Source organism: Actinotalea caeni (assembly GCF_009733795.1).
Classification (GTDB): Bacteria; Actinomycetota; Actinomycetes; order Actinomycetales; family Beutenbergiaceae; genus Pseudactinotalea; species Pseudactinotalea caeni.
Genome location: NZ_WNXX01000007.1, coordinates 1 through 57133 on the forward strand (window position 1 = coordinate 1; position 57133 = coordinate 57133).

51 protein-coding genes (1 of these 51 cut by a window edge) are annotated in these 57133 nt (G+C 73.2%); 34 read left to right on the forward strand and 17 right to left on the reverse strand.

Going from position 1 to position 57133, the window contains the following annotated elements:
* Positions 1–332 precede the first annotated feature (332 nt).
* Positions 333–1997: an Ig-like domain-containing protein gene (locus GPA02_RS07885; protein WP_156199379.1), complete on the forward strand. Its 1665-nt coding sequence runs from the start codon at positions 333–335 to the stop codon at positions 1995–1997.
* Between the two features lie 71 nt (positions 1998–2068).
* Here GPA02_RS07885 and GPA02_RS07890 read toward each other — a convergent pair whose 3' ends face one another.
* Both GPA02_RS07890 and GPA02_RS07895 read right to left on the reverse strand, forming a co-directional pair.
* On the reverse strand, positions 2069–3952 hold the full coding sequence (locus GPA02_RS07890; protein WP_156199380.1) for a hypothetical protein: 1884 nt from the start codon (positions 3950–3952) through the stop codon (positions 2069–2071).
* Positions 3953–3999: 47 nt separating this feature from the next.
* On the reverse strand, positions 4000–4908 hold the full coding sequence (locus GPA02_RS07895) for a MurR/RpiR family transcriptional regulator (RefSeq protein WP_156199381.1): 909 nt from the start codon (positions 4906–4908) through the stop codon (positions 4000–4002).
* Between the two features lie 229 nt (positions 4909–5137).
* Here GPA02_RS07895 and GPA02_RS07900 point away from each other — a divergent pair, with 229 nt between their 5' ends.
* From GPA02_RS07900 to GPA02_RS07910, 3 genes are all read left to right on the forward strand, one after another.
* On the forward strand, positions 5138–6379 hold the full coding sequence (locus GPA02_RS07900) for a hypothetical protein (RefSeq protein ID WP_240133945.1): 1242 nt from the start codon (positions 5138–5140) through the stop codon (positions 6377–6379).
* Between the two features lie 236 nt (positions 6380–6615).
* Positions 6616–7602 carry a LacI family DNA-binding transcriptional regulator gene (locus tag GPA02_RS07905; RefSeq protein WP_156199383.1) on the forward strand — a complete coding sequence of 329 codons (987 nt, stop codon included), beginning with the start codon at positions 6616–6618 and terminating at the stop codon, positions 7600–7602.
* Positions 7599–8120, forward strand: a complete 522-nt coding sequence (locus tag GPA02_RS07910) for a DinB family protein (RefSeq protein ID WP_156199384.1) — start codon at positions 7599–7601, stop codon at positions 8118–8120. Before GPA02_RS07905 ends, GPA02_RS07910 begins: the two co-directional genes overlap by 4 nt.
* Here GPA02_RS07910 and pdxR read toward each other — a convergent pair whose 3' ends face one another.
* Positions 8121–9458 carry a MocR-like pyridoxine biosynthesis transcription factor PdxR gene (gene pdxR, locus GPA02_RS07915; protein ID WP_156199385.1) on the reverse strand — a complete coding sequence of 446 codons (1338 nt, stop codon included), beginning with the start codon at positions 9456–9458 and terminating at the stop codon, positions 8121–8123.
* A gap of 77 nt (positions 9459–9535) precedes the next feature.
* Here pdxR and GPA02_RS07920 point away from each other — a divergent pair, with 77 nt between their 5' ends.
* The 4 genes from GPA02_RS07920 to GPA02_RS07935 all read left to right on the forward strand — a co-directional run bounded on the left by GPA02_RS07920 (position 9536) and on the right by GPA02_RS07935 (position 12590).
* Positions 9536–10249 (forward strand): pyridoxamine 5'-phosphate oxidase family protein, encoded by a 714-nt coding sequence (locus GPA02_RS07920; protein WP_156199386.1) that lies wholly within the window; start codon positions 9536–9538, stop codon positions 10247–10249.
* 27 nt (positions 10250–10276) lie between these two features.
* The gene (locus tag GPA02_RS19260) at positions 10277–10423 is read left to right on the forward strand and encodes a hypothetical protein (protein ID WP_240133946.1); all 147 of its coding nucleotides are present in this window, start codon (positions 10277–10279) and stop codon (positions 10421–10423) included.
* A gap of 60 nt (positions 10424–10483) precedes the next feature.
* Entirely contained in the window at positions 10484–10804 is a 321-nt protein-coding gene (locus tag GPA02_RS07930) for a DinB family protein (protein ID WP_156199388.1), read from the forward strand.
* 130 nt (positions 10805–10934) lie between these two features.
* Positions 10935–12590 carry an ABC-F family ATP-binding cassette domain-containing protein gene (locus GPA02_RS07935; protein ID WP_156199389.1) on the forward strand — a complete coding sequence of 552 codons (1656 nt, stop codon included), beginning with the start codon at positions 10935–10937 and terminating at the stop codon, positions 12588–12590.
* Here the strand turns inward: GPA02_RS07935 and GPA02_RS07940 are convergent.
* Positions 12571–13398 carry a class I SAM-dependent methyltransferase gene (locus GPA02_RS07940; protein WP_275689719.1) on the reverse strand — a complete coding sequence of 276 codons (828 nt, stop codon included), beginning with the start codon at positions 13396–13398 and terminating at the stop codon, positions 12571–12573. The genes GPA02_RS07935 and GPA02_RS07940 overlap by 20 nt on opposite strands.
* A gap of 80 nt (positions 13399–13478) precedes the next feature.
* Between GPA02_RS07940 and GPA02_RS07945 the strand changes: the two genes are divergently transcribed.
* The 7 genes from GPA02_RS07945 to araA all read left to right on the forward strand — a co-directional run bounded on the left by GPA02_RS07945 (position 13479) and on the right by araA (position 19397).
* On the forward strand, positions 13479–13721 hold the full coding sequence (locus GPA02_RS07945; RefSeq protein WP_156199390.1) for a hypothetical protein: 243 nt from the start codon (positions 13479–13481) through the stop codon (positions 13719–13721).
* 192 nt (positions 13722–13913) lie between these two features.
* The gene (locus GPA02_RS07950; protein ID WP_156199391.1) at positions 13914–14312 is read left to right on the forward strand and encodes an ArsR/SmtB family transcription factor; all 399 of its coding nucleotides are present in this window, start codon (positions 13914–13916) and stop codon (positions 14310–14312) included.
* The gene (locus GPA02_RS07955) at positions 14312–14758 is read left to right on the forward strand and encodes an SRPBCC family protein (protein ID WP_156199392.1); all 447 of its coding nucleotides are present in this window, start codon (positions 14312–14314) and stop codon (positions 14756–14758) included. Before GPA02_RS07950 ends, GPA02_RS07955 begins: the two co-directional genes overlap by 1 nt.
* Positions 14755–15330 (forward strand): dihydrofolate reductase family protein, encoded by a 576-nt coding sequence (locus GPA02_RS07960; protein ID WP_162457724.1) that lies wholly within the window; start codon positions 14755–14757, stop codon positions 15328–15330. The genes GPA02_RS07955 and GPA02_RS07960 overlap by 4 nt, the downstream gene beginning before the upstream one ends.
* Positions 15331–15379: 49 nt before the next feature.
* The gene (araB, locus tag GPA02_RS07965) at positions 15380–17110 is read left to right on the forward strand and encodes a ribulokinase (protein WP_156199394.1); all 1731 of its coding nucleotides are present in this window, start codon (positions 15380–15382) and stop codon (positions 17108–17110) included.
* A gap of 50 nt (positions 17111–17160) precedes the next feature.
* Entirely contained in the window at positions 17161–17892 is a 732-nt protein-coding gene (locus GPA02_RS07970; RefSeq protein ID WP_156199506.1) for an L-ribulose-5-phosphate 4-epimerase, read from the forward strand.
* Positions 17889–19397, forward strand: a complete 1509-nt coding sequence (gene araA, locus GPA02_RS07975; protein WP_156199395.1) for an L-arabinose isomerase — start codon at positions 17889–17891, stop codon at positions 19395–19397. The genes GPA02_RS07970 and araA overlap by 4 nt, the downstream gene beginning before the upstream one ends.
* A gap of 208 nt (positions 19398–19605) precedes the next feature.
* Here the strand turns inward: araA and GPA02_RS07980 are convergent, their stop codons facing one another.
* Genes GPA02_RS07980 through GPA02_RS08000 form a run of 6 tightly spaced genes read right to left on the reverse strand, consistent with a single transcriptional unit; the run spans position 19606 to position 27675 of the window.
* Positions 19606–20160, reverse strand: a complete 555-nt coding sequence (locus GPA02_RS07980) for a hypothetical protein (RefSeq protein WP_156199396.1) — start codon at positions 20158–20160, stop codon at positions 19606–19608.
* Positions 20157–24155 (reverse strand): type VII secretion protein EccCa, encoded by a 3999-nt coding sequence (gene eccCa, locus GPA02_RS07985; protein WP_156199397.1) that lies wholly within the window; start codon positions 24153–24155, stop codon positions 20157–20159. The genes GPA02_RS07980 and eccCa overlap by 4 nt, the downstream gene beginning before the upstream one ends.
* The gene (locus GPA02_RS07990) at positions 24152–25009 is read right to left on the reverse strand and encodes a hypothetical protein (RefSeq protein WP_156199398.1); all 858 of its coding nucleotides are present in this window, start codon (positions 25007–25009) and stop codon (positions 24152–24154) included. Before GPA02_RS07990 ends, eccCa begins: the two co-directional genes overlap by 4 nt.
* Positions 25006–26319 (reverse strand): EsaB/YukD family protein, encoded by a 1314-nt coding sequence (locus GPA02_RS07995; RefSeq protein ID WP_162457725.1) that lies wholly within the window; start codon positions 26317–26319, stop codon positions 25006–25008. Before GPA02_RS07995 ends, GPA02_RS07990 begins: the two co-directional genes overlap by 4 nt.
* Positions 26316–26822: an OCRE domain-containing protein gene (locus GPA02_RS18805; protein ID WP_162457726.1), complete on the reverse strand. Its 507-nt coding sequence runs from the start codon at positions 26820–26822 to the stop codon at positions 26316–26318. Before GPA02_RS18805 ends, GPA02_RS07995 begins: the two co-directional genes overlap by 4 nt.
* A gap of 4 nt (positions 26823–26826) precedes the next feature.
* Positions 26827–27675, reverse strand: a complete 849-nt coding sequence (locus GPA02_RS08000; protein WP_156199400.1) for an FHA domain-containing protein — start codon at positions 27673–27675, stop codon at positions 26827–26829.
* 254 nt (positions 27676–27929) lie between these two features.
* Between GPA02_RS08000 and GPA02_RS08005 the strand changes: the two genes are divergently transcribed.
* The 13 genes from GPA02_RS08005 to GPA02_RS08065 all read left to right on the forward strand — a co-directional run bounded on the left by GPA02_RS08005 (position 27930) and on the right by GPA02_RS08065 (position 39140).
* The gene (locus tag GPA02_RS08005) at positions 27930–28280 is read left to right on the forward strand and encodes a hypothetical protein (RefSeq protein WP_156199401.1); all 351 of its coding nucleotides are present in this window, start codon (positions 27930–27932) and stop codon (positions 28278–28280) included.
* Between the two features lie 26 nt (positions 28281–28306).
* Positions 28307–28615, forward strand: coding sequence for a pore-forming ESAT-6 family protein (locus GPA02_RS08010; RefSeq protein WP_156199402.1), 309 nt, complete (start codon positions 28307–28309; stop codon positions 28613–28615).
* Positions 28616–28733: 118 nt separating this feature from the next.
* Positions 28734–29273 (forward strand): hypothetical protein, encoded by a 540-nt coding sequence (locus tag GPA02_RS08015; protein ID WP_156199403.1) that lies wholly within the window; start codon positions 28734–28736, stop codon positions 29271–29273.
* Positions 29274–29282: 9 nt separating this feature from the next.
* Positions 29283–29648, forward strand: coding sequence for a DUF2185 domain-containing protein (locus GPA02_RS08020; RefSeq protein ID WP_156199404.1), 366 nt, complete (start codon positions 29283–29285; stop codon positions 29646–29648).
* Between the two features lie 9 nt (positions 29649–29657).
* A complete protein-coding gene (locus tag GPA02_RS08025) occupies positions 29658–30686 on the forward strand; it encodes a DUF6177 family protein (protein WP_156199405.1) in 1029 nt (342 codons plus the stop codon).
* On the forward strand, positions 30686–31021 hold the full coding sequence (locus GPA02_RS08030; RefSeq protein WP_156199406.1) for a hypothetical protein: 336 nt from the start codon (positions 30686–30688) through the stop codon (positions 31019–31021). Before GPA02_RS08025 ends, GPA02_RS08030 begins: the two co-directional genes overlap by 1 nt.
* 10 nt (positions 31022–31031) lie before the next feature.
* Positions 31032–31397 carry a DUF6507 family protein gene (locus GPA02_RS08035; RefSeq protein WP_156199407.1) on the forward strand — a complete coding sequence of 122 codons (366 nt, stop codon included), beginning with the start codon at positions 31032–31034 and terminating at the stop codon, positions 31395–31397.
* A complete protein-coding gene (locus GPA02_RS08040) occupies positions 31394–34774 on the forward strand; it encodes a GH-E family nuclease (protein WP_156199408.1) in 3381 nt (1126 codons plus the stop codon). The genes GPA02_RS08035 and GPA02_RS08040 overlap by 4 nt, the downstream gene beginning before the upstream one ends.
* Positions 34771–35082, forward strand: a complete 312-nt coding sequence (locus tag GPA02_RS08045; protein WP_156199409.1) for a YrhB domain-containing protein — start codon at positions 34771–34773, stop codon at positions 35080–35082. Before GPA02_RS08040 ends, GPA02_RS08045 begins: the two co-directional genes overlap by 4 nt.
* A 299-nt stretch (positions 35083–35381) precedes the next feature.
* Positions 35382–36689, forward strand: a complete 1308-nt coding sequence (locus GPA02_RS08050; protein WP_156199410.1) for an ABC transporter substrate-binding protein — start codon at positions 35382–35384, stop codon at positions 36687–36689.
* A 73-nt stretch (positions 36690–36762) separates the two neighbouring features.
* Positions 36763–37665 carry a carbohydrate ABC transporter permease gene (locus GPA02_RS08055; protein ID WP_156199411.1) on the forward strand — a complete coding sequence of 301 codons (903 nt, stop codon included), beginning with the start codon at positions 36763–36765 and terminating at the stop codon, positions 37663–37665.
* Positions 37662–38492: a carbohydrate ABC transporter permease gene (locus GPA02_RS08060; protein ID WP_156199412.1), complete on the forward strand. Its 831-nt coding sequence runs from the start codon at positions 37662–37664 to the stop codon at positions 38490–38492. The genes GPA02_RS08055 and GPA02_RS08060 overlap by 4 nt, the downstream gene beginning before the upstream one ends.
* A gap of 3 nt (positions 38493–38495) precedes the next feature.
* Positions 38496–39140 carry a TetR/AcrR family transcriptional regulator gene (locus GPA02_RS08065; RefSeq protein WP_240133947.1) on the forward strand — a complete coding sequence of 215 codons (645 nt, stop codon included), beginning with the start codon at positions 38496–38498 and terminating at the stop codon, positions 39138–39140.
* Between the two features lie 6 nt (positions 39141–39146).
* Here GPA02_RS08065 and GPA02_RS08070 read toward each other — a convergent pair whose 3' ends face one another.
* Positions 39147–39728 carry a TIGR03086 family metal-binding protein gene (locus GPA02_RS08070; RefSeq protein WP_162457727.1) on the reverse strand — a complete coding sequence of 194 codons (582 nt, stop codon included), beginning with the start codon at positions 39726–39728 and terminating at the stop codon, positions 39147–39149.
* 79 nt (positions 39729–39807) lie between these two features.
* Between GPA02_RS08070 and GPA02_RS08075 the strand changes: the two genes are divergently transcribed.
* The 3 genes from GPA02_RS08075 to arfA all read left to right on the forward strand — a co-directional run bounded on the left by GPA02_RS08075 (position 39808) and on the right by arfA (position 43689).
* Positions 39808–40812 carry a zinc-dependent alcohol dehydrogenase gene (locus GPA02_RS08075; RefSeq protein ID WP_156199414.1) on the forward strand — a complete coding sequence of 335 codons (1005 nt, stop codon included), beginning with the start codon at positions 39808–39810 and terminating at the stop codon, positions 40810–40812.
* Between the two features lie 68 nt (positions 40813–40880).
* Positions 40881–42113, forward strand: coding sequence for a glycoside hydrolase family 27 protein (locus tag GPA02_RS08080; RefSeq protein ID WP_156199508.1), 1233 nt, complete (start codon positions 40881–40883; stop codon positions 42111–42113).
* Between the two features lie 61 nt (positions 42114–42174).
* Positions 42175–43689 carry an arabinosylfuranosidase ArfA gene (gene arfA, locus GPA02_RS08085; protein WP_156199415.1) on the forward strand — a complete coding sequence of 505 codons (1515 nt, stop codon included), beginning with the start codon at positions 42175–42177 and terminating at the stop codon, positions 43687–43689.
* Here the strand turns inward: arfA and GPA02_RS08090 are convergent.
* From GPA02_RS08090 to GPA02_RS08105, 4 genes are all read right to left on the reverse strand, one after another.
* Positions 43637–45982, reverse strand: a complete 2346-nt coding sequence (locus GPA02_RS08090) for a beta-xylosidase/alpha-l-arabinosidase (RefSeq protein ID WP_156199416.1) — start codon at positions 45980–45982, stop codon at positions 43637–43639. The genes arfA and GPA02_RS08090 overlap by 53 nt on opposite strands.
* 64 nt (positions 45983–46046) lie before the next feature.
* The gene (locus GPA02_RS08095; protein WP_156199417.1) at positions 46047–46916 is read right to left on the reverse strand and encodes a carbohydrate ABC transporter permease; all 870 of its coding nucleotides are present in this window, start codon (positions 46914–46916) and stop codon (positions 46047–46049) included.
* Positions 46913–47917 (reverse strand): carbohydrate ABC transporter permease, encoded by a 1005-nt coding sequence (locus GPA02_RS08100; RefSeq protein WP_240133948.1) that lies wholly within the window; start codon positions 47915–47917, stop codon positions 46913–46915. Before GPA02_RS08100 ends, GPA02_RS08095 begins: the two co-directional genes overlap by 4 nt.
* Before the next feature lie 35 nt (positions 47918–47952).
* A complete protein-coding gene (locus GPA02_RS08105) occupies positions 47953–49251 on the reverse strand; it encodes an extracellular solute-binding protein (protein WP_156199418.1) in 1299 nt (432 codons plus the stop codon).
* A 118-nt stretch (positions 49252–49369) separates the two neighbouring features.
* On the opposite strand from GPA02_RS08105, the gene GPA02_RS08110 reads away from it, so the two are divergent.
* The gene (locus GPA02_RS08110) at positions 49370–50362 is read left to right on the forward strand and encodes a LacI family DNA-binding transcriptional regulator (RefSeq protein WP_156199419.1); all 993 of its coding nucleotides are present in this window, start codon (positions 49370–49372) and stop codon (positions 50360–50362) included.
* Between the two features lie 814 nt (positions 50363–51176).
* Here the strand turns inward: GPA02_RS08110 and GPA02_RS08115 are convergent.
* Positions 51177–51842 (reverse strand): uridine kinase family protein, encoded by a 666-nt coding sequence (locus GPA02_RS08115; protein ID WP_240133949.1) that lies wholly within the window; start codon positions 51840–51842, stop codon positions 51177–51179.
* Positions 51843–52039: 197 nt separating this feature from the next.
* Here GPA02_RS08115 and GPA02_RS08120 point away from each other — a divergent pair, with 197 nt between their 5' ends.
* Both GPA02_RS08120 and GPA02_RS08125 read left to right on the forward strand, forming a co-directional pair.
* The gene (locus GPA02_RS08120) at positions 52040–52729 is read left to right on the forward strand and encodes a DNA alkylation repair protein (protein ID WP_156199511.1); all 690 of its coding nucleotides are present in this window, start codon (positions 52040–52042) and stop codon (positions 52727–52729) included.
* Between the two features lie 107 nt (positions 52730–52836).
* Positions 52837–55116, forward strand: coding sequence for a rhamnogalacturonan lyase family protein (locus GPA02_RS08125; protein ID WP_162457728.1), 2280 nt, complete (start codon positions 52837–52839; stop codon positions 55114–55116).
* Between the two features lie 3 nt (positions 55117–55119).
* Here the strand turns inward: GPA02_RS08125 and ppdK are convergent, their stop codons facing one another.
* A protein-coding gene (ppdK, locus tag GPA02_RS08130; RefSeq protein WP_156199420.1) for a pyruvate, phosphate dikinase crosses the window boundary here: on the reverse strand, positions 55120–57133 show its 3' portion. It continues 638 nt past the right edge of the window; the window shows 2014 of its 2652 coding nt (coding positions 639–2652); its start codon lies off the right edge, out of view — the gene reads right to left on this strand; the stop codon is at positions 55120–55122.

The following is a 57133-nucleotide window of genomic DNA, read 5'->3' on the forward strand; positions in this document are numbered from 1 at the left end:
GCAGGGCTCCCAGCCCGCCCGCGCCGGCTCGGGCACCGGGCCGCGCCCGACGAGCGGCGGCCCCGCGCCGTCGAGCGGGCGTCGCCGCGGCCCGCGTCGCGCCACGCGCGACGTCGGTACCCCGCGCGGCTGACGCCGTCCCACCTCTCGCCCGCCTCGCCCCACGACCGTCCGGCCGTGGGGCGTGGTGGGCGTCGGCATGTCGGCAGGAGTGATGCAGACCACAGCCGAGGCGGCGTCATGGCGGACGGCGCCCGGCGTCTCCTTCTCGACAGTCGCGCCGGGGGCCCGGAGACGGGGGCGCGAGACACCGTCGCACAGGGGAGACACCCATGCACTCACGACGTGCCGACGCCACCGCGTCGCACACCCACCGGTGGGCAGCGCTGCTCGCCGCCGTCCTCGCGCTCGTCGCGGCGCTGGTACCCACCACGCCCGCGGCGGCCGCGGACATCCCAGGAGCCATCACCGGCGTCGACATCACCCAGGAGTCGGCGGCGTACGGCGGCTCGGTCGACGTCCGGATGACCTGGGCGGTGCCGGACGACAGCCAGGCAGGTGACACCTTCTGGGTGCAGCTGCCGGACAGCCTCGCCAAGATCGGGGGGCTGACCTTCGACCTCCACGAGGACAACGACCCGGCCAAGCCCGTGGTCGCCCGTGCCCAGGTGGTCGATGGTCGCATCGTCTTCACGCTCACCGACTACGTCGACACCCACACCAACGTGCGCGGCGACGCCTTCATCACGGCGCAGCTCGTGCAGGGCGAGACGACCGCGGGCGAGACGAACGAGTTCACGTTCGTCACCGAGGTGGGCGAGTACACCGACACGGTCGTGGTCGGCCCGGTGGGCAACAACATCAGCCGCCCGGTGAAGTACGGCTACTGGACCGACCCCGTGCTGGAGGACGAGGGCAGCCGCGACGGCGCCCTCACCTGGCGGCTGCGGTCCTCGGTCGGCCCGCTGTCGCGGATCGTCTTCACCGACGAGCGGGGCCCCGGCCACGTCCTCGACTGCGCCGGGCTCGACGTGCGGCTGCTGAGCGACTTCGACGCCAACGGCGTGTGGCACAGCAACGTCGCGATGCCCGCGTCGCAGCACGAGATCGTCCGCTGCGACGAGACCGGCTTCCAGATCGTCGTGACCGATCTCGACGAGGGCGAGGTCGCCATCGTCCGCTACACGAGCACCGTCACGGAGGAGCGCGACAGCTACACGAACTCGGCGATCGTCGTCGAGGACGACGTGCCGAGCTCGACGGGCACCCACGTGGAGCGTGTGACCGCTGGCGGTGGCGGGATCGGTGACAACATCCCGTCGATCGACATCGAGAAGTGGTCCACCGTCGACGGCCCTGACGCCGGCGACCACGACGCAGGCCCCGGCAAGGAGCTCGACCCGGTCGCGGACGAGGAGATCACCTTCACGATCACCAACGACGGCCGCGAGGACCTCGTCGACGTCGTCGTCACCGACACCACCGAGGCGGGACCGGACCTGCAGGACCTGGTGTGCTCGTTCCCCGACGGGTCCACCGGCACGACGTGGGCCGGTCCGTTCGAGATCGGCGACTCCTTCACGTGCACGGCCACGCTCCCTGCGATGGGGCCGAGCGCCGAGCACGCCGACGTCGCGGGCGTCACCGGCACGGGAGCGGGCAGCGGCCGCACCGTGACCGACAGCGACCCGTGGCACGGCTACACGCCCGAGGCGCCGCCGACCGAGGAGCCGAGCGAGCCCACCGAGGAGCCGACGGAGCCCACGACGGAGCCGGCGGAGCCGACGGAGCCGACCGAGCCGGCGGAGCCGATCGAGGAGCCGACGGAGCCGACCGTCACGCCGTCGGTGTCGTCGGGCGGCACGGTCGAGGCTCCCGCACTGGCGCACACCGGTGCCGGGTCGGCGGCCTGGCTGGCCGGTGCCTCCGGGCTGCTGCTCGTCGCGGGCGTCGCGCTGCTCGTCGCACGCCGCCGGCAGGCTGCGTCGCAGGGCTGAGGCGGGGCCGGCAGGCCGACCACGCGGACGGGCCCCCACCGGGTGCGGTGGGGGCCCGTCGTCGTCTCCGGCTAGCGGGTGAGGCGCACGAGCGTCGCTCGACCGGGCTTGAGCCGGACCGCGAGGTCGCCCGGGCGCTGGTCGGCCCAGCGGTCCTTCTTCGGGTCGTAGGTGGCGACGCCGGTCACCGCCGAGCCCCACGTGAGCGCCGCGTGGGCCTGCTCGTGGCGGGAGTGGTTGACCACGAGCACGTACCGGGCGTCGTCCGGGCCGTCGAAGCGGCCGAGGACGAGGCCGTCGCCGCTGGTGGCGGCGATCTCGTCGTCGGGCTCGAACGCCGCGAGCCCGTCGGGCACCTGCGCGAGGTTGGCCGCCTGCACCGCGGTCGAGGTGAGCGGCAGCAGCTGCCGCCCGATCGGCGCCAGGTAGTCGTTGTTGACCTCCGCCGACGCCGCGTACAGCGGGGTCTTGCGGCCGTCCGGCTGGATGAGCGCCTCGTGGAAGTCCTCCCCGCGCGCCGGGTCCGGCGTCCAGTAGGTGAAGTACTGGATGCCCTTGCAGCCGTAGGCCAGCGCGACGTTGATCTGCCAGTACAGGTCGTCCTTGTCGGGCACCGCGTGCGCGGTGTAGCCGACCGACTGGATGTAGGCCCACGTCGGGATGTCCTGCGGCAGCGCGGCGGCCCGCACGGCCGCCCAGTTCGCGAAGAAGCCGCCGTCCTCGCCGGACTCGAGGATCGGGTAGCGGTCGAAGGAGAGCACCTCGGGGTCCAGGTGCTCGACGGCGGCCGCGTAGTCGAAGCCGGGCAGGTGGTTGACGTAGGGGAGGTTGTCCGGGTCGACGGTGCGGATGATGTCGAGCAGCACGCCCAGGTCGGGCAGCTTGTCGACGCCGGGCTCGTCGAAGACGTGAAGGCCCGCGTAGCTCTCGAAGCCGCCACCGCCTGGGGTGCGCCAGGCCGACAGGTCGCCGGAGAAGTCCTCGGTCAGCAGCACGGTGCCGTCCGCGGCGGTGACGACGACGTCGTCGAACAGGGCCGACTCGCTGCCCGCCTCGCGGAAGCCCACGGAGCCCGACGCGTAGGTCGCGTCCTCGACGGTGTCGACGACGACGCCGTCGACCGAGGTGGTGATCGTGGTGCCGACGACCTCGGTGCGTACCCGGTAGGCGGTGTCGGGCTCGATCGGGAACGGCAGCTGCACGGTGGTGACCTGCGGCGCGCCGTCGACGAAGATCGCGCGCGTGAGGTTGCCGTTGCCGCCGCCGGTGTCGCGGTCGCCGATGATCCAGACGTAGGCGTTGCGCTCGTCCTGGACGCGGAACGCCCAGCCCGCCTGGGCGTAGCCGCCTGCACCCGTGGGCAGCGGGGTCGCGGTGAACTCGAACACGTAGTCGGTCCAGTCGGCGCCGTCGAGCGCCCAGCCGATCGACCCGTCGCCGGTGCCGCCGTCGAAGAGGAGCCGGCCGTCGCGCAGCCGCCAGTAGCGGGTGGGGGCGTAGCGGTTGACGATCTGGCGCACCAGCGTCTCGGCCTCGTCGCGGGTGAGCGTGAACGGGCCGCCGTCGTCGCTGATGCGGAAGTTGCGGGTGATCCAGCGCAGGTCGTCGTCGTCGACGAGGACCTTGAGGCCGACCTGGTCGGCGATGCGCAGCGCGTGCTGCTGGATCTGCCAGTCGGCGAACAGGTAGTTGTTCGAGTGCACGTAGGTGAAGCCGGCGTCGACGATCTGGCGGTAGCGGTCGACCGTCGTCTGGTACGGCGGGGGCGGCCAGAAGATGCCGATCGGGAACTCGCCGCCCTCGAGCAGCGGGCCACCGCTCGCGCGCGGCGCGGGCACGCGCGGCCGCGGGGCGGCGGAGGCGCCGCCGGCGACCATCCCGGTCGCGGCGAGCGCCCCTCCCAGAGCGCCGCCGAGACGCAGGAACGTCTGTCTGCTGAGGGTGCTGTCGGCCATGGTTCCTCCTCCGCCCGGGTGGGCTGTCGTGGCGCGTGCCGCGCCGGTCAGGCTCGACCCGGCCTCGGTGCCGGGCGCCGTCGTTGATGGCTGCGCACGGCGTGGGCCGTGCGGTCCAGCAGCTCGGTCGTGCGCGCGACGCTCGCCTGGCTGACGGCGAGGTACAGCAGCTCGACGACCGTGAGCTCGGAGAACCGGGCCGCGAGCGGGCCCTCGCGGAACGTCGTCTCCTCGGTGACCGTGACCAGCACGTGGTCGGCTGCGCGGGCGAGGGTGGACTCGGCGCCGCCGGTGACGGCCGCCGTCAGGGCGCCGCGCTCGGCGGCGGTACGCAGCATCTCGACCGTCTCGACGGTCTCGCCGGTGAAGGAGACGGCGATCGCGACGTCGCCCGGCTCGAGCAGGGCCGCGCCCGTGAGACCCTCGTGGACGTCGGTGAACGACCAGGTCGGGACGCCGATGCGGTGCAGCCGCAGCTGCAGCTCCATCGTCATGACGGCGGAGCCGCTGACCGCGTAGAGCTGCACGCGGCGCGCGGCGGCGATCGCGTCGGCGAGGGCGCGGACGGCGTCGAGGTCGAGCCCCGCGAGGGTGTCCATGACCGCGTAGGTCTGCGCCGCCCCGAGGGTGCGCGCGACGTCCTCGAGCGGGTCGGTGGGGGAGATGGTGCGGGAGATGTCGAGCTCCCACGGCGAGCCGGTGCCGGCCGCCGCGTCCGCGATGACGGCCAGCCGCAGCGTGGGGTAGCCGTCGACGCCGAGCCGCCGGCACAGCCGCGACACCGCCGACGGCGAGGTCCCGCTCGTCACCGCCAGCTCCTGCAGCGTCCCGGCGACCGCCCCGGCCGGGTCGGCGAGCACCGTGTCCGCCACCTTCCGCACCGACGCCGGCAGCTCCGGGCGGAGCCTCCGCAGGTCGGTGAGGACCCCGGAGGAGCGCAGCGACGACGCAGGCATGACAGGAAGTGTCAGTGAGATCACGTGACGTGTCAACGTTCTGACAAGAATCGTCAGACCGTCGAGTAGGCCGTGACGTCGCAGGCAGGGTCGCGGTGCTACCTTCGTGGCGCGATCCCGTGTGTCGCGGATGTGCACGGAGATCAGCGCAGTCGTGAGCCAGTCGACGCGGGCCGCACCTCGTGCCAGAGCATCGCCCGGACATACTCAGAACCACCCTTCGGAGCCGATGATGGACAACGAGATCGCGCTGATCAGTGACGGCGACGGCCTGGCTGTGATCGGCGAGCCGAGCGTCGTCGCGCAGTTCCTCGACTCCGAAGGCTTGACGTCGGTCGACCTGGGACTGGATCGACTTCGCCATCGAGCGGGTGCTGCCGCAGGGGCGCTCCAGGCGGCTTCAGAGATCTCCGCGGGCTCAGGTCGATGGGTCCAGCTCACGACGCAGTCTGCCGAGCTCGCGAAGAAGTACCCGATGGTCACCAAGACCTCCTCGGGACTCCAGACGGGTGTGCTCCGTGGTGAGAAGGGTCGGTTCGTCCACCTCGTCGAGTTCGCCCGAGGCCCCGGAGCGACCCTCACTAGTCCCGCCTTCCTCGCCGGAGCGGCCGGGGTCATGGCTCAGGTCGCCATGCAGCAGACGATGGACGAGATCACCGACTACCTCGCCACGATCGACCAGAAGGTCGACGATGTGCTCCGCGCCCAGAGCGATGCCGTTCTGGCCGACATGATCGGGGTCGACCTCACCATCGAGGAGGCGATGAGCATCCGCGAGCACACGGGTCGGGTCTCCGAGACGACGTGGTCGAAGGTGCAGGCCACGTCGATGACGATCGCTCGTACCCAGGGATACGCGCTCCGCCAGCTCGACGCGCTTGCAGAGAAGCTCGAGAGCAAGCGAGGAATGGGCGACCTGGTCAAGGCAGCCAAGGAGGCCGAGACCAAGGCAGCCGAGTGGCTCGTGGTGCTTGCCCGGTGCGTCCAGCTCCAGGACGCCATCGCGATCCTCGAGCTCGACCGGGTGCTCGATGCGGAGCCGGAGCAGCTGGATGCGCACCGGCAAGGGCTGCAGGTTGCTCGGCAGAAGCGGCGTGATGCGATCGCGGATGCCACGCGGCTCTTGATCACGCGCCTCGACGCAGCCGCCGGTTACGCCAACAACAAGGTGCTGCTGAATCCCATCGAGTCGCCGGCCGTCGTGCGCTCGAGTGCCCACGTGGCCGCCGCCGTCATCGACTTCCAGGAGCGGCTCGGGATCGAAGCGAGCGGGTCGGCCATGGAAGCGAGGCGCTGGCTCGACGCGGCTTCCGATGTGAAGGACCGGGCGCTCGAGACCGGAGCCGGAGGGGTTGACGTCGCCAAGCGGCTGGGCAGCGAGACGCTCGGTCGCGCGAAGTCGGCGACGGCCAAGTTCTCGAGCCGGATGGACACTCTGGCGCTGCGCCGCCGTGATCGGACGGGTGACTGAGCTACCTCGGTCGCGCTGAAGGCATGCGATCCGATGCGAGGACGCGCACGCAGCCTGTGACCCGGGCGTGGGCGGCGACGAACGCGTGCCCCGATCCCGTGTGAACGCTCACAAAGTCCGGGATCCGCGATCTGGCAGCCGTTATGTTGCAGGCGAGGGGCGGAGCGTGCGCTCGGTACCCTGCGACGACCGGTCGAGGCGGAGGGGGCGGTGTGGAGGGCGGCAAGCGGCCCGGGATGACCGACGTGGCGCGGCTCGCGGGCGTCTCCCACCAGACGGTGAGCCGGGTGCTCAACGACCACCCCTCGGTGCGGCCGGAGACGCGCGAGCGGGTGCTCGCCGCGGTCGAGCAGCTCGGGTACCGGCGCAACCTGTCGGCCCGCGCCCTCGTGACGCGCCGCTCCGGGCTGCTGGGCATCGTCTCCAGCGGGTCGTGGCGATCGGGGCCCGCGGGCACGCTCGGCGCGCTCGAGCAGGCCGCGCGCTCGGCCGGCTACTTCGTCACCGTCGCCATCGCCCCCGAGCCCGACCCGGCCCGGCACGCGGAGATCGCCAACGCGTTCGTCGAGCAGGGGGTGGAGGGCGTCGTCGTCATCGCGCCGACGCCCGGGGTCGCCGAGGTCGCGCAAGCGCTCAGCACCCAGGTGCCCGTGCTCGTCGTCTCGGCCTGGGACCCGCCCGACGACGTCGCCACCATCTCCGTGGACCAGCGCGGCGGCGCGCGGCTGGCCGCCGAGCACCTGCTCGGGCTCGGCCACACCGACGTCGTCCACGTCTCCGGCCCCACGGACTGGTTCGACGCCGCCGCACGCGTCGAGGGCTGGCACGCCGCGCTCGCGGACGCGGGCGTCCGGCCTCGGCCCGACGTCGTCGGCGACTGGAGCTCCGATCGCGGCTACGCGATCGGCCACGAGCTCCTCGACGACCTGCCGACCGCGGTGTTCGCCGCCAACGACCTCATGGCGCTCGGCATGCTCCGCGCCTTCGCCGAGGCCGGTGTGCGGGTGCCCGACGACGTCTCGGTCGTCGGCTTCGACGACTTCGAGGGCGCCGCCAACTACTACCCGCCGCTCACCACCGTGCGGCAGGACCTGCGCGCGCTGGGTGCCGCCGCCCTCGGCGCGCTCGTCGAGGTCATCGCGGGCGGCCCCGCGCTGCCGCGCCGGCTGCCCGCGACCCTCGTGCCTCGCGCCTCGACGGCGGCACCCCGGAGCGCCCGGTGAGCCCGGACGAGCGGCCCGAGCCGCCGCACGCGACCGACGAGCTCGGCACCCTCACCGGCTTCCTCGAGTTCCTGCGCGCCACGCTCGCCTGGAAGACCGACGGCCTCGACGAGGCCGGGCTGCGCGCCACCCTGCCGCCGTCGGACATGACGCTCGGCGGCATGCTGCACCATCTCGCCTTCGTCGAGGACTACTGGTTCGGCTGCCGGCTGGCGGGCGAGCAGCCCGCCCCGCCCTGGGACGCCGTCGACTGGGACGCCGACCCCGACTGGGACTGGCACGCACCCGCGACCCTCGACGCCGCGACCGTCCGGGAACGCTGGACCGCCGCCGTCGAGCGCTCCCGCCGACTGCTCGCCGAGATCCTCGCCGACGGCGACCTCGGCACCCTCGAGCGGCGCGAACCCGCGCGCGTCTCCGTGCGGTACGTGCTCACCCACATGATCGAGGAGTACGCCCGGCACGCCGGTCACGCCGACCTGCTGCGGCAGTCGATCGACGGTCTCGTGGGCGAGTAGTCAGCCGGCGAGGCCACGCACCAGCGCGGCGAGCGCCTCGTCGAGCTGGGCGTCGGTCACCCCGCCCACGCCGACCAGCAGCCCGGTCAGCCCGGCGCTGCGGCAGTAGTCCGCCAGCAGGTTGACCTGGTAGCCCGCCGCGAGCGCCGCGTCGCGGGCGCGCACCGCGTCGGCGTGCGGCAGCAGCCACGTCGTGTACATGCCGGCGGGCGAGGGGGTCGACGGCGTCGCGTACGGTCGTAGCGCCTCGGTCACCCGCTGCGCGCGCTCGGCGTACACCCGCCGCGCGGAGCGCACCACGCGGTCCAGGTAGCCGTCGCGGACCAGCGTGAGGAACGCGCGCTGCACCGGCCACGGCGCGGCGTCGTGCGTCGCGGTGCGCCGAGCGTTGACGGCGTCGGTCACCTCCGGCGGCGCCACCAGCCACCCGATCCGCATGCTGGGCCCGACCGACTTCGCGGCGGTGCCGAGGTAGCCGACCCGCTCCGGCGCCAGCGACGCGAGCGCGGGGATCGGCGCGACGTCGTAGCGGAACTCGGAGTCGTAGTCGTCCTCGATCACCAGCGCATCGGACGCGCGCGCCCGGTCCAGCAGGTGCAGCCGCTGCGAGGCCGACATCACGTGCCCGAGCGGGTGCTGGTGCGCGGGCGTCACGTAGACGGCGGCGAGCCCGTCGAGCGCCCAGCCGTCCGGGTCGATAGCGGGCAGGTCGCGCACCTCGCGGCCCACCTGCCGGGCGGTCGCGACGGCGGCGCGGTAGCCGGGGTCCTCGATGCCGACCGCGCCGGGTGGCAGCGCGCCCAGCAGGTGCCGCAGGCCGTCGGTCGTGCCCGAGGTGACCACGACCTGCTCGGGCTCGCACGCCAGCCCCCGCGTGCGGGCCAGCCGCTCCGCCAGCAGCCGCCGCAGCTCCGGCAGCCCCCGCGAGTCGTCGTAGCCGCGCGGCGGCGTCGCGGTGGAGACCTCGCGCCACGCCCGCCGCCAGCCCGCCGCGTGCCGCGGGTCGATGAAGGGCGTGCCGGCGTCGAGCGTCACCAGCGGCCGAGCGGCAGCCGGCTCGGCGGCCCGCCGCGAGGCGGCACGTCGCAGCCCGCGGGAGGCCACGAACGTGCCCGACCCGTGCCGGCCGCGCAACCAGCCCTCCGCCACGAGCTGCGAGTACGCCTGCTCGACCACCGACCGCGAGGTCCCCAGCTCGGCGGCCAGCGCGCGCGAGCTCGGCAGCCGGTGCCCCTCGGGCAGCGACTCGTCGAGGATGCGCGCGCGGATCTGGGTGCTCAGCTGCACGCCGAGCGGCACCGCGCCGTCGCGCTCCAGCACCACCGGCAACGTGCTCACGACCACCTCCGGTGGCCTGCCGAAGTGGAGGCCGATTGGCCGTTGATGGCAGGCCACTGGGCAGCGAGCCTAGCGCCATGACCGACACGCTCTCGCCGACGCCCCGCACGACCGTCGTGCGCGGCCGCAGCCGGGCCCGCACCGACCGGGCCGAGCTGCACGCGCTGCTCGCCGATGCCCTCGTCGCGCACCTCGGCGTCGACGTCGGCGACCACCCGCTCGTGCTCCCGGTCGCGTTCGCGGTCGACCTCGACGGCCCCGACGACGGCGGCTCGCTCTACATCCACGGCTCGGTCGCGGCCCGCTGGCTCACCGCCTCCGCGCGGCGCACCGTGTGCGTGACCGTCACCGAGCTGGACGGTCTGGTCGCGGCGCGCTCGGCGTTCCACCACTCGATGAACTACCGGTCCGCCGTCGTGATCGGCGAGGCGCGCCTGGTCACCGACCCCGACGAGCGGGCGCGAGCGCTGGCGCTCACGGTCGACCACATGATCCCGGGGCGGTCAGCCACGCTGCGGCCGAGCACCCGCAAGGAGCTCGCCGCGACCGCGATCCTCGCCGTGCCGCTGCGGGAGGCGTCGATGAAGGTCCGCTCGGGCGGGCCGGTCGACGAGCCCGCCGACGTCGACGCCGAGGTGTGGGCCGGCGTCGTCCCGGTCCGCCGGGTCGCCGAGCCGCCGGTCACCTCGCCGGACGCCGCCGCGGAGGTGCCCGACGACGTCGCCCGGCAGGCCGCGCGGCTGGGGGCGCGGCCGGTGGATCCGCACGAGGGTGTGCGTTCACCTGCCTGACGTCCGCGCCAGGGGTGTGATGGGTGGATGAGCACGCACCGCGAGACCCTCGACATCGCCCTCGAACAGCTGGGCTCGCTCGTCGCGCAGGTCCGCGACGAGGACCTGTCGCGCGCGACCCGTGCGCGGACTGGGACATCACCCACCTGGTCGACCACGTCGTGCACAGCGTGACGAACCTCGCCGCCGCCACCCGCGGCGAGCAGCCCGACTTCGGGGCCGAGGGCCCCGCACGTGCACGACCGCGAGGCCGAGTACGCCGCCGCGGCCGACCGGCTGCACGACGCCTGGCGCGACCCCGCCGACCCCGACGCCGACTCCCGCTGGTGCACCGGTGAGATCGCGGTGCACACGTGGGACCTGGCCACCGCGCTCGGCGTGGGGACCGCCGGGTTCGACCCGCGCGTCGCGGAGGACGGCCTCGCCTTCATGAGCGGCGCGCTCACCCCCGAGAACCGCGACACCATGTTCGGCCCCGAACAGCCCGCGCCCGCCGGCGCCGGACCGTACGAGCGGCTCGCGGCCCTCGCCGGGCGGGTCGTCCCGACCGCCTGAGGCCCTGTCGGGCACCGCACCGGTGCGCTCGGAAAGTCGGTTGCCCTGTGCGCAGCGGCCTGCCTACCCTGGCGGCATGCGGATGTGACCTGCCCCGAGCCCGTACCCCACGACCGAGGCAGGTCTTCGCATGTCATCCGTCACCACCCTCTCCCCGGTGCTGCGCGCCGACGGCGTCTCCGTCTCCTTCGACGGCCGCCCCGTGCTCACCGACATCTCGCTCGCCGTCGACCCCGGTCACCGCGCCGGCCTGGTCGGCGAGAACGGCGTCGGCAAGTCGACGCTGCTGCGCGTGCTCGCCGGCACCCTCGAGCCCGATGCGGGCACCGTCGAGAGGCCGCCGGACCTCGGCCTGCTCGACCAGGAGCTGCCCTACCCGGCGAGCACGCCCGCGCGCTCGGTCGTCGAGGACGCGCTGCGACACGTGCGCCGCCTCGAGGCCGACCTGGAGCGCGCGGCCGCGGCGCTCGCCGACCGGCCGGAGGAGGCGTCGGTGGCGCGCGCCTACGACCGCGCGCTCGCGGCGGCGCAGCAGGCCGAGGTCTGGGACGCCGACGTGCGGGCGGCGCGCACCCTCGCCGGGCTGCGGCTCGACGCGCTCCCCGACGACCAACGGGTGGGCGAGATGTCAGGCGGGCAGCGCACCCGGCTGGGCCTGGCCGCGCTGCTGCTGCGGCGGCCGCGGGCGCTGCTGCTCGACGAGCCCACGAACCACCTCGACGACGACGCGGCGGACTTCCTCGCCGGCGAGCTCGCCACACTCACGGGCGCGGTGCTGCTCGCCAGCCACGACCGGACGTTTCTCGAGCAGGTGGCGACCGAGATCGTCGACCTCGACCCCGGCTCCAGTCCGGAACCGCCGCCGGTCGTCTACGGCGGCCGCTACTCCGACTACCTGCAGCAGCGACGGGTCGCGCTGGCGCGCTGGCAGGAGCGCTACGAGCGCGAGCAGGAGGAGCTGACGCAGCTGCGGCGCGCCGTGGCCGTCACCGCACGCGAGGTCGCGCCCGGCCGCGGCCCCCGCGACAACGACAAGTTCCTCTTCAACTTCAAGGGCGCACGCGTCGACCAGACGGTCTCCCGGCGGGTCCGCAACGCGGAGGTGCGGCTGGAGCAGCTCGAGCGCGAGCAGGTGCGCAAGCCCCGGCCGCCGCTGCGGTTCGAGCCGCCGAGCGGGCCGGCGCCCGACGGCGGTCTGCTCGCCTGGGCGCACCACGTCCGGCTGGCCGGCCGTCTCGACATGGACGCCGCCGGGCTGCCCTCGTTCGAGGTGCCCGCGGGCGCGCGGCTGCTGCTGACCGGGCCGAACGGCTCCGGCAAGTCGACGCTGCTGCACCTGCTCGCCGGCGACCTCCAGCCCGACGGCGGCAGCGTCGGAGCGGCCCGCGGCGTCCGGATCGGCCTGCTGGAGCAGGATCTCCCGCTCGAGGACGAGGCCAGCACCCCTCGGCAGCTGCTCGCAGCCGCCGAGGGGCGTGAGCTGCAGCCGGGCGAGCGTGCGGCGGTCGAGGGTCACGGGCTGGTGGCACCGCGCGACCTCGACCGTCCGGTCGCCGACCTCTCGGTCGGCACCCGGCGCCGGGTCGTGCTGGCGATGCTCGTGACGCAGCGACCCGACGTGCTGCTGCTCGACGAGCCGACCAACCACATCTCGCTCGCCCTCGCGGACGAGCTCGTGGCGGGGCTGCGCGACTGGCCGGGCGCCGTCGTCGTCGCCTCCCACGACCGGTGGTTGCGCCGGCAGTGGGAGGGCGACGTGGCCGAGCTCAGCCTCGGACGGCGGTGACCAGGAGGTACTCCCAGTCCATCGCGCCGTCACCGACGTCGTGGGCCGCCGCGAGCGCCAGCAGGTCGGTGTCGAGCGCGGCCGCCCGAGCCGGGTCGTCCGCGAGGCCGGCGTAGGCCGCGATCGTCGGGCCGTAGCGCTCCTTGAAGAACGCCAGGAACGTCGCGGCATCGCCGAACGTGGTCACGCGGAGACTGCGTCGCTGTGCGCGGAGGTCGACGACACGGTCGCCGAGCAGCCCGGCGACGTGCTCCTCGTCGCCCCACAGCGGCGGTGGCTGGACGCCCGGCGGAGGTGCGGGCACGTACGGCTTCATCGTCGCGAACATGCGGCCGATGAAGCCCTCGGGCGTCCAGGACACCAGGGCCAGCCGGCCACCGGGTCGCAGGACGCGGACCAGCTCGTCGGCGCTCGCCCGGTGGTCGGGGGCGAACATCACCCCGACGCTGGACACGACGACGTCGAACGCCGCGTCCGGGAACGGCAGGTCCTCGGCGTCGGCCTCCTGCCAGGTGAGCGCCAGCCCCTCGGCCTCCGCATCGCAGCGGCCGACGTCGAGCAGCTCGGGCGTGAGGTCGGTCGCCACGACCTCCGCGCCGCGCCGGGCGGCCGGGATCGCGGCGTTGCCGGAGCCGGCGGCCACGTCGAGCACACGGTCGCCGGGTCCGACGGCGGCCGCCTCGACCGCCGTCGGACCGAGCTCGGCGACCACCTCGGAGGCGACGCTGGGGTAGTCGCCCAGCGCCCACATGCGTCGGTGGCGCGCCTTGAGCTCCGGTCGCAGCGTGCTGGTGAACGTCGTCATCATGGGATCTCCTCGTCGTCTGGTTCGGATGGGTCGGCGAGCTCGGCGAGGAGGACCTCGACCCGCACCTGCTCATGTGGGACATGAAGCGCACGATCCCGGTCGAGGAGTGGCCGCGCAGCCGCACCGTGCTCCAGTTCCGGCTCCGCGACGTGCCCGCGCGGACGTCGCGCTGGTGGCTGGTCGTCCACGGTGGCGAGGTCGACCTGTGCGACGTCGACCCGGGCTACGACGTGACCGCCGAGGTCGTGACCGGGCTGCGCGAGCTCGTGCGGGTCCGGCGCGGCACAGGTCCTGGGAGGAGCTGCTGCGCACCGGGGTGCTGACGGTCTCCGGTCCCGAGCCGGTCCGGCGGGCGCTGCCGCGCTGGATCGGCCAGTCGACCGTGGCCGCCACCCCGCGGCCGGCCTGACGGCGCAGGCCCGCGCCGGCTGCGCGGCGAAGGAGCCCGCAGCCCTTGACACGGGCGTCTCAGCAGGTCATCGTGTAGGCAACTGCTTACGTAAGGACCTGCCTACATGCCGATCGCCACCGATTCGCTGAGCCGGATCTTCTTCGCGCTCGCCGACCCCACCCGGCGCGCGGTGCTGGAGCGGCTCGCTGCCGGCAGCGCCACCGTCGGGGAGCTCGCCGAGCCGTTCGCGATGAGCCGGCCCGCGATCTCCCAACACCTCGGCGTGCTCGAGGACGCCGGGCTCATCGAGCGCACGCGCGAGGGGCAGTGGCGCCGGTGCACGCTGCGGCCCGAGGGTCTGGACGGCGCCGAGCGCTGGGTTGCCGAGCACCGCGCCGCCTGGCAGGCCCGCTTCGACCGCCTCGACCGCACGCTCGAGGCCCTGGCCTCCACCCGCCCTGCCGGGCCGGGTGGCACCGATCGCGCCGCGCGCGACAGCGCCGACGCGGAGACGGAGGAGTGATGGAGACCAAGGAGTTCACGATCGAGCGCGAGCTCGACGCGCCGCGCGAGACGGTGTGGCAGGCCTGGACCGATCCGGTGCTCGCCGCTCGGTGGTGGCACCCGCACGAGGTCGTGACGCCCCCGGAGTCGGTCGTCGTCGACGTCCGTGAAGGCGGTCGCTACCGCTACCTCATGGTCGCGCCCGACGGCCGCGAGTACCCGACGGGCGGCGAGTTCATCGAGGTGCGCGAACCGGAGCGGCTCCGCTTCTCGTGGGCCGAGCCGGGCGCCGACGTCGAGGACGCGTACGTCATCACCGTCGACCTGCGCGAGCTGCCGGGCGGCCGTTGCGCGATGACGTTCCACCTGCTGGGGCGCGACGAGGACCGTGGCCGCGACGACAGCGTGCACGACGGCTGGGTCGAGGCGTTCGAGGAGCTCGACGCGCTGCTGGTGCAGCGGTGATCACCGTCGAGCAGCTCGTCTCGATCGACGGGTTCGCGGCCGAGCGCGACGGCGGTCTGCGCTTCGTCGAGGCGACCCACCCCGGCGTCGAGCCACCCGACCGAGGTCAGCTCGAGCTGCTCGCGTCCGTGGGCGCGATCGTCCTCGGCCGCCGCACCTACGAGATGTTCGCGGGCTACTGGCCGATGGTGGACCCCGCGACCGAGCCCGTCGCGGAGCCGATCGCGAGGCTGCCCAAGCTCGTGGTCTCCGCGACGCTCGACCGAGCCCCGTGGGGTGACGGCGAGATCGAGGTGGTCCGGCCGCGGCCGAGCGCGGTCGAGGCCGTGCGCGAGGTGGCGCGGCGCCACGGCTCGGTCATCGTGTGGGGCTCGCTGATGCTGACCGACGCGCTGCTGGCCGCCGGCGCCGTCGACCGCCTTCGGTTGCGGACGTGCGCGGCCCTCGTCGGCGCCGGACGGCGTCTCGCGCCGTCGGACCTCGGCATGCGGCTGATGCGGCTGGGCTCCGTCGAGGCGTTGCCGACGGGGCACGTCGTCTCGGAGTACCTGCCCGACCCCGTGCGGCGGTGACCGCCGCAGAACGCGTGCGCACCGAGGATGTGAACGCTAACATCGAGTCATGACTGTCGACGCCGACCGTGCGCTCGTCGTCGGCGTGGACTACGGCACCCTCTCCGGACGGGCTGTTGTGGTGCGCGTCGCGGACGGGGCCGAGCTGGGCAGCGCGGTGCACGAGTACCGCCACGCCGTGATGGACCGGACGCTCACCGCCCACGCGGACGAGCCGCTCCCGCCGGACTGGGCGCTGCAGGTGCCCGCCGACTACGTCGAGGTGCTCAAGACGGCGGTGCCCGCCGCGCTCGCGCAGGCCGGGGTGGAGGCGTCCGACGTCGTCGGCATCGGGATCGACTTCACCTCCTGCACCATGGTGCCGACGGCCGCCGACGGCACCCCGCTGTGCGAGCAGGAGCGGTTCGCCGCCCGCCCCCACGCCTACGTGAAGCTGTGGAAGCACCACGCGGCGCAGGAGCAGGCCGACCGCATCACCGACCTCGCGCGCGAGCGCGGCGAGTCCTGGCTGCCGCGCTACGGCGGGCGGATCTCGAGCGAGTGGCAGTTCGCGAAGGCGCTGCAGCTGCTCGAGGAGGACCCGGAGGTCTACGAGGCGACCGAGCACTGGATCGAGGCGGCCGACTGGATCGTCTGGCAGCTCTGCGGCCGCTACGTGCGCAACGCCTGCACGCTCGGCTACAAGGGCATCTACCAGGACGGCCGGTACCCGAGCCAGGACTTCCTCGCCGCGCTCAACCCCGGCTTCACCGGCTTCATCGACAAGCTCGACGGCGCCCCGATCGCCCAGCTCGGCGAGGCCGCCGGCACGCTGACCGCCGAGGCCGCCGGGTGGACCGGGCTGCCCGAGGGCATCGCGGTCGCCGTCGGCAACGTCGACGCCCACGTCACCGCGCCCGCGGCGAACGCCGTCGAGCCCGGGCAGATGACGCTGATCATGGGCACCTCGACGTGCCACATCCTCAGCAGCGACGCGCTCGCCGAGGTGCCGGGGATGTGCGGTGTGGTCGACGGCGGCGTCGTCGCCGGCCGCTGGGGGTACGAAGCCGGCCAGTCCGGCGTCGGCGACATCTTCGCCTGGTTCGTCTCCACCGGCGTGCCCGCCGCCTACAGCGAGGCCGCCGCGGCCAAGGGCCAGAACCTCCACGAGTACCTGACCGACCTCGCGAGCGCCCAGCCGATCGGTGCGCACGGGCTGGTCGCGCTCGACTGGCACTCCGGCAACCGCTCCACCCTGGTGGACCACGAGCTCTCCGGGCTCGTGCTCGGCCAGACGCTGGCCACCCGGCCGGAGGACATCTACCGGGCGCTGCTGGAGTCGACCGCGTTCGGCACCCGCACGATCATCGAGGCGTTCCTCGACTCCGGGGTCGAGGTGCGCGAGCTCGTCGTCGCGGGCGGGCTGCTCAAGAACCGGTTCCTCATGCAGATGTACGCCGACGTCACGCGGCTGCCGCTGTCGACGATCGTCTCCGAGCAGGGCCCCGCGCTCGGCTCCGCGATCCACGCCGCCGTCGCCGCCGGCCGCTACCCCGACGTCCCGACCGCCGCCGCGGCGATGGGCGGGCGCGTCGAGGCCGCCTACACGCCCGACCCGGCGGCGTCGGACGCCTACGACCGGCTCTACGCCGAGTACCGCACCCTGTACGACTACTTCGGCCGCGGCGCCAACGAGGTCATGCACCGCCTCAAGGCGATCCGCCGCGAGGCGCACGCCGCCCAGGGCGGCGCGACCGCGCCCGCCGCGCCCGAGCTCGAGCCGACCGAGGACATCGCGTGACCACCCCCACCTGCGACGACCCCGACCAGAACGCCGGCAGCAGCCCGCTCGTGCTCGCCGAGCTCCCGCTGGAGCTCCAGGACGCCGTGCAGGCCACCCGCGAACGGGTCTCCGCGCTGCACGCCGAGCTGGTGCGCTACCAGCTGGTCATCTGGACCGCCGGCAACGTCAGCGAGCGGGTGCCCGGCTCGGAGTCGGTCGGCGGGCTGTTCGTCATTAAGCCCTCCGGCGTCTCCTACGACGAGCTGTCGCCGGCCTCGATGGTCGTCTGCACGCTCGACGGCGCGAAGATCGCCGACGGCACCTCCGAGCGGCTCACGCCGTCGTCCGACACCGCCGCGCACGCCTACGTCTACCGGCACATGGACGAGGTCGGCGGCGTCGTGCACACCCACTCGACCTACGCGTGCGCGTGGGCGGCCCGGCGCGAGCCGGTGCCGTGCGTGCTCACGATGGCCGCCGACGAGTTCGGCGGCGACATCCCGATCGGACCGTTCGCGATCATCGGCGACGACTCGATCGGGCGCGGCATCGTCGAGACCCTGCGCGGCTCCCGCAGCCGCGCCGTCATCATGGCCAACCACGGCCCCTTCACGATCGGCAAGGACGCCCGCGACGCCGTCAAGGCTGCGGTCATGTGCGAGGACGTCGCCCGCTCGGTGCACATCGCGCGCCAGCTCGGCGACCCCGTGCCGATCGAGCAGCACCACGTCGACGCGCTCTTCGAGCGCTACCAGAACGTCTACGGGCAGAAGCCCGACGAGCAGGAGGCAGCACGGTGAAGAATCCCTTCGAGGGTCGTCAGATCTGGTTCCTCACGGGGAGCCAGGACCTGTACGGCGAGGAGACCCTCGCGCAGGTCGCGACGCAGTCCCGCGAGGTGGCCGCCCACCTGCAGGGGTCCGACGACGTGCCGGTCGAGATCGTGTGGAAGCCGGTCCTCAAGGACGCGGCCGCGATCCGTCGCGTCGCGCTCGAGGCCAACGCCGACGACTCCTGCATCGGCGTCGTCGTCTGGATGCACACCTTCAGCCCCGCGAAGATGTGGATCACCGGGCTGGAGGCGCTGCAGACCCCGCTGCTGCACCTGCACACCCAGGCCAACGTCGAGCTGCCGTGGGCAGAGATCGACATGGACTTCATGAACCTCAACCAGGCCGCGCACGGCGACCGCGAGTTCGGCTACGTCGCGGCCCGGCTGGGCGTGCCGCGCAAGATCGTCGTCGGGCACGCCAGCACGCCGCACGTGCAGGCGCAGGTGGGCCGGTGGGCCCGCGCCGCCGCAGGCTGGGCGGCGCTGCGCGGTGCGACGCTGGCCCGCTTCGGCGACAACATGCGCTTCGTCGCGGTCACCGAGGGCGACAAGACCGAGGCCGAGGTGCGGTTCGGTGTCGCGGTCAACACCTGGGGCGTCAACGAGCTGGTCGAGCGGGTCGACGCCGTCGACGGCGCCGCGATCGACGCGCTGGTCGCCGAGTACGAGCAGACCTACGACGTCGTCCCCGAGCTGCGCGCCGGCGGCGAGCGGCACGAGTCGCTGCGCTACGGCGCCGCGCAGGAGATCGCGCTGCGGTCCTTCCTCGAGGAGGTCGGCGCGACCGCGTTCACCACGACGTTCGAGGACCTCGGCGGGCTGCGGCAGCTGCCGGGTCTCGCCGTCCAGCGCCTCATGGCCGACGGCTACGGCTTCGGCGCCGAGGGCGACTGGAAGACCGCGCTGCTGGTGCGGCTCGCGAAGGTCATGGGCCACGGGCTGCCCGGCGGCGCATCGCTCATGGAGGACTACACCTACGAGCTCACGCCCGGCAAGGAGAAGATCCTCGGCGCGCACATGCTCGAGATCTGCCCGACGCTGACGACGTCGACGCCGCGGCTGGAGATCCACCCGCTCGGCATCGGCGGTCGCGAGGACCCGGTGCGGCTGGTGTTCGACACCGACCCGGGCGAGGGCATCGTCGTCGCGATGTCGGACATGCGCGAGCGGTTCCGGCTCACCGCGAACGTCGTCGACATCGTGCCTCCGGACGCCGAGCTGCCGAAGCTGCCGGTCGCGCGTGCGGTGTGGGAGCCGCGCCCGGACTTCACGACCTCGGCGACCGCGTGGCTGACCGCCGGTGGCGCCCACCACACGGTGCTGACGACCGCGGTGGGCCGCGAGGTCTGGGAGGACTTCGCCGACATCGCGCAGGTCGAGCTCAACGTCATCGACGCCGATACCACCGTCCGCGGCTTCACCCAGCAGCTGCGCTGGAACGCCGCGTACTACCGCCTCGCGCAGGGCCTCTAGGTTTCAACCCACTTTCGCCCCCACGCGGGGTTTCAACCCACTTTCGCCCCCAGCGGGGGTTTCAACCCACTTCTGCCAGGTCAGGAGCCGGCTCCGGGCAGAAGTGGGTTGAAACCTGTCCCGGGGGGGCAGAAGTGGGTTGAAACCTGTCCCGGGGGGCAGAAGTGGGTTGACACCTGTTCTGGGGGCAGAAGTGGGTTGAAAGCGGTCAGGTGGGGAGCGAGAGCAGCGCGGCGGCGCGACGCTGCCACGCGTGGGCGGCGGCCTGCGTGCGCCGCGCGAGCGCCGTGACCGGCGGCAGCGGTCCCGGCTGGGCGAGGGCGCGGTCGTAGGGCATCCGCACCAGCAGCGGCGACGGCACCGCGTGCGGCGTCGCCGCACGACCCGGTCCGCCCACCTGGCTGAGCACCACCGCGACGCCGGCGAGCGCGTCCTCACCCAGCTCGGAGATCGTGCTCAGCATGCTGGCCGCGTCGGCGACGCCGAGCGGCGTCGCGGGAGCCGCGACGGCGAGCACGCAGCCGCCCGCCTCCAGCAGCGCGGCCGCGCTCTCGGGCGTGTGCACGCCCGCGTCCCAGACGGCGAGCTCGCCGTTGAGGGCCGGCACCTGGTCGTCGCCCACGCGGTCGATGAGGTGCGCGCTCGGCCGCGCGTACAGCATCGGGGCGCCGTGCGGGTGGTGACGCAGCCCCGCGAACGCGAGCGCGGCGACCGTCGTCGTGCCCACGCCGCCCGCGGTGCCCACGACGGCGAGCGTCCTCATGAGCGGGCCCCCGCGGCCGGCACGGCACCGGTGCCGGCGTCGTCCGGCTGCTGCTCGGGCGTGTGGGCGATCTGGACGATGTGCGGCCGCTCGCCGCGCCGCAGGTACCGCCCTCGGCCGGGCGGGAACCGCTCGGCGTAGACCCGCGGCGCCACCTGGCCCTCGCTGCGCTCGCCCGACATGACGAGCAGCGAGCCGCCCGTGTCGCGCAGCACCTGCAGCGTGAGGTCGTACATCGCGCGGCTCGCACCGGCGACCGGTCGGGTCAGGATGACGTGCAGGTCGAGGTCGCGCGCGTTCGGCAGGTGCGGCACGAGCGGGCCGAGCGGGTCGGTGCCGCCGGCGCCGACGATGTCGTAGTCGTCGACGAGCAGCACGATCCGCGGGGCCTTCGCACGCACCGCCGGGTCCATGCCCGGGCGCTTCTCGAGCTCGCCCGCGATCGTGGTGCACAGCCCGCGCGCCTGCCCGGCGTTGCGGGCGTGCGCGGCGAGGTAGTCGTCACTGATGACGCCCGGCACGTGACCGCGCGGGTCGATGACGGCGATCGCGAGCTCGTCGCTGGTGAACCGCTCCATGAGCCCGACGGCGATCGTGCGCAGCAGCGTCGACTTGCCGCACTTGGCGTCGCCGAGCACGAGCATGTGCTGGTCCTCGCCGGCGAAGTCCCACACCGCCGTCTCCATCGTGTCCTGCCGCAGCCCGACCGGCACCGCGTCCGGCTCCTCGTACGCCTTCGGCAGGTCCGCCGGGGACAGCTCGTGGGGCAGCAGCCGGATCGGAGCGGCGGCGGGACCGCTCCACGACTGCGCCACCCGGGCGGCGAGCTGCTCGAGCTCCTCGCCGACCTCGTCGTCGCTCACGACGTCGAGCACCGGCAGCGCCGTCTGGGCGATCTTCTTGTCGTCGAGCAGCACCCGGCCCGGCCGGTCGGCGGTGAGCAGCGCCGACAGCTTGCGGTCGACGCTGGACTCCGCCGGGTCGTTGAGCCGCAGCTCGATACGCGTGCCGAACAGCGCCTGGTGCGCCATCCGGAGCTCGCTCCAGCGGGTCAGCCCGAGCACGAGGTGGATGCCGAAGCTGGAGGCGCGCATCATGATGTCGACGAACGCCTCCTCGAGCTCCTCGAAGTCCTGCCGGATCGCGCCGTAGCCGTCGACGAGCAGCACGATGTCCGCCGCCGGCAGCTCCGGCACCTGACCTGCCGCGTGCATCGCGCGCAGCTGCGCCATCGAGTCGATCGCGCGGTTGCGGAAGACCGCCTCGCGGTGGGCGAGCATGCCCGCGAGCTCCTCGAGCAGCCGCCGCAGCCGGTCCCGGTTCGACCGGGTCGCCACACCACCGACGTGCGGGAAGCCCTCGATGCGCTGCAGACCTCCGGTCGTGAGGTCCATGCCGTAGATCGCGACGTCGCGCGGCGTGTAGGACAGCGCCAGCGACGCCGCGACCGTGCGCAGGAACGTGCTGCGACCGGTCTGCGGGGCGCCGATGAGCGCGACGTGCCCACCCGCGCGGGTGAGGTCGAGCAGCCACGGGTCCTGCGCCTGGTGCTCGGGGTCGTCGACGAGACCCATCGCGATCGTCAGCGCCCGGTCCTTGGCGGTGGCGCGGTCGACGACGGCGCCCAGCGCCAGCCGCTCGGGCAGCGGCGGCAGCCAGACCGGGCGCACCGCGCGGTCGTCGTCGCGCGTCCGCTCGACGGCGGCCTCGACCAGGGTCTGCGAGGTGTCGGGACGCGTGAGCGGCGACAGCGCGGGACCCTGCGAGTCGTCCCCGCCGCGGCGGATGCCGTTGTAGAGCGGTAGCAGCAGCGGTCGGGGCGCGGTCGGCTCCTCCTCGCGCGGCGCCCGGTTGCGCACGACCGGTCCCGACACGTAGCCCGCGCGGAACCGCGTGTACACGCTGGTGTCGACCTTGAGGTAGCCGTAGCCCGGCAGCGCAGGCAGGTGGAACGCGTCGGGCGTGTTGAGCACGACCTGCGACTCCGACTCCGAGAACGTCCGCAGCCCCAGCCGGTAGGAGAGGTAGGTGTCGAGACCGCGGAGCTTGCCGCCCTCGATGCGCTGGCTCGACAGCAGCAGGTGCACGCCGATCGAGCGGCCGATGCGACCGATCTGGAGGAACAGGTCGATGAACTCCGGCTCCGCCGTCAGCAGCTCGCCGAACTCGTCGATGACGACGAACAGGTGCGGCATCACCGGCAGCTCGGGGTTGTCCTCGCGCAGCTGCCGGTAGTGGGTGATCGACGGTGAGGAGCCGGCCGCCTTGAGCATCTGCTGGCGGCGCACGACCTCGCCCTGGATCGAGGCGCGGGCCCGCGTGGTCAGCTGCGGGTCGTCGGCGAGGTTGTCGATGAGTCCCGCCAGGTGCGGCAGCCCCTCGAAGGGCGCGAACGCCGCGCCGCCCTTGTAGTCGACGAGGATCATCGACAGGTCCTCGGGCGGGTGGTTGAGCGCGAGCGAGAGGATCAGCGTCCGCAGCATCTCCGACTTGCCGGAGCCGGTGGCGCCGATGCAGATGCCGTGCGGACCCATGCCCAGCTGGGCGCTCTCCTTGATGTCGAGCAGCACCGGGTTGCCGAGGTCGTCGATGCCGAACGGCACCCGGAGGAAGTCGGCGGGGGAGCGCGGCTGCCACAGCTGTTCGGGGTCGAACGACGTCGGGTCCTCGATGCCGAGCAGGTCCTCGACGTCGAGGGTCGCGTCGCCCTCCTCGTCGCGCGAGGCGACGAGCGTCACCCGCAGCGCGGCCATCGCCCGTGCGGTGGCGGTGAACAGCGAGGTGTCGACGGCGTCCGGCCGCAGCGGCACGTCGACGGCGTCGCGCGTGCCGGGCTTGAGCGTCAGCACCGCGCCCTGATCGGTGACGTCGGCGTCCTCGGTGTCGTCGGTGAGGACGATCCGGGCGTCGACGTCGCCCGGCTCGTGGAGCCGGTCGGAGAGCAGGTGGACGACCGTGATGCCGAGCTCGTGCAGCGGCACCGAGCCGCCGACCGGCAGCTTCGAGGCGACCGACCCGTGGTCGTCGGCGATCACGACGAGGTGCGGCGGCTGGCTGCGCTGCGGACCGGCCCGGCGGGCGGAGTTCGCGGCCTGCACCCGGTCGGTGAAGGTCTCGCCGAGCACGCGGCCGAGCTCGCCGAGCGAGGGTGCGATGCGGCGCGCCGGCACCGGGCCGTCGAACAGCTCGGGCTCCTGGACGTGGGGGAGCAGGTCGGCGCCCGCCCAGTCGGCGGCGCGGTCGTCGGCGAACGCGAGCGCGATGCCGACGTCGTCGGGCGCGTGGAGGGCGGCGATCTGCAGCAGCATCGACCGGATCAGCGCGACGCCGCGGTCCCGGTCGCCGATGACGGCGACGACGCCCGACTGCCGCAGCGGCACCGTCATCGGCATCGACTCCACGCGCGAGGCGGCGGCGGCGACCAGCTCGGCCTCGGAGAGCAGGATCGGGTCGTGCGGCTGCACGGGCGACTCCGGCGCCGGCACGTCGATCTGGAACCACGGCACCACGCCGAGACCGGCGCGGACGTCGAGGAAGTCGGTGTCCCGGCGCCGCCGCTCCCACAGCCGCTTCGGGTCGCGGATCAGCGACATCAGCGCATCGGGCTGCGGGTGCAGCACGCTCGCCTCGAGTCGGACCTCGTGCGTGCGCCGCTCGAGGTCGCCCCGCGTGCGCTCGAGGTAGTCGAGGTAGAGCTCGCGCTTGGCGGCCTGCTGGCGGGCGTTGCGGCCGCGCGCCGAGAGCGCGAACCCGACGCCGCCGATGATCGCGACCACGAACACGAGGCCGGCGACGGCGAGGAACAACGGCTGCGCGTTGCGCATCACGACCATCATGACGACCGAGGTCGAGGCGCCGAGGATCGGCAGCAGCATCTGGAGGGGGACGACGCCGGCGTCCTCGGCGAGCGGCGGCGGCGGCGCGATCGCCTCGGGCTCGGGGCGCGTGAGGGGGAGGGTCTCCCGCGTCGGCCGGTGGACGGTCCTGACGGTCATGCGGTCACCACCTGGCGCTCGCCGTCGGTCCGTTCGCGCTGCGCGGCACCCGCACGGCGGGCGGCGGCGACCGAGACGAGCTCGGCGGCGAGCCGGATCGCGGCGAGGTTGGTCGCGTTCTTCAGCCGGCTGCTGGGCGCCGGGGCGGCCCAGCCGTGCGCCGGGTCGACGGGGAAGCGCACCACCGGGACGGGCATGGCGCGCAGCGCCTCGCCGACCCCCCAGGGGCCGCGGCCGCGCGCGGGCACGACGACCGCGACGCTCGGCACCTGCGCCGCGTGCGCCGCAGCGGCGATCTCCACGGTGCGCTGCAGCGCCTCGCGGTCGGGCGTCAGCACGATCGCGAGCAGCGAGCTCGCGGTCGCGACGTGGCCGAGCGAGCCGACGTCGCGCACGCCCCAGTCGGTGACGACGAAGTCGAAGAACCTGCTCGACGGCGCGACCGCCTCCCACCAGCGCGTGTCGTCGCCCGGCGTCACGCGGGTGAGGTCGAGGCCGTGCAGCCCCGACGGCGCCGTCGCCAGCCCGGCCAGCGCCTCGGCGGCCGTGCTGGCCGACGCGCGCTCGGCGTCCTGCGCGGACGTGCTGGTGGCGTCGGAGAGCAGGCCGGCGTGCCACAGCAGCGACCGGCGGGCGCCCGAGGCGTTGACGGCGAGCACGCGGCTGCTGCGGCGTCGTGCGAGCACCGAGGCGGCGAGCCCGGCCGCCGTCGAGCAGCCCGAGCCGCCGGCCGTGCCGACGAACCCGACCCGGGTCGACAGCGCGAGCGGGCGGCGCACCTGCTCGTCGAGCCGACGCAGCTCGGCGATCCGCCGCGGTCGCGCCGCGGCGAGCAGTCCCCAGGCGCCCCTCATCGCAGGAAGGCCCCGACGAGGTCGGAGAACACGCCGATCATCCACAGCACCAGCGGCACCAGCGCGACGACGGCGACCAGCTCGAGGGTGCCCGCGAACCGGCGCAGCCGGGCCCGGGTGTTCTCGGAGAACCGCACCCCGACCGCCGCGACGAGCGCGGCGACCAGCACGACCGCCACCAGCGTCGTCGCCCCGGGCGACAGCAGGCCGGAGACCGCGAGCGTCAGCAGCGCCACGCTGCCGCCGGCGACCAGCGCCAGCCGCTGCGGCGCCAGTGGCAGCACCTGGGTGCGCATCAGCAGCACGACGGCGACCGCGGCAGCGAGCGCGTACCCGGCCGGCTCGCCGCTGCGCGCGAGCAACCACGCCGCGACGGTCACCGGCACGACGACGGCGACCGTGGCCCAGGTCAGCGACCTGTGGGTGCGGTCGACCGCACGCTCGACCGACTCGCGCGCGACCCGCTGCCCCTCGACGACGCGGTCGTCCAGACCCGTGAGCCCGCTCGCGGTCATCGCGATGCCCGGCAGCACACCGAGCAGGGCGACCCCGGCGATCGCGACCCACGCCGCCACGTGCAGCGTCTGCATGTGCATGAGGTGCATCGCCACCCAGGCGACGACGAGCACGGCGCCGACCGCACCGCCGAGACCGAGCGGGACGTCGCGGAACCCGGCGGCACCGACCACGGCGACCACGACGCAGGCTAGCCCGAACCAGACCAGCAGGGTGGCGCCCGGGTGACTGAGGTCGAGCTGCCCCAGCAGCCAGCCCGTGCCGGCGGAGAGCGCGCCGACGGCGGTCGCGGTGAGCACGACGGCCGGCGCGGAGCGGCCGCGGCGAGCGCCGAGGACCGCGAGCAGGAGCAGCGCGAGGAGGGCACCGCCGAGCTGGGAGGTCGTGGCACCCGCGGCAGCGGCGGCGGCCGCGCCGAGCAGCCCGGCGACCCCGGCCACCGCGGCGGCCGCGATCACGCCCCACACCGGGCGCCAGCTGTCGGGCCGGCTCTCGACGGCGTCGCCGGCGAGGTCGGTGACGTCGGCGACCTCCGGCGGCGGCGGCGCCTCGTCGACGCGGACCAGCCGCAGGATCGTGCCGTGCTCGACGTCCTGCTCGGCGAGCGTGAGCGCGGGGGAGAGCTGCTCGCCGACCGTCGTCATCAGCACCAACGGTCGCGAGGACCGGTCGGTGCTCTCGTCGAGCAGCGACAGCACCTCCGGCAGCACGGCCGCGACCGGTTCGTCGTCGGGCAGCACGAGGTCCGCCTTGCGGCCCTCGCCCTGGATCGTGACGCGGGTGTAGGTGGTCACCGCGGCTCCCTCACCGTCTCCATCGTCACCGGGTCGATCGTGATGCCCGTCGCCGGGTCCGTGTAGTAGCCGGTCTCGGGGTCGTAGAACCAGTCCAGGCGCGGGTCGATGATGTTCCCCTGCGGGTCGGTGGCGAGCATGGTCTCCGGGTCGACGACGAACCCGGTCTGCGGGTCGATCCACTCACCGGTCTCGGAGTCGACGAGGAAGCCGGTGTCCTCGTCGAGGGTGCGGGTCTCGGTCTCCGGCAGCGGGTTGGAGGCCATCGCCTGCTGGAACGACGCGAGCGCGGCGTTCTCACGCTGCTGGAGCAGCAGGTTGGAGACGAACCCGTAGCCCATGCAGCCGACGCCGGCGACGGCGGCCAGCACCACCGAGCCGATGAACCGCTTGGCGTTGGTGTTGACCGGGCGACGCCGGCCGAGCGGGCCGTAGGACAGCGCCGACGCCAGCCGTGCGCGGTGCGTCTTCGTCGTCTCGATGAGGATCTTGTCCTGCTGCATCCTGCTATCCCTCGCGTGGGCCGGGGTCGGCCGCGGTCGTGGTGGGGGGTTGCCGCACCGGGCTGCCGACGGTGGCCACGCGGTCGCCGAGCTCGATCGTCGCGCCGGTGCGGACCACGGTGCGCACGTGCGGCTCGAGCGGCTCGCGCGGGCCGCCGTCCTCGACGACGGCGGTGCCGTTCATCGAGCCGAGGTCGGTGACCCACAGGACGCCGCCCTGCGGCTCGAGCAGGGCGTGGCTCTTCGACATCGTGCGGCTCAGGTCCGGGATCTGCAGCAGCCGGGTGCCGGGCTCGACCAGCGCGGGGTTGCGCCCGATCACGGTCGGCCCCACCAGGCTGTACGCCATCCCGTTGTCCAGCGTGAGCACGATCGGGGCGTCGAGCGCGCGCGACGCCGACATCTGCCACTGCTCGCCGAGCTGCGGCAGCCCGTCGGTGCCGTGCGGCACGACGCGCACCGGGTCGCGACCGCGACGCAGGTCGACCGTGCGGGTGCGCGCGAGCCGTGCGGGCGTGGCCGGCAGCCCCGTGGCCTCGTCGACGCTGCGCTGCCCGAGGACCCGGTGGCCGGGGGTCCGCCCGGTCCGCAGCAGGTCGAGGGCGGTCACGACAAGGGCGACGACGCCGAACGCCGCCGCAAGCGAGGCGAGCGGCAGCTCGAGCAGCACCGCGAGCCCGGCGCCTGCGGCCGCCGCGAGCAGCACGACCACGAGGTCGAGCGCGAACCACAGCCGCTGCGGGGAGGCCGGCCGGACGCCGTCGAGGACGAGCGCGGCAGGCAGCGGCCGGCGGTCGGCGAGAACCGGACGACTCGGCCCGGGCGGCTCGGTCAGCGGGCGGAACGCGTGCATCCTCAGCCGTCCACCACGTCGCCGAGGTCACGAGGGGTCGACGAGCTGCACGGCCCCGGGCCCCCCGTGGTCGAGGTGTGCGTCGACAGCGGCATACCTGTGCTCCAGCTCGGTGGATGACACCGTGACGTTAGCGCCTCGGCAGCGCGATGTGTCATCCCGGACCTGTGGATGGGGAGGACTCCCCTGGAGGTCGACCCCGTGCGTCGCCTAGCCTCGAGGAACGGACAAGACGTGTGTGGAAGGGATCTGGGATGAACACGAAGTTCTCGATGGAGGCCGACGCGCTGTCGGTGCTCGGCAAGAAGACGGTGACCGAGTCGGACGACCTCGGACAGCTCGTGCGCGACCTCGTGGCGGCCGCCGAGCCGCTCGAGAAGAAGTTCAACGGCCCCGCCCGGGCGGCGTTCAACCGGTTCAAGAGCCGCACCGACGAGATCTCCACGACGCTCAACAACGCGCTCGTCGGGATCACCGGGTCGATCGCCGGCCAGAACCAGGCGTTCGTGACCGCGGCCGACGAGGGTGCCGACGCGCACACCTCCGCCGAGGGCGGCGCCTCGTTCGAGGCCGCCGACGCCTCCAAGTTCGCCCCCCGGGTCTGACCAGAGCTACGAAAGGGACACCGACGATGTACAGCAACGACGACGGTCGCAACGACTACGACATCGGCGCCTCGCAGGAGGTCCAGTCGCGCTTCGAGACGATCGCCGGTCTGCTCGAGGCCGCGCTCGGCCGCCGCGACAGCGACGTGAAGGCCGCGATGGCCGTCTACCAGGCCGACGGCGTCTCCGACCAGTACGCCGCCATGGAGGCCAAGTGGAACGCCGCCGGCGAGGAGGTCCGCAACATCATCACGACGCTGCGGAACTCGCTCGGCACCAACGACGAGATCGCGGCGACCGCGCTCAAGAAGGCCGCCAGCCACGTCAACGTCTGACCGCGCCCGACGGCCCGCCACCCGCGCCGCGGGCGGTGGGCCGTCGTCTCCCGGTGCGCCCTGACGCCGGGTACCGTCACGACGATCCGATCCGCTCGCCCGACGGGAGCTGACGACCGTGCCTGACCTGTTCTTCCTCGCGCGCCGACGGGGTCTCGAGGACTTCCTGGCCGAGTACCGGCCCGTGGACGCCCGAGCGGTGGACTGCAGCGGGTCGACCCTGCTGCACGCGGCACTGTCGAACAAGCCCGGGATCCGGGCCCAGATCGCCGGGCGGCTGCTCGACGACGGCGCGGACGCGTCCGCCGTCACGCCCGACGGCGCGACGACGCTGCACGTGCTGCTCGGCAGGCCCCGCTTCGAGCCCGAGACCGACGCGCCGCTGCTGCGCCGGCTGCTCGACGGCGGCGCGGACCCCAACCGCAGCCACGGCCGTTTCGGCACCCCGCTCGTCACGCTCGCTCGGCAGCTCAACCTGACCGACGCGGAGCTCGCGCCGCTCTACGACGTGCTGCTCGCCAGCCCCGCGCTGGACCTGCTGGCACCGCCCGACGCCCCGACCTACGAGGCGGTGAAGCGGCTGGGCGAGACCCGCGCCGACCTGATCGCCCGCATGGACGCCGTGCTCGCCGAGCGCGGTCAGTCGACCCCGACCTGAGACGGACACATGGCCAGCTATCCCGAGTTCATCCCCGCCGCGGGTGCGTGCCTGGCGACCCTCAACGTCCTCGAGGGCCGCGGCCGCGTGCGCTGGATGGTGCGCGAGCCCTCGAAGAACCCCGCCGACAACGGCTGGCGGATCATGAGTCACATCGACACCTCCGAGTACCTCTCGAACCCTTCGAGCTGGAAGGTCGTCGACTTCAACCAGGTGTGCGCGATCGAGCCGGCGCTCATCGGCATCTGGGACCTGCGGGTCGGCTCGGACCTGCAGCTCGTGGACGACGAGCTGGGCCTGCGGATCGTCGACACCCCGACGGGGCGCGAGATCCCGCGCGAGAACCTGTACGTGCCGCCTGCGCACCGGGCGTGAGGTGACGCGATGAGCCGCATGGAGACGATCAACCCGGTCGCCGACGAGTGGACCGAGGAGTACGCGACGTACGTCGCCTCGTCCCGCTCGGTGCTGCTCACCGAGTCGCTGGCGACGTTCCTGGTCAGCTCGGTCGAGGCCGGCCGTCGTCCGGTCCTGCTCACCGCCGCCGACGCGCGCATCAGCTCGATCGCGATGCTCGCCCTCGGCCGCGCCGGCGCGTTCTGGGCCGTGCGGGACGAGTCCGGCGTCTACGACGGGCTCACCGGCTACCGCATCTCGGCGTTCTCCGACCTGTGGGGCAGAGCCCGGGTCGACCAGCCCCGTCTGGCGGGGTACGGCGAGCAGCGCCCCGACGCGCTCGCGGTGATGATGTTCGAGGTCTACGCCCACCATCGCGTGAGCGGGACGGTGAGCATGGGACGTCTCGCGCAGAGCGCCGTCACCGGGCTCGGTGGCGCCGAGCTGGACGTCTGGGGCCACGTCGAGCCCCTCGCGACGCACTGGAACGACGCTGCCCTGACCGAGACGATCCGCCGCACGATGCCCGACTCCGACGTCCTGCACGCCCGGGCCGGCGACGGCTCGTTCGCCGCGATCAGCGCGGGCCGCACGAAGCGCGGCGTGCTCGAGCTCGTCAAGGGCGGGGTGCCGGTCGGGCCGTACGCACCGCCCACGGCCGAGCTGCTCGAGCGGGCGACGACGATGCTCACCCGGGTGCACGCGGAGATGACGCCGACGCTCGGGCTTGTCTCGGTGGCCGAGCTCGACGCCGGCGTCACCCAGCGGGCGGCCACGCGGCGGCCCGAGGCGCCGGTCGCGGTGCTGCTCGGCCCGTCGGTGCTGCACGACCTCGGGGCCGACATCGAGACGCTGCAGCGCCGCCACGACGCGACGGTGCTCGGGCGTGCCCGGGTGCCGAGCCTGCTGATCCGCTTCGGGGCCAAGGACCGCGGCATGTGGGAGCAGCTGCTCCGGCTCGCCGCAGACCTCGGACCGGAGAACGTCCGCGCCGCGATGCTGCTGGAGGGAAGCTGATGGCCACCGAGCTGGTGCTGCTGAGTGACGTCGAGGTGACGCACGAGCACGTGGTCCACGCCGCGGCCGACGCCCACCCGGACGGGACGTACGTCACCTACCGGGGCGGCGACATCGGGCAGCTGGTGGATGCGTCGGCGCGGCCGCTGCTCACGATCTTCCGCAGCCGCCCGGTCGCACACCCGCGCGAGGCCGCGTCCGCGGTGACGGACCCGCCCGTCGCGTTCGGGCTGTGGACCGAGATGACCATCCCGTACGGAGACACCGGGGCCGGTCGCGCGGCGGCCGAGGCGGTCGCGGCAGCGGTCGGCGGTGTCGTGAAGGAACGAGTCTGAGGGGGAGACCATGACCCGATGGAGGATCAACCCCGCCGGGGTGCAGGAGGTCCTCACCAACGTCGAGACCGACCGTGGTGAGCTGAACAAGGCCCTCGCCGAGAAGAAGTTCACCGAGATCTTCGAGGGGCTCTCCTGGGGCTCCTACATCACGGCCGACGTGCCCGCGGCGCTCAACAACCTGCTCCAGGACCAGGCGACGAGACTGACGAACATCGGCAACCGGATCAACGCCTGCGTCGTCGGTGTCTCGAACGCCACGATCGCCTACAACAACGGTCAGCACGAGATGGCCGCGACCTTCCAGAGCGAGGCGGTGAGCGCGGCCGAGACCGGTGACTTCCAGTACTTCGTCGACAACGGGTACCAGGCATGACGGGCGAACAGCTCCAGGTGTGCACGGCCGAGCCGGTCGGCGGCGACGGCCTCATCGATCCCTCGACGTTCCCGTGCCGGGCGCACGACCTGGACACGAGCAAGATCACCGATGCGGCGAAGGCGCTGCGCACGATGGGCTCGACCGTCGAGCGCGAGACCTCCTCGATCGGGAGGACCTGGGAGGGCCTGAAGGACTCCTACGAGGCGCCGGAGCAGGAGACCGTCTTCGAGCTCCTGACGCCCGCCGTGAAGTCCGCCACCGACCTCAGGTCCGACCTCGACGAGGCCGCCGGCCATCTCGACACCTACGCGAGCAAGCTCGGCGGGATGAGGAAGCGCCTCGCCACCTTCGAGGCCGAGGCGTGGGAGTTCCGCAACCGGGTCAAGGACGGCGTCATGGTGCCCGCCTCGGAGGCCAAGGACGCAAGCCTCGGCGACCACTGGGACGGCCTCGTCTCGATGCTCCCCGGCGTGGGTGAGGAGCGCAAGGTGCTGGTCCACTGGAAGGAGGACACCGAGACCGTCGACCGGAACACGGAGCTGCTGCAGGAGTACGGCCGGATCGTGGCGGAGATCTCCCAGGCGGTCGCCGACTGCGCCAACGGCATCAACGGCCTGGTCAAGGGGCAGTGCATCGCCGAGGTGGAGGCGCTGCCGGCGGAGGCGTTCACCAACCCCGAGATGCCGATGCCCTGGGGTTACCCGGTCGAGGAGGACCGCAACTGCCCGGAGTCCGTCGGCCACGGTGTCTCCAGCTTCGGGTACGGCCTGTACTCCGGTGCGGCGTCGCTCGTCGGGTACGACACCGAGGAGGGGCGCTGGGGCTGGGACGTCGCCGGTCAGGCCTGGGGCGGGCTCGGCAACTTCCTGGGCTCCACGCTGGTGACGATGACGTTCACCCCGCACCTCGCGCAGCTGGGTGTGCCGATGCCCGAGGGCGTCCGGGACTGGCTGACCGAGCGCGGCGACGTCGCCGCCGCCGGTTGGTCCAGCCTCGTCGGCTACGACTACTACGCGGCGATCGAGGGCGGCGACGGCTGGCACAAGTGGAAGGAGGACGGCGTCGCGGCCGGCACGGAGTCGCTCCTCAACGTCGGCACCTTCTTCATCCCGGGGGCTCAGGTCGGCAGCGCGCTGAAGACCGGCTCCGCCGGTGCGCGGCTCATGCGCGTCGTCGCAGCGGGCGCTGACTTCGCCGTCCCGGGAGGCTCGTTCGCGCTCAAGGGCGGCGTGCGCTTCGCCAGCGGGCTCCGCAACGCGATCCGGCTCGGGGACGACGTCCCCGTCAACGGCGGCGTCAGCGGTGTGCGCTTCAACCCGGCGAGCCTGATCGACGACGTCACCGACGTCCCGACACCGCCGGTCGACCGGACGCCGGTCTCGACCGACCTGTTCGGCAGCAGCGGCCCGCGGACGCCGGACGTCCTCCCGGAGGGGCAGGGCGGAGCACGCGCGGGCGGCGTGCCGGAGCAGCCGTCGGGGAGCCAGCTGCCGGAGCAGCCGTCGGGGAGCCGGACGCCGGAGCAGCCGTCGGGGAGCCGGACGCCGGAGCAGCCGTCGGGCAGCCGGACGCCGGAGCAGCCGTCGGGCAGCCGGACGCCGGAGCAGCCGTCGGGCAGCCAGACCCCGGAGCAGCCGTCGGGCAGCCAGAAGCCGGAGCAGCCCACCGGTCACGCCCCGGAGGAGCCGGCGGGTCAGGTGCCCGAGGAGTCGACCGGCGCCGCGCCCGAGCAGCAGCCCGGCGGACACGGCCCGGAGCAGCAGCCCGGCGGACGCGCTCCCGAGCAGCCCGACGGGACGCCGTCCGACCCGACCGCCGGGCGCGCGCCCGAGCACCCGGACTCCCGGCCGAGCGACGGCACCCGCCCGACCGAGGGCCGGTCGACGACCGAGTACGACCCGGCGCAGCCCGCTCCCGAGACGATCTCGGCGAAGGAGGCCCGGGCGGAGCACGGGAAGACCTACACGCCCGAGGACGTCCAGCAGGCGCTCGACGAAGCGCCCGTCAACAGCCACGGCGACCCCGTCGACCCGCGCACGGGTGCGCCGCTGCTGCTGGAACGCAGCGACGGGGCCCGCGGCTGGGAGATGCGCTGGGACCCGGAGAACGAGCGCTGGGTGGCGCAGAACCACGGCAACGGGGAGGTCAGCGGGCTGCCCCCGCGTGGCGAGCCGAACAGCTTCGGGTACGACGCGAACGGCAACCGGATGCCGTACGCGAACCACCGACCCAGCTACGGCGAGACCCAGGTCCAGGACGTCTGGGACGCCGCCGTCCGCCCGGACGGCACGGTGCAGGTCGTCGGGCCCGACGGCCGCCCAGTCACGATCGAGTGGACGCCCGGCCAGCCGCGCGACGGCGTCTGGGACATGGGTCACCGGCCGGACTCGAAGTACTCGGACCTGCGCGACCGCTACCTGAACCACGAGATCACGCTGGAGGAGTTCCTCGAGGAGTACCGCGACCCGGACAACTACCAGGTCGAGCACCCGACGGTGAACCGGTCGCACATGAACGAGGACGGCAGCATGGACCTCGCCGGCTACGAGGGCGAGTTCCGCCCCTACGCCGACGATGCCCCCGCACGTCCCGAGCTCGAGAGCTCGGGCGACCACGGCTCACCTGACCACGGCGGCCACGGCACGGGTGCCGGTGCGTTCCCCGCGCCGGACCCGCAGCACCCGCTCGCCCACCTGGCGAGCGAGGTCGCCCCCGGCGACCCGCGGCGGGCGGTGCACGCCGGCTCGGCCGACCCGCACACCCTCCACGAGGCGTTCCGAGCCGAGTACCAGGCCCTGCTCGAGGTGAACGCGGACAGGTACGGCCGGCGCGCGGGGCACAGCAACAACTGCACGCGCTGCGTGGTCGCGGCGGACCGCATGCTCTCCGGGGCGCCGTCGTCGGCGATGCCGTTGCCCAAGGACGTGAGGGGGGACCTCTCCGCCATCACGAACGCTCTCGGGGGGTACGTGCAGCCGGTCAACGGCTACGGGCAGATCGTCGACATCATGTCGACGCTGCCGGAGGGCACCCGTGGCGTGGTCGCCATCTCGCGGCACGGCAGGCCGGGGCATGTGTTCACCGTCATCCACGACCGCAACGGTGTGGTGTTCCTCGACGCGCAGACGGGACGGTTCGCGACGCTCGAGAGCAACGTCAAGCAGATCGACCTCATCGTCGTGCCGAACAGCGCCGCGACGACGACCGGCCCGCCGTACGTGTTCCAGGCGCCGCCGCCCACGACGCCGGTCCCGCCGCCGCCCGCGACGCCGCCGGCCGCCGGTGGCGGGCTCACGGCACCACGACCTCGGCTTCCCGTGCTGGCCGACGCCGCCGCCGAGGGGACCCACCCGAGCAGCGAGGAGCCACGATGATCGACGCCCAGCAGGCACGCGCGACCGCCACGGAGGCGCTCGGGCAGCTCGAGCAGGAGCTGGGTGTGCCGCTCGCGCTCTGGGAGGGCGACCCCGAGGTGGAGCCGGTCGCCGACCACGGCGACGTGTGGGTGGTCAGCTGGAACTCGGTGGAGTACCTGCAGACGCGCGACTTCTACAAGCAACAGCTGGTCGGCCCGATCGCGATCCCGAAGGACGGTAGCGGCTGGTTCGTCCTCGGCACCGCGCTCCCGGTCGCCGAGGAGCTGCAGGAGTGGCGCGCCGCCACCGGTCGCCCGTCGCGCTGACCTGGCTGCGCAGCCGCCGCGGGTGACGGTGCGCGGTGCGGTGGCGACCGCGTCCCGTCGCAGCCGCCAGGCGGGCAGCGCCATCGCAGGGGCACATGTCGGCTCGAGGCCCTGGGTCGAGATCGGGGAGAGATCTCTCGATCTCGACCCGGGGCCTCGATCTCGTCGTGCTGCGATGGATCTCCCGTGACGAGATCGTGATGCGAAAACCTTGACGGGACTCGGGATCCCGTGCCACGGTTTATAACGTTTCAACACCCGGCGCAACGACGTGCCGGATCGTGACGAGGAGGTCATCGATGGTGGTTGGGAATCGGCGGCGGCAGCTGGCCGTCGCTGTCGCGGCGAGCGCGGCCCTGGGCCTCGCGGCCTGCTCGGGCGGCGGCGGGGGCGACGGCGACAGCGTCGAGATCACGTTCCTCACCCAGACCGGCGGCACCGGGCCGGAGTGGGCGGAGGCGCTCATCGAGGCCTTCAACGAGGAGCACCCCGAGATCACGGTGACCCTCAACACCCAGCCGGGTGGCACCGAGGGCGACAACCTCGTGAAGACCAAGCTCGCCACGGGCGAGATGGAGGACGTCTTCACCTACAACTCCGGCTCGCTGTTCCAGGCGATCAACCCCGACCAGAACCTGGTGCCGCTCACCGACGAGGAGTGGGCGGACACGCTCATCGAGTCGATGGTGGCGGTCGTCTCGACCGACAACGGCATCTACGGCGCCCCGACCGGCGCCTCGCAGGCGGGCGGCATCCTCTACAACATCCCGATCTACGAGGAGCTCGGCCTCGAGGTGCCGACGTCGTGGGACGACTTCATGGCCAACAACCAGGCGATCGCCGACGCCGGCCACACCCCCGTCATCCAGACCTACGGCGACACCTGGACCAGCCAGCTGTTCGTGCTCGGCGACTTCGCCAACGTCGCCGCGCAGGACCCGGACTGGGCCGAGGAGTACACGAGCAACAACCGCAGGTACGTCGACCAGCCGGCGCTGCAGGGCTTCCTCAACCAGCAGGAGGTCTACGAGGCCGGGTTCTTCAACGAGAACTTCGCCTCCGCGCTGTTCGACGACGGCGTGCGGATGGTCGCGACCGGCGAGGGCGCGCACTACCCGATCCTCACCGGGGCGACGTCGACGATCGCGCAGAACTTCCCGGACAACCTGGGCGACGTCGGCTTCTTCCCGCTGCCGGCCCAGGACGCCGCCGACACCCGCGCGACGATCTGGCTGCCGAACGCCGCCTACATCCCGAGCACCACCGAGGGCGAGGAGCTCGAGGCGGCCAAGCTGTTCGTCGCGTTCATCAACTCGCCCGAGGGCTGCCGCCTGCAGACCGAGTTCAACGTGCCCGCCGGGCCGTTCGCGACCAGCCTCTGCGAGCTGCCGAGCGACGTCCCGCGGGCGACGCAGGACCTGCAGACCTGGGTCGACGACGAGCTCGCCGGCCCTGCGCTGGAGTTCCTCTCGCCGATCAAGGGCCCGAACCTGGAGAACATCACGGTCCAGGTCGGCTCGGGCATCTCCACCGCGGAGGAGGGTGCGGCGCTGTACGACGACGACGTCGTCAAGCAGGCGCAGCAGCTCGGCCTCGAGGGCTGGTGACCCGCCCGCCCCGCGCCTCCACCGGCGCGGGGCGGGCGCCCCACCACCGGCCCCTCGACCAGGAAGGCGACCGATGGCACAGGCCGTCACCGCACCCGGCGCCGTGGCGAAGCGGCGGTCCGTCAAGAGCATCTACCCGACGTGGTTCTACCTCCCGGCGGGGCTCCTCTACGTCGTGCTGTTCGCGCTGCCGACGTTCGCGTCGTTCTACTTCGCGTTCACCCGGTGGTCGCTGCAGGACGTCGAGTTCACCGGCTGGGAGAACTTCGTCACGTTCTTCAGCGAGCCGCAGCTGCGCACCGGCTTCATCAACACGTTCGTCTACGGCTTCGTCACCTCCGGCGCCAAGGTCGTGCTCGGCCTGGCGCTCGCGGTCCTGCTGACGAGCCAGCTGATCGGGCGTGGGTACCTGCGCTCGGTCGTGTTCTTCCCGGTGCTGGTCTCGGCGATCGGCGTCGGCATCACCTTCAAGGTGCTGATGGACCCGTTCGACGGGCTCATCAACGAGTCACTGAGCGCGCTCGGCATCACCGGGCCCGCCTGGCTCACCGACCCGCAGTGGGCGCTGATGTCGGTCGCCCTCATCGACGTCTGGAAGGGCGTCGGGATCGCGACCCTCATCTACATCGCGGGCCTCGCCGCGATCCCGCAGGAGTACTACGAGGCGGCCAAGGTCGACGGCGCGGGTGGCTGGAAGGCGTTCCGGAGCATCACGCTGCCGCTCGTGCGCCCGGCGACCGCGACCGTCATCCTGCTGTCGCTCATCGGCGGCCTGCGCTCGTTCGACCTGATCTGGGCGACGACGCGCGGCGGGCCCGGCTTCACGAGCGACGTCATCGCGTCGGTCATCTACAAGCAGTACCAGGCCGGCTTCTACGGCCTGTCGACCGCGGGCAACGTCGTGCTGTTCCTCGTCGTCACCGCGATCGTGGTCCCGATCTCGACGCTGCTCAACCGACGGGAGGTCGAGCGATGAGGAACCGCCCCCGCGAGATCGTCCTCGGCACGGTCGCGATCCTGGCGTCGGTCGTCGTCTTCATCGTCCCGTTCGTGTTCATCTTCCTCACGGCGGCGAAGACGCCGGCGGAGGCCGCCGAGTTCGGGTTCTCGCTGCCGACCGAGTGGGCGATCTGGGACAACCTGACCACGGTCCTCACGGTCCGCAACAACCTCATCGTGCGCGCGTTCGTCAACAGCACGGTCATCACGGTGCTCAGCGTCGCGCTCATGGTCGTGCTCGCGGCGATGGTCGGCTACGTGCTGCAGCGGCGCCGCTCGCGCTGGAACCACGTCGTCAACTTCTTCGTCCTCGCCGGGCTGATCGTGCCGCCGGCCGTCGTCCCGACGATCTGGGTCATGCAGGGCCTCGGGCTCTTCAAGACGATCCCGGGCATGATCCTCATCGAGGCGACCTTCGGGCTGTCGTTCTGCATCCTGCTGTTCCGGGCGTTCGTCTCCACGATCCCGAAGGAGCTCGACGAGGCCGCCTGGATCGACGGCGCGGGCCCGTTGCGCGTGTTCTTCAGCGTCGTGGTGCCCCTGCTGCGGCCGGTGATGGTCACGGTGGTCGTCGTGCAGGCGGTCAACGTCTTCAACGACTTCACCGGTCCGCTGTACTTCCTGCCCGGCGACGACAACGCGACCGTGCAGCTGACGCTCTACAACTTCCAGAGCCAGACCATGAGCCAGTGGAACCTGCTGTTCATGGACATCCTGCTGATCACGATCCCGCCGCTGGTGATGTACATCTTCTTCAACCGGCAGATCGTCGCCGGGATGACGAGCGGGGCCGTGAAGGGGTAGGCCGTGACCGAGCGCACGACGACGGAGACCGCCGATGTGGGCGAGCCCCGCCGTCGTGGGCCCTACCGCAAGTCCAGGCTGGTGCGGCGGCGCATCCTCGACGCCGCCCTCGAGGTGTTCGCGCAGTCGGGCTACCGCACCGGGTCGGTGCGTGAGATCGCGGCACGCGTGGGGATGAGCGAGGCCGGGCTGCTCCACCACTTCCCGAGCAAGAGCGCGCTGCTCGCCGCGGTGCTCGCGCACCGCGACGCCCTGGCCGCGGAGCGGGTCGACCGCGACACCGACGACGGGCTGGTCGCGCTCGCCCGGCTGGTCGGGCTCGCGCGGGCCGACGCCGACCGGCCGCGCGTGGTCGAGCTGTACTGCGTGATCTCGGCCGAGGCGACGGCGCCGGACCACCCCGCGCACGCGTTCTTCGTCGACCGCTACGCGCGGCTGCGCGCGCGCATCGCGGACTCGTTCGAGCGGGTGCGCGCGGCGGGGCAGCTGCGCGACGGCGTCGACCCGCAGCGGGCGGCCGCGCAGATGATGGCGGTGTGGGACGGGCTGCAGCTGCAGTGGTTGCTGGACCGCAGCAGCGTCGACGTCGCCGCCGAGCTCGCCGACCACGTGCAGCGCCATCTCAGGGTGCCGCTGCCGCGCGCCTGAGCGGGCTCAGGCCGGCGGCTGCCAGCCCGGGTCACGACCGAGGTGGGCCAGCACGCCCGGCCAGGTCGACAGGTCGGCGGGGCCGTCGCCGACGGCGCGCGCGAAGAAGCCCTGGGTGACGCGGCTCTCGTCGTCCGGGATCGGCCCTGCCGCCGCGGCGACCGCGGCCACGACCGGCTCCGGCGGCGTGTGGTCGCGTCCGAGCGCACGTGCGAGGTCCCACCCGTGGACGGCGGTGTCGAGCAGCTGGGCGCCGATCACCACCGGGGCCGGCAGCGGGCGGGGCATGAGCTCGCGCACCACGACCGTGGCGGCGAGGTCGGCGCCGTCGAACGCGTGCAGCAACGCCTCGGCCGAGGCGCGCCAGGCCTCCTGCGTGAACGGCACGGGCGCGTAGGCGGACTCCGGCGCGTCGCCGTCGGCGACGGCGGCCGCCCACCCGTCCTGCTGACCGATCATGTGCGCCAGCAGGTCGGCCACGGTCCATCCCTCGCACGGCGTCGGCCGGGCGAGGTCGGCGTCGGTGACCGTGCGGACGTGGGCGTCGGTGCCCTGCATCGCCTCGTGGAACAGGTGTCGGTGGTCCATCCGGCCGAGTCTGGCAGAGGGGGTCGGGGCACCGGAAGGTCGGCGTGACATCGCAGGATGTGAACGCTAACATCGGGCCATGCGCGTCGCGATGCTGCACGGTGTGGGTGACATCCGGGTCGAGGAGGCCCCCGACCCCGACGTCCCCGAGGGGTACACGTTGGTGCGGGTCACCGACGTCGGGCTGTGCGGGTCGGACCTGCACTGGTTCGGCGAGGGCGGCATCGGCGACGCGACGCTGACCCGCCCGACCGTGCCGGGGCACGAGTTCGCCGGCGTGGGCGCCTCGGGCGAGCTCGACGGCGTGCCCGTCGCCGTCGACCCCGCGATCGCGTGCGGCCGCTGCGAGATGTGCGAGGCGGGGCACCGCAACCTCTGCGTGAACATCCAGTTCGCCGGCCACAGCACGCTCGACGGCGGCATGGCCGAGCTGATCGCCTGGCCGACCCACCTGCTGCACCCGCTGCCCGCGGGGATGACGGGAGCCGACGGCGCGATGCTCGAGCCCCTCGGCGTCGCGCTGCACGCCTGGGACCTCGCCCACAGCCGCGTCGGCGACACGATCGCCGTCGTCGGCTGCGGCCCGATCGGGCTGCTCACGGTCCAGCTCGCCAAGGCGGTCGGCTCCGGGACGGTCGTCGCCGTCGAGCCGCTCGCGCACCGCCGCGAGGCCGCAGCCCGCTACGGCGCCGACGTCGTGCTCGACGTCGACGAGGCCGGGGACCCCGACACGTGGCACCGCTGGGGTCTGGGCGCCGACGTCGTCCTCGAGATCGCCGGCAACGACGAGGCCGTCGGCATCTCGGTCACCGCGGCCCGGCCCGGCGGCCGGGTCGTGCTCGCCGGCATACCCGACGGCGAGCGCTCGTCCTTCCCGGCCCACGTCGCCCGCCGCAAGGGGCTGACGTTCGCGATGGTGCGCCGGATGAAGGAGATGTACCCGCGCACGATCCGGCTCGTCGAGCAGGGTCTCGTCGACGTGCGCTCCGTCGTCACCGAGCGCGCCCCGCTCGACGACGTCGCCGGCGCCTTCGCGCGCGCGACCGCCCGGACCGGCCTCAAGACCGTCATCGGGCTGGCGTGAGCGCCCCCGGGGCGCGGCGCACCGAGGAGCCGGTGGCCGGCGTGCACCCCGCCGCGGTCACGCCGCCCATGGGGTGGAACTCCTGGGACTGCTTCGGCACCACGGTCACCGAGGACGAGGTCCTCGCCAACGCCGAGGTGATGGCACGGCGCCTGCTGCCCTTCGGGTGGGACACCGTCGTCGTCGACATCCAGTGGTACGACCCCACGGCACGCGCGCACGGCTACAACGACGACGCGCCCCTGCTGCTCGACGAGCACGGCATCCCGCAGCCCGCGCCCAACCGGTTCCCGTCGGCGGCCGACGGCGCCGGGTTCGGCCCGCTCGCCGCGCGCGTGCACGACCTCGGGCTGCGCTTCGGCGTCCACATCATGCGCGGCATCCCGAAGATCGCCGTCGAGCGCGACCTGCCGGTCGCGGGCACGAGCTGGTCGGCGCGGGACATCGCCGACACGACCTCGACCTGCCCGTGGAACCCGGACAACTACGGCCTCGACCACGACCACCCGGGCGCGCAGGCCTACTACGACGCCCAGGTGGCGACGTTCGCGCGCTGGGGCGTCGACTACATCAAGGCCGACGACATGCTCGCGCCCTACCACGACCGCGAGATCGCGGCCTACGCCGAAGCGATCCGGCGCAGCGGCCGGGAGATCCTGCTCAGCCTCTCGCCCGGCACCGGGCTCGACCTCGCGCACCTCGAGCACCTGCGTGCCAACGCCCAGATGTGGCGGATCTCCGACGACCTGTGGGACCGCTGGGTCGACGTCGCCGACCAGTTCGACCGGCTCGCCCGCTGGGCACCGCACCAGCGTCCCGGCGGCTGGGCCGACGCCGACATGCTGCCGCTCGGCCGCATCGGGCTGCGCGCCGAGCGTGGCGAGCCGCGGATGAGCCTGCTCACCGCCGACGAGCAGCGCACCCTGCTGAGCCTGTGGGTGCTCGGCCGGTCCCCGCTCATGATGGGCGGCCACCTCCCGGAGACCGACGACGCGACCCTCGCGCTGCTCACCAACCGCGACGTGCTGCGCGTGCTCGGGCACTCGCGCGACAACGGCGAGATCCACCGCGACGGCGACCTGCGGGTCTGGCGCGCGACCGACGTCGAGACCGGCGCCGTCTGGGTCGGAGCATTCTGGCTCGGCGAGGAGGCGACGACCGTCGACCTCACCGGGCTCGACGGCGTCCCCGCCGGCGCCGCGACCGACCTGTGGGCCTCGGCGGACGCCGACCTCGCCGCCCTCGAGATCCCGCGCCACGGCGTCCGGCTGCTGCGCCTCGAGCCGTCCGCGCACCCCTGACCCACCCGCGGCCGCAGGCACCGGCCGCCCCCGTACCGACCCCAGCAAGGAGATCCCTCGCATGCCTGCCAGTGCACATCTCACCCTCGACCCCGCGTTCGTCGTCGGGCCGGTCCGGCGCCGGACCTTCGGCTCGTTCGTCGAGCACCTGGGCCGCTGCGTCTACACCGGCATCCACGACCCGGGCCACCCCACGGCCGACGCGGACGGCTTCCGCCAGGACGTCATCGACCTCGTCAAGGAGCTGGGCGTCGGCACCGTGCGCTACCCGGGCGGCAACTTCGTGTCCGGCTACCGCTGGGAGGACGGCATCGGCCCGGTCGAGCAGCGGCCGCGCCGTCTCGACCTCGCGTGGCACTCGACCGACCCGAACACCGTCGGCGTCGACGAGTTCATGCGCTGGTGCGCCAAGGCCGACATCGAGCCGATGATGGCGGTCAACCTCGGGACCCGGGGCGTGCAGGAGGCGCTCGACCTGCTCGAGTACACCAACGTCGTCGGCGGCACGCACTTCGCCGACCTGCGCCGCAGCCACGGCCAGGAGGAGCCCTACCGGATCCGCATGTGGTGCCTCGGCAACGAGATGGACGGCCCGTGGCAGATCGGTCACAAGACCGCCGAGGAGTACGCGCGGCTCGCCAAGGAGACCGCCAACGCGATGCGGATGGTCGACCCCGACCTCGAGCTCGTCGTGTGCGGCTCCTCGAGCTCGAGCATGCCGACGTTCGGGTCGTGGGAGGCCACCGTGCTGGCCGAGACCTACGAGAACATCGACTACGTCTCGGCGCACGCCTACTACCAGGAGAAGGACGGAGACCTCGCCAGCTTCCTCGCCTCCGCCGTCGACATGGACCGCTTCATCGAGTCGGTCGTGGCGACCGCGGACCACGTGCGCGCCGTCGGGCGCCACGAGAAGCGGATCAACATCAGCTTCGACGAGTGGAACGTCTGGTACCAGGACCGTGTCGCCAGCGACATCGCGAAGGGTGACGACTGGCCGGTGGCGCCGCGCCTGCTCGAGGACCGCTACAACGTCGCGGACGCCGTCGTCGTCGGGTCGCTGCTGATCTCCCTGCTGCGGCACACCGACCGCGTGCACTCGGCGAGCCTCGCCCAGCTGGTCAACGTCATCGCGCCGATCATGACCGAGCCGGGCGGCCGGGTGTGGAAGCAGACGACGTTCCACCCGTTCTCGCTCACCGCCACGCACGCCCAGGGCGAGGTGCTGCAGGTGGCGCTGTCGTCGCCGACGCACAGCACCGCCCGCTTCGGCGAGGTCACCTCGCTCGACGCGGTCGCGACGCGCGACGCCGAGACCGGCGCGGTCTCGCTGTTCGCCGTCAACCGCTCGACGACCGAGCCGCTGGAGCTGCAGGTCTCGCTCGCCGCTCTCGGCGGGAACCTGGAGCTCGTCGAGGCGCTCACCTACGCCAACGACGACCACACCTGGTCGGCGACGGCGGACGACTCCGAGTCGGTGCTGCCCGAGCCCAACGGCTCCGCCCGGCTCGCCGACGGCGTGCTCAGCGTGACGCTGCCGCCGATCTCGTGGAGCTGCGTCCGGCTGCAGGGCTGACCTCCGCCGGCCGGGTCACGGCGCTGGTCGTGACCCGGCCGTCCGCGGCGGTGACGCGGTGCACGTCGCCGACCAGCAGCGTGGAGGCCACGGCCTCCTTGTCCTCGCACGAGCCACCCACCCAGAGCTCGACGTCGCCCGGCTCGACCACCCGGGTCATGCCCGGGTCGGTGAGGGCGAGCAGTGAGGTCGGGACGGTGAACGTCACCTCGGCGCTCTCGCCCGGCTCGAGCTCGACGCGGCGGTAGCCGAGCAGCTGCGCAGCCGGCCGGGTGACGCTCGCGTGCACGTCGTGGCCGTAGAGCTGCACGACGTCGACGCCGGTGCGCTCGCCGGTGTTGGTCACCGTGACCGTCGCGGTCAGGCTGCCGTCGGTGGCGACCTCGGCCGGCACCCGCAGGTCCGTGCGCTCGAACGTCGTGTAGGTCAGCCCGAAGCCGAAGGGCCGCACCGGGGTGGTGTCCGCGCTGCTGACACCGCCGCTGCCGGCCAGCGCGGGCCGCAGGTAGGAGTACGGCTGCGCACCCGCCGAGCGCGGCATCGTGATCGGCAGCCGGCCCGACGGCGCGACGGTGCCCGCGAGCACGCGCGCGATCGCGGGGCCGCCCATCTGGCCCGGGAAGAACGACTGCAGCACGGCGGCCGCGGAGGTCTCGCCGTCGAGCGCCCAGCCGATCGCGTAGGGGCGGCCGGTGAGCAGCACCAGCACCACCGGGGTGCCGGTGGCGACGACCGCCTCGACCAGCTGGCGCTGCACGCCGGGCAGCTCGAGGGACTCGACGTCGTTGCCCTCGCCGACCGTGCCGCGCCCGAACAGGCCGGCCTGGTCGCCGACGACGACCACCGCGACGTCCGCCGCCTCGGCGGCCGCGACCGCCGCCGGGATGCCCGAGGTGTCGTCGCCGTCGACGTCGCAGCCCGGCGTCGTCGTGACCTCCACCTCGTCGAGCTCGGCGCGCAGCGCCTCGGCGACGCTCGGGATCTCGACACCCAGCGGCACGCCCGGGTGGTGCGCGAGCACGTGGTTGACGAAGGAGTAGCAGCCGAGCATCGCCTCAGGCCGGTCGGCGTTGGGGCCGATGACCGCGAGCCGCTGCGGCGCCCGGTCGGCCAGCGGCAGCAGGCCGTCGTTGCTCAGCAGCACCAGCGAGGACTCGGCGAGCCGCCGGGCGAGCTCGCGGTGCGCGGGCGGGTCCAGGTCGACGGCGGTGGGCGCCTCGTCGGTCGGCGGGTCGAGCAGCCCGAGATCCTCCTTCTGCGCGAGCACGCGCAGCACCGCGCGGTCGACGAGCGCCTCGTCGACCGTCCCGGCCGCCAGCGCCTCCGCGAGCGGCTCGGCGAACGTGTCACCGCTGGGCAGCTCGACGTCGATGCCGGCCGCGAGCGCGAGTCCCGCCGCCTCGCCCCGGTCGGCGGCCACCGCGTGGCTCATGTGCAGGAACGCGATCGAGAAGTAGTCGGCGACCACGACGCCGTCGAACCCCCACCGCTCGCGCAGCACCTCGGTGAGGTAGTACGGCGAGGCGGCGACCGGGACACCGTCGATCTCGGAGTAGGAGTTCATGACCGAGCGCACCCCGCCGTCGCGCACCGCCATCTCGAACGGCGGCAGGAACACGTCCGCGATCTCGCGCGGGCCCGCGTGCACCGGCGCGTGGTTGCGCCCCGCCTGCGACGCCGAGTACCCGACGAAGTGCTTGAGGGTGGCGTGGATGCCGGACCCCTGCAGACCGCGCACGTACGCGGTGCCGACCGTGCCCACGAGGTAGGGGTCCTCGGCGATGCACTCGTCGGTACGGCCCCACCGGGGGTCGCGCGCGACGTCGAGCACCGGCGCGAGACCCTGGTGCACCCCGATCCCGCGCAGCGTCGACCCGATCGCACGCGCGGTCTCCTCGACGAGGTCGGGGTCGAACGCGGCACCCCACGCGAGCGGCGTCGGGAAGATCGTCGCGCCCCACGCGGCCAGCCCGGTCAGGCACTCCTCGTGCACGATCGCGCCGATACCGTGACCCGAGCGCTCGCGCAGCCGCTCCTGCTCGCGCCACAGCCACCGCGCCCGCTCGACGGCGTCGACCGGCCGGGTGCCGTACACCCGGGTGAGGTGCCCGAGCCCGTGGGTCGTCGCGGTCTCGTACCGCTGCGACGCCTGCAGCTCGCCCGACATCGGGGCGACGGTCTCCTCGCCCTGGTCGACCCAGTAGCCGACCAGCTGCGCGAGCTTCTCCTCCCGGCTCATGCGGGCGTGCAGCTCGAGCACGCGGGGGGAGACGGCGGGCGTCGTGGCGGTCATGCGGTAGCTCCTCGTGGCGTCGGTCCAGGTGTGTGCGGCGGCGGGCGGCGGTGGCGCCCGGCTGCTACCCCTTCACGGCGCCCTGCAGGCCGTTGACGATGCGCTTCTGCATCGCCAGGAAGAACACGAGCGCGGGGATCATCGCCAGCGTCGTGAAGGCGTACACGCCCGCGATGTCGGCCGCGTGCTCGGAGGAGAAGTCGGCCACCCCGAGCGGCAGCGTGCGCATCCGGTCCTGCAGCAGCAGCAGCGGCAGCATGTAGTTGTTCCACGACGTGACGAACGCCAGCACGCCGACGGTCACCATGCCCGGGCCGGACAGCGGCAGCAGGATTCGCCAGAAGAACCCGAGCCGGCTCGCGCCGTCGAGCAGCGCGGCCTCCTCGATCTCGGTCGGGATCGCGGCGAGGAACGGCCGCAGGATCACGACCGTCAGGGGGAGAGCGAACGCCGCCTGCGGCAGCGCGACGCCCCACCAGGTGTTCCCCAGGCCCAGGTCCCGCGTGACGATGATGAACAGCGGGATGATCGCCACGGTCGCCGGGAAGAGCAGGCCCATGACGAAGATCGTGAACAGCGCCTCACGGCCGCGGAACCGGTACCGCGCGAGCGGGTAGGCCGCCATCACGCCCAGCAGCACCACCAGCCCGGTCGTGATGAGCGCGATCGCCGTCGAGTTCAGCGCGTAGCGCCAGAACTCCGCGCCCGTGATGACGTTCAGGTAGTTGTCGAGCACCCACGGGTCGGGCAGGCCGGCCGGGTCCTCGGCGAGCTGGGCGTTGGTGCGGAAGCCGCCGATCACGCCGACCAGCACCGGGCCGAGGCTCAGCGCCACGACGACGAGCGCCGCGACGTAGAGCAGCGGGTTGCGCGACTTCGCGTCGCGCCGGGCCCGGCGCCGCACCCGCGTGCCGGGGAGAGTCGTGGCGGTCATCGCTTCCCCCTCCGAGGCGAGTCGACGGTGTTGTCGCGGCTGAGGATGAAGCGCTGATAGGTCAGCGCCATCACGAGCGCGATGACGAACAGCACCACCGACGCCGCCGAGGCGATCCCGTAGTTGGCGCGGCGCTGGCCCTCGGTGAGCAGGAATGTCGCCATCGTCGTGGTGGCGTTGGCCGGGCCGCCGCGCGTGAGGATCCAGACCATGTCGAACAGCTGCAGCGACCCGATCATCGACAGGAACGCCCAGGTGCGCATCGTCGGGCCCAGCAGCGGGATCGTGATCCGCCACTGGGTCTGCCACCAGGAGGCGCCGTCGATCTCGGCTGCCTCGGTGACGTCGTGCGGGATGCCCTGCAGCCCCGCGAGCATGAGGATCACCGCCATGCCCAGGTACTTCCAGGTGAGCACGATCATGACGGCGTAGAGCGCCAGCTCGGGCGTGCCGAGCCAGCCCTGCGCCGGCCCGCTCAGCCCGAACCGCTCGAGCCAGGCGTCGATGACGCCGTAGCGCGGCTGCAGCAGCTGGAACCACACGACACCGGCGATGACCTCGGCCAGCACGTAGGGCACGAAGACGATCGTGCGCAGCACGCCCTGCCCGTACATCGGGCGGTTGAGCAGCAGCGCGATCGCCAGCCCCAGCGGCAGCTGCAGCACGATCGAGGCCACGACGACGAACAGGTTGTGCCTGACGGCGCCGTGGAAGACGTCGTTGGTGAGGATCGAGACGTAGTTCGCGAGCCCGACGAAGTCGACGAGCGGTCCGTACCCCTTCCAGGTGAAGAAGGACCACTGCACGGCTCGCAGCACCGGCCACGCCACGAAGACCACCATGAGCACGAGCGCGGGCGCGACGAGCACGGCGATCTCGAGGCGCTGCCGCCACGAGATGCCGCGCCGTCGCGCCGCGGCTGCCGCGGGCCCCGCGGGAGGGTCGGTGCGCGGGGTGCGCACCGTCTCCTGCGCGGGGCCGGCGGCAGCGGCGGTCGCCACGGCGGACGGAGCCCTGGTTGCGCCGTCCGCCACGCTCAGCCTGCCGTCCCGGCGGCCTGCTCGATGGCGTCGACGACGTCCTGAGCGGTCGCCTGCCCGGCGAAGAGCAGCGCGATCTCGTCGTTCATCGCGCCACCGACGGCCTGACCGAAGGCGGTGTCGAGGTAGAGCTGCACGTAGGGCGCGGAGTCACGCACCTCGAGCAGACCTGCCAGCGCCGGGTCGCTGATCGAGTCGACGGCGGCCGGGTTGGTCGGCAGCCCCATGTCGTTCTCGGCGAAGCCCTGCTGCACCTCGTCGGAGAGCAGGTACTCGATGAACTCGAGCGCCTCGTCCGGCGCGTCGCCCGACAGCGCCCAGGCGTCGCCGCCGCCGAGCGCGGCCGTCGGGTCGCCCTCGCCGGTCGGGGTCGTCGGGAACGGGAACCAGCCGGTGTTCTCGCCGAGGCCCTGGCCGTCGTCGGTGAGGCCCTGCATGACCCCGGGCTCCCAGTGGCCGGCGAGCTCCATCGCGACCTTGCCGGTCGCGAGCAGACCCGAGGCGCTCGTCGCGCCGGCCTGCGCCGGCGTCGAGAGGAAGCCGGGGTTGAACGGCTCGGCGGCGATCAGCTCCTCGAGCGCCTCACCGGCGCGGATGAAGCACGGGTCGTCGAACTGCAGCGAGCTGACCGCGGTGTTGAGGGCCTCCTCGGAGCACTCGCGCAGCGCGAAGTAGTACCAGTAGTGCGCGGCCGGCCAGCCCTCGCCCGCCCCGACGGAGATCGGGTCGATGCCGGCGGCCTTGAGCGCGTCGATGGTCTCGAAGAGCTCGTCCATCGTGGTCGGGGTGTCGGTGATCCCGGCCTCCTCGAAGAGGGCGGTGTTGTACCAGAAGCCCACCACGCCGATCGAGAACGGCAGCGCGTAGGTGCGGCCGTCGAGCGTCCAGCCGGCGACCGAGCCGCCCAGCTTCTCGATGGTCTCCGCCGCGTCGTCGGTGAGGTCGCGGATCAGACCGGCGTCGATCTTGTCGGCCATCTCGCCGCCGCCGCGCTCCATGAAGATGTCCGGCATGTCGCCGCTCTGCATGGCCGCGTCGAGCTTGGTGCCCATGTCCTCGTGCTGCATGGCGCTGATCTCGATCGTGACACCCGGGTTGTCGGCCATGAAGTCCTCGGCCACCTGCTGGTAGTAGCCCAGCCCCGGCTCGTTGTTCGAGTTGTGCCACCAGGTGATCGTGACACCGTCGCCGTCGCTGCTACCCCCGTTGCCGCCGGCGTCGGAGCCGCACGCCGTGAGCAGCATCCCTGCGGCGACCGCAGCGGCTGCACCGGCTGCCCATCGTGACTTCCTCATCAACATGCCCTTCTGTCGTCGTCGACCGTCGTGGGGAACTGTCGCAAACCCCGAGGGCGCATGTCAATCGTTATCGATAACGTTTTAGTCGCGATCGAACAGCGGTATGGTCAGCGGCATGCCGCGGGTCACGATCACCGACGTCGCGCGCGAAGCAGGGGTCTCGGTCGCCACCGTCTCGAAGGTTCTCAACGGCCGCGACGGCGTCGCCGCGAGCACGCTGCTGCGCGTCCAGGGCGTGATCGCGCGGCTCGGCTACGAGTCCAGCCTGGTGGCCACCAGCCTGCGCTCGCGGCGCACGAACGTCATCGGCTGCCTCGTCGCCGACTTCGAGCCGTTCAGCGCCGAGATCCTCAAGGGCGTCGGCACCGCGCTGCACGGCAGCGACCTGGAGCTGCTGGCCTACAGCGCCCGCCGCGCCGACGGCTCGGAGTGGGAGAACCGGTCGCTGCGCCGGCTGAGCGGCACCCTCATCGACGGCGCCATCCTGGTGACGCCGACCGTGCTCGCCGCACCGGTCGACATCCCGGTCGTCGTCATCGACCCGCACACCGGACCCGAGGGCACGCCCGCGGTCGAGTCCGACAGCCTCGAGGGCGCGCTGACGGCCACCCGGCACCTGCTCGACCTCGGCCACACCCGCATCGGGTTCCTCGCCGGCCGCCCGGACCTGCGCTCGGCGCAGCTGCGCGAGCAGGGCTACCGCGACGCGCTGGCGGCCGCCGGCGTCCCGTTCGACCCCTCGCTGATCCGCATCGGCCACTACGAGGACGAGCTCGCCAAGGAGGCGGTGCGGGAGCTGCTGACGCAGCCGGAGCCGCCGACCGCGGTGTTCGCCGCCAACGACCGGTCCGCGCTCGTCACGCTCGAGGTCGCCCACGAGGTCGGCCTCCGCGTCCCGGACGACCTCTCGATCATCGGCTTCGACGACATCCCGGAGTCGACCCGCGTCGCGGTGCCGCTGACGACGGTGCGCCAGCACATCCAGCGCCTGGGCGCGGTGGCGACGGAGATGCTGCGCACGCTGCTCGACGGCGGCACGCTCGAGACCAGCCACGTGCAGCTCCCGACCGAGCTCGTCGTCCGCGCGAGCACCGCCCCACCCCGCTAGCGATCCAGCCCGGCGACCCCCGCCCCGCCGGCGCTCCCGCCCGGTGCGCGCCCCGCCCGGTGCGCGCCCCGCCCCGTGCGCGAACTCGTACCTGCGCGCCGATCTCGTACGGTGCACGCTACGAGTTGGGTCGGGGGCTACGAGTTGGTCGGCGCGGCGCGGCGCGGTGCGGTGCGGCGCGGTGCGGTGCGAGGCAGCGATGGGCAGGGTGGCCGCCCGGTGGGGAGCGGGACCGGGGTGGGTGCCGGCCGGAGTGTCGGTGCGGTCGCCGTCGCGCTCGCTGCTGTTTCCGCGGCCCTGCGAACTCGTACCTGGGTGCCGAGCTCGTACGGTGCACGCTACGAGTTGGGCGCCGCAGTACGAGTTGGTCGACGCGGGGGGGGCATGGTGACCGGGCGCCGGGCAGGCTGGGCCGGGGCGGGCGCCGGTGGGAGTGTGGTCAGGGTGGCCGGCCGGCCGGTGCGCCGGTGGGGTCGCCGTCGCGCTCGCTGCTGTTTCCGCGGCCCTGCGAACTCGTACCTGGGTGCCGAGCTCGTACGGTGCACGCTACGAGTTGGGCGCCGCAGTACGAGTTCGGCGTGATGGAGCGAGGTCAGGCCGGCCGGCCGGCGTGCCGGTGGGTCGCCGTCGCGCTCTCTGTTCCCGTTGCCCTGCGAGCTCGTACCTGGGTGCCGAGCTCGTACGGTGCACGCTGCGAGCTCGGCACCCAGGTACGAGCTCGTGGATGCGGGTGGTGCCAGGGCGTCGCCGAGGGTGGGTGGTGGTGTGGCGGCCCCGCCGGTGGTGGGTGAGTGGACCAGGCGCGGTGCGCGTGTCAGCCCTGGCGGGCGAGCCGGCGCACCGTCTGCTCGGCGGCCGCGGGGGAGAGGTCGCGGCAGCCCTTGGCGACCCAGCCGCTGATCAGCTCGGGCTCGTGGCGCATGAGCGCGAGACCGCGCCGCACGAGCGTCGTCGGCGCCTTGCGCCCCTCGCCGAGGTCGCGCAGCAGCCGGAACCAGAACGTCGTGAGCCGGGGCCGCACGAGGCAGAGCGCGTCCGCCAGCACGTCCTCGCGCCGCAGGTCCGCGACGATCTCGGCCGCGAAGATCCCCTCGGCCACGACCACCGGTTCGCCGTCGAGCACCAGACGCGTCTCGCCGGTGCGGCGCGACGTCGGGATGTCGTAGACCGGGATCGTCGCCTCGCCCTCGCGGCACAGCGACACGAGCGCCTCGACGGCGGCCTCGCGGTCCCACGACGCCGGGTCGTCCCAGTCGACGATGCCGTAGCGGCGCGGCAGCCCGGGGTGGTCGACGTCGCGGTAGAAGTCGTCGAGCGCGACGGTCGGCAGGCCGAGCCGGCGCACGAGCGAGGACTTGCCGGAACCGGACGGCCCGGTCAGCAGCACCACCCGGGTCGGGACCTGACGGCTGCCCGCCGGGATCGCGAAGAGCCCGCCGTCGTCACCGACGCCGTCCGGGGGCGGGCTGTCGGCTGGCACCGAGCCATTATCCCCGAGCCCCCACGTGCCTGCGTCGGCGACGAGATCGAGGTCTTGGGTCGAGATCGAGGATCCAGATCCTCGATCTCGACCCAAGACCTCGATCTCGCGGGCGGGGGCTGCTAGGTGTAGCGGCGGGACCTGTCGAGAAGGGCGGCAGGTGTGGCCTGCAGAGGAGGGGTGCCGTGGGGGGTGTCGTGGCGGAGCCGGACGAGGCGCTGGTCGAGGCCGCGCGGCGGGGGCTCGCCGAGCTGGCGGATCCCGTCAAGGCGCCTCAGATGCAGCGGTACATGCGGTCGGAGATGCCGTTCCGCGGGGTGCCGAAGCCTGAACGGGCGGCGCTCGCACGGCGGTTGTTCGCCGCGCACCCGCTGCCCTCACCGGCCGTGCTCGTCGCGACCGTGCGCACGCTGTGGGACGCGGCGCGGTTCCGCGAGGAGCGGTACCTGGCGACCGATCTCACCGGCTGGCGCGGCTACCGCGCCTGGCAGGGCCCGGAGCTGCTGCCGCTGTACGAGCACATGATCGTCACCGGTGCCTGGTGGGACCACGTCGACGAGATCGCGAACCGCCGGGTGGGCCCGCTGCTGCTCGCGCACCCCGACGAGGTGGCGCCCGCGATGCGCGCGTGGGCCCACGACGACGACCGCTGGCGGCGCCGGACGGCGATCATCTGCCAGCTCGGGGCCAAGGAGCGCACCGATGTCGCCCTGCTGACCGAGGCGATCGAGGCGAGCATCGGCGAGGGCGACTTCTTCCTCCGCAAGGCGATCGGCTGGGCGCTGCGGCAGCACGCCCGGGTCGACCCCGACTGGGTGCGGGCGTTCGTCGCCGCCCATCCCGACCTGTCCCCGCTGTCGGTCCGCGAAGCGACCAAGCATCTCTAGCGAGCGTCTCGTCCGGCAGCCGAGACCGATCGTTGACGCGTCACGTATCGATGCGCTAGCGTCGTGCCGACGCCTGAATCGATTCAGTCTCATCGGCGGAGATGATCATGGCACCGCACGCCCGACCGCCGCGCCCTGCGCGCGGCTCCCGCAGGCTCACGACCGCCCTCGCGACGGCGGCACTCGCGCTGGGAGGAGCCGTCGCCGTCGGGCTGCCCGCGGGCGCCGAGCCGCCCGGGCCGGAGCAGGTGCCGGTCCGCGACGCCGAGCACCTCGACCGCGCTCCCGTCGCGGTCGTGACCGAGGGTGGCGTCTACGTGGGCTGGCGGATGCTCGGGCTCGACCCCGAGGAGATCGTCTTCAACGTCTTCCGCGACGGCGTCAAGGTCAACGACGCGGCCGTCGCAGGCTCGACCAACCTGCTCGACCCGGACGGCGCCGCGGGCTCGGTCTACCGGGTGCAGGCGATCACGCCCGACGGCGCCTTCTGGGCCACCGAGGAGTTCACGCCCTGGGCGCAGAACCACCTCGACGTGCCGCTGGAGGTCCCCGAGGGCGGCGTGACGCCCGACGGCGTCGCGTACGAGTACCGGGCGAGCGACGCGAGCGTCGGCGACCTCGACGGCGACGGCCGGCTCGAGATCGTGCTGCTGTGGAACCCGACCAACGCCAAGGACAACAGCCAGTCGGGCCACACCGGCAACGTCTACGTCGACGCCTACACGCTCGACGGCGAGCAGCTGTGGCGGATCGACCTCGGCCGCAACATCCGCGCCGGCGCCCACTACACGCAGCTCATGGTCTTCGACCTCGACAGCGACGGCCGCGCGGAGGTCGCCGTCAAGACCGCCGACGGCACGGTCGACGGCGTCGGGACCGTCATCGGGGACCCCGAGGCCGACTGGCGCAACGAGGCCGGCTACGTGCTGGACGGCCCCGAGCTCCTCACGGTGTTCGACGGTCTCACCGGTGCCGCGATCGACACGGTCGACTACGTGCCGCCCCGCGGCGTCGTCGACGACTGGGGCGACGGCTACGGCAACCGGGTGGACCGCTTCCTCGCCGCCGTCGCCTACCTCGACGGCGGGCACCCGAGCGTCGTCTTCACGCGCGGCTACTACACGCGGGCCGTGCTGGCCGCGTGGGACTTCGACGGCGAGCGGCTGGCCCTGCGCTGGGTGTTCGACTCCGACGAGCCGGGCAACGAGGCGGCCGCCGGGCAGGGCAACCACAACCTCTCGGTCGCCGACGTCGACGGCGACCACCGCGACGAGATCGTGTTCGGCTCGGCGACGATCGACGACGACGGAACGCTCGCGTACGCGACCGGCCTCGGTCACGGCGACGCCATGCACGTGAGCGACCTGGTGCCGAGCAACGACGGCCTCGAGGTGTTCGCCGTCCACGAGTGCATGGACTGCTCGGGTGGCCGCGGCGCGACGATGCGCGACGCCGCCACCGGCGAGATCCTGTGGAGCATCCCGGCCACCCGCGACACCGGCCGCGGCGCCGCCGCCGACATCGACCCGCGCTACCCCGGTGCCGAGGGCTGGGCCGTCGGCTCGGGCGAGTGGGACGACACGACCGGTTACCTCATGAGCGCCGACGGCGAGCGGATCGGCAGCAGCATCCCGGCGGCGAACTTCGTCGTGCAGTGGGACGCGGACCTGCTGTACGAGATCGCCGACCACGTCTTCGACGACGTGCCGCGCACGGGCGACCCCTACGTCTACGACTGGGACCACGAGGCCGGCGAGCAGGTCGAGATCTTCGCGCCCGAGGGCGTCAAGACGAACAACGACACCAAGGGCAACCCGAGCCTGCAGGCGGACCTGTTCGGCGACTGGCGCGAGGAGCTGGTGTACCGCACCGAGGACTCGACGGCGCTGCGGATCTTCACGACGACCGACGTCACCGAGCACCGGCTGCGCACGCTGATGTCCGACCCGGTGTACCGGCTCGCGGTCGCGTGGCAGAACGTCGCGTACAACCAGCCCCCGCACACGAGCTACTTCCTCGGCGAGGGCATGGCGACGCCGCCGGCGCCGCGGATCGCCTACACCGACGCCCCCGAGCCGGTGGTCGACACCACCCGCCCGCTCGTCGAGCTCGTCGAGCCGACCACCGGCGCCGTCGAGGAGCTGACGATCCGGGTGGACGCGAGCGACGAGGTCGGGCTCGCCCGTGTCGTCGCGAACGTCTACGCCGACGGCGTGCTGGTGCGCAGCACCCAGTCACGCGTCGACGGCGACCTGACGGCGACCCACACCGCGACGGTCGCGCTGCCGCCGGGCGACTACACGGTCCGGTACAACGCGCACGACCTCAACGGCAACGTCTCGCGCACGTACGAGCACGACGTCACGGTGGGGGCGGCGACCGGCTGAGCCTCAGCGCCTCGCATCCAACGCGGCCTGCGCGGCGGCGAACCGGGCGATCGGCACGCGGTACGGCGAGCACGACACGTAGTCGAGGCCGAGCCGCTCGAACAGCGCGATCGAGGCCGGGTCGCCGCCGTGCTCGCCGCACACCCCGAGCTTGAGACCGGGCTTGCGGGACCGGCCGCCCTCGGCTCCGAGCCGCACCAGCCCACCGACGCCGTCGACGTCGATCGAGGAGAACGGGTTGTCGGGCACGAGGTCGGTGTCGAGGTAGGACGACAGGAACGCGCCCTCGGCGTCGTCGCGGGAGATGCCGACGCCGGTCTGGGTGAGGTCGTTGGTGCCGAACGAGAAGAAGTCGGCGTGCTCGGCGATCTGGTCGGCGACGACGGCGGCGCGGGGCAGCTCGATCATCGTGCCGATCGGGATCTCGAGACGGCGGCCGGCGCGCTCGAACTCCTCCTCCAGCGTCTCGGTGATGATCGCCCGCATCCGGCGCAGCTCCTCGGCGAAGGCGACGAGCGGCACCATGATCTCCACGCGTGGGTCGCCGCCGCGGTCGGCGACGGCGAACGCCGCCCGCGCGATCGCGCGCACCTGCATCTGCGGGATCTCTGGGTGCAGCAGCGCGAGCCGGACGCCGCGGGTGCCGAGCATCGGGTTCTGCTCGGTGAGCTTCTTGATCTGCGCCAGCAGCGCGCGGGCGTGCTGCAGGTCGGTCGGGTGGCCTTCGCCCGCGAGCTCCAGCCGCTGCACCTCCAGCGCCTGGTCGACGAGGTTCGGGAGGAACTCGTGCAGGGGCGGGTCGAGCAGCCGGATCGTGACCGGGAGCCCGGACATCGCCTCGAGGATCTCCTCGAAGTCGGCCTGCTGCATCGGCAGGATCTCCGCGAGCGCGGCCGCGCGCTCGTCGTCGTCGCTCGCGAGGATCATGCGCCGGACCGCCGGCAGCCGGTCGTGCTCCATGAACATGTGCTCGGTGCGGCACAGCCCGATGCCCTCGGCGCCGAACTCCCGCGCCCGGGCGGCGTCGGGTCCGTTGTCGGCGTTGGCGCGCACCCCGAGCCGGCGGATCTCGTCGGCCCAGCCGACGACGGTCGCGAAGTCGGTGTTGATCTGCGGCGGCACCAGCTCCAGGGCCCCGCGGTACACGGCGCCGGTCGAGCCGTCGAGCGTGATCCAGTCGCCCTCGGCGAGCGTGACGTCGCCGACCGTCAGCGTCCGCGCCTCGGTGTCGATCGCGATCTCCGAGGCGCCCGCGACGCAGGGCTTGCCCATGCCGCGCGCGACGACGGCCGCGTGGCTGGTCATGCCGCCGTGCGCCGTCAGCACGCCCTGCGCGGCCAGGGTGCCCGCGATGTCGTCGGGCGTGGTCTCCCACCGCACGAGCACGACGGCGTCGCCGGCCTTGCCGCGCCGCTCGGCGAGGTCGGAGTCGAGCACGATCTCGCCGACGGCGGCGCCGGGGGAGGCGGCGAGCCCGCGCGTGAGCGGCTCCCGGCCGTGCGCGGGGTCGATCGCGGGGTGCAGCAGCTGGTCGAGCTGGGCGGGCTCGATGCGGCGCAGCGCCTCCTCGCGGGTGATCACGCCCTCCTCGACGAGGTCGCGGGCCACCTTGAGCGCGGCGGCGGCGGTGCGCTTGCCGGTGCGGGTCTGCAGCAGGTAGAGCGAGCCCTCCTCGACGGTGAACTCGATGTCCTGCATGTCGCGGTAGTGCGCCTCGAGCCGCTGCATGACGTCGAGCAGCTGGCCGTAGGCCTCGGGCAGCACCTGCTCCATCTCGGCGAGCGGTCGCGGCGTCCGGATGCCGGCGACGACGTCCTCGCCCTGGGCGTTGAGCAGGAACTCGCCGTAGAGCTCCTTCGCGCCGGTCGACGGGTTGCGGGTGAAGCAGACGCCGGTCGCCGAGGTCTCGCCGCGGTTGCCGAACACCATCTGCATGACGTTGACGGCGGTGCCGAGGTCGTCGGGGATGCCGTTCGCGCGCCGGTACACGCGGGCGCGCGGGTTCAGCCAGGACCGG

Bases quoted from the DNA above. Each gene is read 5' to 3' on its own strand.
- GPA02_RS07885 (WP_156199379.1), top strand. From the start codon at position 333: ATGCACTCACGACGTGCCGACGCCACCGCGTCGCACACCCACCGGTGG.
- GPA02_RS07890 (WP_156199380.1), bottom strand. From the start codon at position 3,952: ATGGCCGACAGCACCCTCAGCAGACAGACGTTCCTGCGTCTCGGCGGC.
- GPA02_RS07895 (WP_156199381.1), bottom strand. From the start codon at position 4,908: ATGCCTGCGTCGTCGCTGCGCTCCTCCGGGGTCCTCACCGACCTGCGG.
- GPA02_RS07900 (WP_240133945.1), top strand. From the start codon at position 5,138: ATGATGGACAACGAGATCGCGCTGATCAGTGACGGCGACGGCCTGGCT.
- GPA02_RS07905 (WP_156199383.1), top strand. From the start codon at position 6,616: ATGACCGACGTGGCGCGGCTCGCGGGCGTCTCCCACCAGACGGTGAGC.
- GPA02_RS07920 (WP_156199386.1), top strand. From the start codon at position 9,536: ATGACCGACACGCTCTCGCCGACGCCCCGCACGACCGTCGTGCGCGGC.
- GPA02_RS19260 (WP_240133946.1), top strand. From the start codon at position 10,277: ATGAGCACGCACCGCGAGACCCTCGACATCGCCCTCGAACAGCTGGGC.
- GPA02_RS07935 (WP_156199389.1), top strand. From the start codon at position 10,935: ATGTCATCCGTCACCACCCTCTCCCCGGTGCTGCGCGCCGACGGCGTC.
- GPA02_RS07940 (WP_275689719.1), bottom strand. From the start codon at position 13,398: ATGATGACGACGTTCACCAGCACGCTGCGACCGGAGCTCAAGGCGCGC.
- GPA02_RS07945 (WP_156199390.1), top strand. From the start codon at position 13,479: ATGAAGCGCACGATCCCGGTCGAGGAGTGGCCGCGCAGCCGCACCGTG.
- GPA02_RS07950 (WP_156199391.1), top strand. From the start codon at position 13,914: ATGCCGATCGCCACCGATTCGCTGAGCCGGATCTTCTTCGCGCTCGCC.
- GPA02_RS07955 (WP_156199392.1), top strand. From the start codon at position 14,312: ATGGAGACCAAGGAGTTCACGATCGAGCGCGAGCTCGACGCGCCGCGC.
- araB (WP_156199394.1), top strand. From the start codon at position 15,380: ATGACTGTCGACGCCGACCGTGCGCTCGTCGTCGGCGTGGACTACGGC.
- GPA02_RS07980 (WP_156199396.1), bottom strand. From the start codon at position 20,160: ATGAGGACGCTCGCCGTCGTGGGCACCGCGGGCGGCGTGGGCACGACG.
- eccCa (WP_156199397.1), bottom strand. From the start codon at position 24,155: ATGACCGTCAGGACCGTCCACCGGCCGACGCGGGAGACCCTCCCCCTC.
- GPA02_RS07990 (WP_156199398.1), bottom strand. From the start codon at position 25,009: ATGAGGGGCGCCTGGGGACTGCTCGCCGCGGCGCGACCGCGGCGGATC.
- GPA02_RS18805 (WP_162457726.1), bottom strand. From the start codon at position 26,822: ATGCAGCAGGACAAGATCCTCATCGAGACGACGAAGACGCACCGCGCA.
- GPA02_RS08000 (WP_156199400.1), bottom strand. From the start codon at position 27,675: ATGCACGCGTTCCGCCCGCTGACCGAGCCGCCCGGGCCGAGTCGTCCG.
- GPA02_RS08005 (WP_156199401.1), top strand. From the start codon at position 27,930: ATGAACACGAAGTTCTCGATGGAGGCCGACGCGCTGTCGGTGCTCGGC.
- GPA02_RS08010 (WP_156199402.1), top strand. From the start codon at position 28,307: ATGTACAGCAACGACGACGGTCGCAACGACTACGACATCGGCGCCTCG.
- GPA02_RS08020 (WP_156199404.1), top strand. From the start codon at position 29,283: ATGGCCAGCTATCCCGAGTTCATCCCCGCCGCGGGTGCGTGCCTGGCG.
- GPA02_RS08025 (WP_156199405.1), top strand. From the start codon at position 29,658: ATGAGCCGCATGGAGACGATCAACCCGGTCGCCGACGAGTGGACCGAG.
- GPA02_RS08030 (WP_156199406.1), top strand. From the start codon at position 30,686: ATGGCCACCGAGCTGGTGCTGCTGAGTGACGTCGAGGTGACGCACGAG.
- GPA02_RS08035 (WP_156199407.1), top strand. From the start codon at position 31,032: ATGACCCGATGGAGGATCAACCCCGCCGGGGTGCAGGAGGTCCTCACC.
- GPA02_RS08040 (WP_156199408.1), top strand. From the start codon at position 31,394: ATGACGGGCGAACAGCTCCAGGTGTGCACGGCCGAGCCGGTCGGCGGC.
- GPA02_RS08045 (WP_156199409.1), top strand. From the start codon at position 34,771: ATGATCGACGCCCAGCAGGCACGCGCGACCGCCACGGAGGCGCTCGGG.
- GPA02_RS08050 (WP_156199410.1), top strand. From the start codon at position 35,382: ATGGTGGTTGGGAATCGGCGGCGGCAGCTGGCCGTCGCTGTCGCGGCG.
- GPA02_RS08055 (WP_156199411.1), top strand. From the start codon at position 36,763: ATGGCACAGGCCGTCACCGCACCCGGCGCCGTGGCGAAGCGGCGGTCC.
- GPA02_RS08060 (WP_156199412.1), top strand. From the start codon at position 37,662: ATGAGGAACCGCCCCCGCGAGATCGTCCTCGGCACGGTCGCGATCCTG.
- GPA02_RS08070 (WP_162457727.1), bottom strand. From the start codon at position 39,728: ATGGACCACCGACACCTGTTCCACGAGGCGATGCAGGGCACCGACGCC.
- GPA02_RS08075 (WP_156199414.1), top strand. From the start codon at position 39,808: ATGCGCGTCGCGATGCTGCACGGTGTGGGTGACATCCGGGTCGAGGAG.
- GPA02_RS08080 (WP_156199508.1), top strand. From the start codon at position 40,881: ATGGGGTGGAACTCCTGGGACTGCTTCGGCACCACGGTCACCGAGGAC.
- arfA (WP_156199415.1), top strand. From the start codon at position 42,175: ATGCCTGCCAGTGCACATCTCACCCTCGACCCCGCGTTCGTCGTCGGG.
- GPA02_RS08090 (WP_156199416.1), bottom strand. From the start codon at position 45,982: ATGACCGCCACGACGCCCGCCGTCTCCCCCCGCGTGCTCGAGCTGCAC.
- GPA02_RS08095 (WP_156199417.1), bottom strand. From the start codon at position 46,916: ATGACCGCCACGACTCTCCCCGGCACGCGGGTGCGGCGCCGGGCCCGG.
- GPA02_RS08105 (WP_156199418.1), bottom strand. From the start codon at position 49,251: ATGAGGAAGTCACGATGGGCAGCCGGTGCAGCCGCTGCGGTCGCCGCA.
- GPA02_RS08110 (WP_156199419.1), top strand. From the start codon at position 49,370: ATGCCGCGGGTCACGATCACCGACGTCGCGCGCGAAGCAGGGGTCTCG.
- GPA02_RS08125 (WP_162457728.1), top strand. From the start codon at position 52,837: ATGGCACCGCACGCCCGACCGCCGCGCCCTGCGCGCGGCTCCCGCAGG.